The 57,671-nt window shown below is 44.3% G+C and carries 53 protein-coding genes, 1 pseudogene and 1 other annotated feature (1 of these 55 running past the window's edge); of the genes and pseudogenes, 35 read left to right on the top strand and 19 right to left on the bottom strand.

What is annotated here, in order from left to right; translation table 11 throughout:
* Positions 1 to 36: 36 nt before the first annotated feature.
* Positions 37 to 681 carry a cyclic di-AMP binding protein CbpA gene (gene cbpA / locus CHI10_RS10685; protein WP_095244276.1) on the bottom strand — a complete coding sequence of 215 codons (645 nt, stop codon included), beginning with the start codon at positions 679 to 681 and terminating at the stop codon, positions 37 to 39.
* A gap of 177 nt (positions 682 to 858) precedes the next feature.
* Between cbpA and CHI10_RS10690 the strand changes: the two genes are divergently transcribed.
* Positions 859 to 2,052 (top strand): class I SAM-dependent rRNA methyltransferase, encoded by a 1,194-nt coding sequence (locus CHI10_RS10690; protein WP_095244277.1) that lies wholly within the window; start codon positions 859 to 861, stop codon positions 2,050 to 2,052.
* Between the two features lie 61 nt (positions 2,053 to 2,113).
* Here the strand turns inward: CHI10_RS10690 and CHI10_RS10695 are convergent, their stop codons facing one another.
* Positions 2,114 to 3,160, bottom strand: coding sequence for a TRAP transporter substrate-binding protein (locus CHI10_RS10695; RefSeq protein WP_095244278.1), 1,047 nt, complete (start codon positions 3,158 to 3,160; stop codon positions 2,114 to 2,116).
* Positions 3,161 to 3,241: 81 nt separating this feature from the next.
* Here CHI10_RS10695 and CHI10_RS10700 point away from each other — a divergent pair, with 81 nt between their 5' ends.
* From CHI10_RS10700 to CHI10_RS10715, 4 genes are all read left to right on the top strand, one after another.
* Positions 3,242 to 4,843, top strand: coding sequence for an ATP-binding protein (locus CHI10_RS10700; protein ID WP_095244279.1), 1,602 nt, complete (start codon positions 3,242 to 3,244; stop codon positions 4,841 to 4,843).
* Complete coding sequence (locus CHI10_RS10705) at positions 4,833 to 5,519, top strand: response regulator (protein WP_095244280.1); 687 nt, start codon at positions 4,833 to 4,835, stop codon at positions 5,517 to 5,519. The genes CHI10_RS10700 and CHI10_RS10705 overlap by 11 nt, the downstream gene beginning before the upstream one ends.
* A 121-nt stretch (positions 5,520 to 5,640) precedes the next feature.
* Positions 5,641 to 6,930: a C4-dicarboxylate transporter DctP gene (gene dctP, locus CHI10_RS10710; RefSeq protein WP_095244281.1), complete on the top strand. Its 1,290-nt coding sequence runs from the start codon at positions 5,641 to 5,643 to the stop codon at positions 6,928 to 6,930.
* Between the two features lie 355 nt (positions 6,931 to 7,285).
* Complete coding sequence (locus tag CHI10_RS10715; protein WP_095244282.1) at positions 7,286 to 8,131, top strand: STAS domain-containing protein; 846 nt, start codon at positions 7,286 to 7,288, stop codon at positions 8,129 to 8,131.
* A gap of 42 nt (positions 8,132 to 8,173) precedes the next feature.
* Here CHI10_RS10715 and CHI10_RS10720 read toward each other — a convergent pair whose 3' ends face one another.
* Entirely contained in the window at positions 8,174 to 9,862 is a 1,689-nt protein-coding gene (locus CHI10_RS10720) for a hypothetical protein (RefSeq protein ID WP_095244283.1), read from the bottom strand.
* A gap of 301 nt (positions 9,863 to 10,163) precedes the next feature.
* Between CHI10_RS10720 and CHI10_RS10725 the strand changes: the two genes are divergently transcribed.
* From CHI10_RS10725 to CHI10_RS10740, 4 genes are all read left to right on the top strand, one after another.
* On the top strand, positions 10,164 to 10,988 hold the full coding sequence (locus CHI10_RS10725) for an MBL fold metallo-hydrolase (protein ID WP_095244284.1): 825 nt from the start codon (positions 10,164 to 10,166) through the stop codon (positions 10,986 to 10,988).
* 58 nt (positions 10,989 to 11,046) lie between these two features.
* On the top strand, positions 11,047 to 11,589 hold the full coding sequence (locus tag CHI10_RS10730; RefSeq protein WP_095244285.1) for a DinB family protein: 543 nt from the start codon (positions 11,047 to 11,049) through the stop codon (positions 11,587 to 11,589).
* Positions 11,582 to 12,103: a signal peptidase I gene (lepB, locus tag CHI10_RS10735; protein ID WP_095244286.1), complete on the top strand. Its 522-nt coding sequence runs from the start codon at positions 11,582 to 11,584 to the stop codon at positions 12,101 to 12,103. Before CHI10_RS10730 ends, lepB begins: the two co-directional genes overlap by 8 nt.
* A gap of 84 nt (positions 12,104 to 12,187) precedes the next feature.
* A complete protein-coding gene (locus CHI10_RS10740; protein WP_095244287.1) occupies positions 12,188 to 12,781 on the top strand; it encodes a histidine phosphatase family protein in 594 nt (197 codons plus the stop codon).
* A gap of 108 nt (positions 12,782 to 12,889) precedes the next feature.
* On the opposite strand, the gene CHI10_RS10745 is transcribed toward CHI10_RS10740, so the two are convergent.
* The 3 genes from CHI10_RS10745 to CHI10_RS10755 form a co-directional block, all read right to left on the bottom strand.
* Positions 12,890 to 13,942: a DUF4179 domain-containing protein gene (locus tag CHI10_RS10745; RefSeq protein WP_095244288.1), complete on the bottom strand. Its 1,053-nt coding sequence runs from the start codon at positions 13,940 to 13,942 to the stop codon at positions 12,890 to 12,892.
* On the bottom strand, positions 13,939 to 14,508 hold the full coding sequence (locus tag CHI10_RS10750; RefSeq protein WP_095244289.1) for a sigma-70 family RNA polymerase sigma factor: 570 nt from the start codon (positions 14,506 to 14,508) through the stop codon (positions 13,939 to 13,941). Before CHI10_RS10750 ends, CHI10_RS10745 begins: the two co-directional genes overlap by 4 nt.
* A 105-nt stretch (positions 14,509 to 14,613) precedes the next feature.
* Positions 14,614 to 15,873: an ATP-binding protein gene (locus CHI10_RS10755; protein ID WP_095244290.1), complete on the bottom strand. Its 1,260-nt coding sequence runs from the start codon at positions 15,871 to 15,873 to the stop codon at positions 14,614 to 14,616.
* Positions 15,874 to 16,163: 290 nt separating this feature from the next.
* On the opposite strand from CHI10_RS10755, the gene CHI10_RS10760 reads away from it, so the two are divergent.
* Both CHI10_RS10760 and CHI10_RS10765 read left to right on the top strand, forming a co-directional pair.
* Complete coding sequence (locus CHI10_RS10760; RefSeq protein WP_095244291.1) at positions 16,164 to 18,251, top strand: catalase; 2,088 nt, start codon at positions 16,164 to 16,166, stop codon at positions 18,249 to 18,251.
* A 357-nt stretch (positions 18,252 to 18,608) separates the two neighbouring features.
* Complete coding sequence (locus tag CHI10_RS10765; protein WP_095244292.1) at positions 18,609 to 19,472, top strand: AraC family transcriptional regulator; 864 nt, start codon at positions 18,609 to 18,611, stop codon at positions 19,470 to 19,472.
* A 43-nt stretch (positions 19,473 to 19,515) separates the two neighbouring features.
* Here the strand turns inward: CHI10_RS10765 and CHI10_RS10770 are convergent, their stop codons facing one another.
* Positions 19,516 to 21,030 carry a glycine betaine uptake BCCT transporter gene (locus CHI10_RS10770; RefSeq protein ID WP_095244293.1) on the bottom strand — a complete coding sequence of 505 codons (1,515 nt, stop codon included), beginning with the start codon at positions 21,028 to 21,030 and terminating at the stop codon, positions 19,516 to 19,518.
* A gap of 140 nt (positions 21,031 to 21,170) precedes the next feature.
* On the opposite strand from CHI10_RS10770, the gene CHI10_RS10775 reads away from it, so the two are divergent.
* From CHI10_RS10775 to CHI10_RS10795, 5 genes and pseudogenes are all read left to right on the top strand, one after another.
* Positions 21,171 to 21,653, top strand: coding sequence for a DinB family protein (locus CHI10_RS10775; protein ID WP_095244294.1), 483 nt, complete (start codon positions 21,171 to 21,173; stop codon positions 21,651 to 21,653).
* Positions 21,634 to 22,433, top strand: a pseudogene (locus CHI10_RS10780) (GNAT family N-acetyltransferase). The gene CHI10_RS10775 and the pseudogene CHI10_RS10780 overlap by 20 nt, the downstream one beginning before the upstream one ends.
* A 134-nt stretch (positions 22,434 to 22,567) precedes the next feature.
* Complete coding sequence (locus tag CHI10_RS10785) at positions 22,568 to 23,119, top strand: cupredoxin domain-containing protein (protein ID WP_095244295.1); 552 nt, start codon at positions 22,568 to 22,570, stop codon at positions 23,117 to 23,119.
* Positions 23,112 to 24,578 (top strand): cbb3-type cytochrome c oxidase subunit I, encoded by a 1,467-nt coding sequence (locus CHI10_RS10790; protein ID WP_095244296.1) that lies wholly within the window; start codon positions 23,112 to 23,114, stop codon positions 24,576 to 24,578. Before CHI10_RS10785 ends, CHI10_RS10790 begins: the two co-directional genes overlap by 8 nt.
* 85 nt (positions 24,579 to 24,663) lie before the next feature.
* Positions 24,664 to 25,887, top strand: coding sequence for an MFS transporter (locus tag CHI10_RS10795; protein ID WP_095244297.1), 1,224 nt, complete (start codon positions 24,664 to 24,666; stop codon positions 25,885 to 25,887).
* Positions 25,888 to 25,922: 35 nt separating this feature from the next.
* On the opposite strand, the gene CHI10_RS10800 is transcribed toward CHI10_RS10795, so the two are convergent.
* Both CHI10_RS10800 and CHI10_RS10805 read right to left on the bottom strand, forming a co-directional pair.
* Positions 25,923 to 26,879: a calcium/sodium antiporter gene (locus CHI10_RS10800; RefSeq protein WP_095244298.1), complete on the bottom strand. Its 957-nt coding sequence runs from the start codon at positions 26,877 to 26,879 to the stop codon at positions 25,923 to 25,925.
* Positions 26,880 to 26,948: 69 nt separating this feature from the next.
* On the bottom strand, positions 26,949 to 27,677 hold the full coding sequence (locus CHI10_RS10805) for a DUF3784 domain-containing protein (protein WP_095244299.1): 729 nt from the start codon (positions 27,675 to 27,677) through the stop codon (positions 26,949 to 26,951).
* Positions 27,678 to 27,783: 106 nt separating this feature from the next.
* On the opposite strand from CHI10_RS10805, the gene CHI10_RS10810 reads away from it, so the two are divergent.
* Both CHI10_RS10810 and CHI10_RS10815 read left to right on the top strand, forming a co-directional pair.
* Positions 27,784 to 28,008 carry a hypothetical protein gene (locus CHI10_RS10810; protein ID WP_095244300.1) on the top strand — a complete coding sequence of 75 codons (225 nt, stop codon included), beginning with the start codon at positions 27,784 to 27,786 and terminating at the stop codon, positions 28,006 to 28,008.
* A gap of 70 nt (positions 28,009 to 28,078) precedes the next feature.
* Complete coding sequence (locus CHI10_RS10815) at positions 28,079 to 28,687, top strand: exonuclease domain-containing protein (RefSeq protein WP_095244301.1); 609 nt, start codon at positions 28,079 to 28,081, stop codon at positions 28,685 to 28,687.
* Positions 28,688 to 28,728: 41 nt separating this feature from the next.
* Here CHI10_RS10815 and CHI10_RS10820 read toward each other — a convergent pair whose 3' ends face one another.
* From CHI10_RS10820 to CHI10_RS10830, 3 genes are read right to left on the bottom strand one after another with little or no spacing between them, the layout of a single operon-like run.
* On the bottom strand, positions 28,729 to 29,982 hold the full coding sequence (locus tag CHI10_RS10820; protein ID WP_095244302.1) for an ATP-binding protein: 1,254 nt from the start codon (positions 29,980 to 29,982) through the stop codon (positions 28,729 to 28,731).
* A 39-nt stretch (positions 29,983 to 30,021) separates the two neighbouring features.
* Positions 30,022 to 30,219, bottom strand: coding sequence for a YwbE family protein (locus tag CHI10_RS10825; protein WP_095244303.1), 198 nt, complete (start codon positions 30,217 to 30,219; stop codon positions 30,022 to 30,024).
* Positions 30,219 to 30,407, bottom strand: a complete 189-nt coding sequence (locus CHI10_RS10830; protein ID WP_095244304.1) for a hypothetical protein — start codon at positions 30,405 to 30,407, stop codon at positions 30,219 to 30,221. Before CHI10_RS10830 ends, CHI10_RS10825 begins: the two co-directional genes overlap by 1 nt.
* A 209-nt stretch (positions 30,408 to 30,616) precedes the next feature.
* Here CHI10_RS10830 and CHI10_RS10835 point away from each other — a divergent pair, with 209 nt between their 5' ends.
* Positions 30,617 to 32,452 carry a M6 family metalloprotease domain-containing protein gene (locus tag CHI10_RS10835; RefSeq protein ID WP_286137302.1) on the top strand — a complete coding sequence of 612 codons (1,836 nt, stop codon included), beginning with the start codon at positions 30,617 to 30,619 and terminating at the stop codon, positions 32,450 to 32,452.
* Positions 32,453 to 32,494: 42 nt separating this feature from the next.
* Here CHI10_RS10835 and CHI10_RS10840 read toward each other — a convergent pair whose 3' ends face one another.
* From CHI10_RS10840 to CHI10_RS10855, 4 genes are all read right to left on the bottom strand, one after another.
* Positions 32,495 to 33,415, bottom strand: coding sequence for a ketopantoate reductase family protein (locus tag CHI10_RS10840; RefSeq protein ID WP_095244306.1), 921 nt, complete (start codon positions 33,413 to 33,415; stop codon positions 32,495 to 32,497).
* 203 nt (positions 33,416 to 33,618) lie between these two features.
* Entirely contained in the window at positions 33,619 to 35,070 is a 1,452-nt protein-coding gene (locus CHI10_RS10845) for a carbon starvation CstA family protein (RefSeq protein ID WP_095244307.1), read from the bottom strand.
* 210 nt (positions 35,071 to 35,280) lie between these two features.
* Entirely contained in the window at positions 35,281 to 36,012 is a 732-nt protein-coding gene (locus CHI10_RS10850) for a LytR/AlgR family response regulator transcription factor (protein WP_095244308.1), read from the bottom strand.
* Positions 35,981 to 37,750, bottom strand: a complete 1,770-nt coding sequence (locus CHI10_RS10855) for a sensor histidine kinase (RefSeq protein ID WP_095244309.1) — start codon at positions 37,748 to 37,750, stop codon at positions 35,981 to 35,983. Before CHI10_RS10855 ends, CHI10_RS10850 begins: the two co-directional genes overlap by 32 nt.
* Before the next feature lie 177 nt (positions 37,751 to 37,927).
* Here CHI10_RS10855 and CHI10_RS10860 point away from each other — a divergent pair, with 177 nt between their 5' ends.
* The 7 genes from CHI10_RS10860 to CHI10_RS10890 all read left to right on the top strand — a co-directional run bounded on the left by CHI10_RS10860 (position 37,928) and on the right by CHI10_RS10890 (position 43,647).
* Positions 37,928 to 38,338: a GNAT family N-acetyltransferase gene (locus tag CHI10_RS10860; protein WP_095244310.1), complete on the top strand. Its 411-nt coding sequence runs from the start codon at positions 37,928 to 37,930 to the stop codon at positions 38,336 to 38,338.
* A gap of 62 nt (positions 38,339 to 38,400) precedes the next feature.
* Complete coding sequence (locus tag CHI10_RS10865) at positions 38,401 to 39,033, top strand: NUDIX hydrolase (protein WP_095244311.1); 633 nt, start codon at positions 38,401 to 38,403, stop codon at positions 39,031 to 39,033.
* Complete coding sequence (locus CHI10_RS10870; protein ID WP_095244312.1) at positions 39,023 to 39,601, top strand: nucleotidyltransferase family protein; 579 nt, start codon at positions 39,023 to 39,025, stop codon at positions 39,599 to 39,601. Before CHI10_RS10865 ends, CHI10_RS10870 begins: the two co-directional genes overlap by 11 nt.
* Positions 39,598 to 40,164 carry a hypothetical protein gene (locus tag CHI10_RS10875; protein ID WP_095244313.1) on the top strand — a complete coding sequence of 189 codons (567 nt, stop codon included), beginning with the start codon at positions 39,598 to 39,600 and terminating at the stop codon, positions 40,162 to 40,164. The genes CHI10_RS10870 and CHI10_RS10875 overlap by 4 nt, the downstream gene beginning before the upstream one ends.
* A 59-nt stretch (positions 40,165 to 40,223) precedes the next feature.
* Positions 40,224 to 40,964, top strand: a complete 741-nt coding sequence (map, locus tag CHI10_RS10880) for a type I methionyl aminopeptidase (protein WP_095244314.1) — start codon at positions 40,224 to 40,226, stop codon at positions 40,962 to 40,964.
* A gap of 106 nt (positions 40,965 to 41,070) precedes the next feature.
* Positions 41,071 to 41,277 (top strand) — a binding site (T-box leader).
* A 48-nt stretch (positions 41,278 to 41,325) separates the two neighbouring features.
* Entirely contained in the window at positions 41,326 to 42,573 is a 1,248-nt protein-coding gene (gene tyrS / locus CHI10_RS10885; RefSeq protein ID WP_095244315.1) for a tyrosine--tRNA ligase, read from the top strand.
* Between the two features lie 78 nt (positions 42,574 to 42,651).
* Entirely contained in the window at positions 42,652 to 43,647 is a 996-nt protein-coding gene (locus CHI10_RS10890; RefSeq protein ID WP_095244316.1) for a zinc-binding dehydrogenase, read from the top strand.
* Between the two features lie 43 nt (positions 43,648 to 43,690).
* On the opposite strand, the gene CHI10_RS10895 is transcribed toward CHI10_RS10890, so the two are convergent.
* Positions 43,691 to 44,734: a lactonase family protein gene (locus CHI10_RS10895; RefSeq protein ID WP_095244317.1), complete on the bottom strand. Its 1,044-nt coding sequence runs from the start codon at positions 44,732 to 44,734 to the stop codon at positions 43,691 to 43,693.
* 127 nt (positions 44,735 to 44,861) lie between these two features.
* Between CHI10_RS10895 and CHI10_RS10900 the strand changes: the two genes are divergently transcribed.
* From CHI10_RS10900 to CHI10_RS10930, 7 genes are all read left to right on the top strand, one after another.
* The gene (locus CHI10_RS10900) at positions 44,862 to 45,638 is read left to right on the top strand and encodes a hypothetical protein (protein WP_286137303.1); all 777 of its coding nucleotides are present in this window, start codon (positions 44,862 to 44,864) and stop codon (positions 45,636 to 45,638) included.
* 90 nt (positions 45,639 to 45,728) lie between these two features.
* On the top strand, positions 45,729 to 46,544 hold the full coding sequence (locus CHI10_RS10905; protein ID WP_095244319.1) for an STAS domain-containing protein: 816 nt from the start codon (positions 45,729 to 45,731) through the stop codon (positions 46,542 to 46,544).
* A gap of 175 nt (positions 46,545 to 46,719) precedes the next feature.
* On the top strand, positions 46,720 to 47,943 hold the full coding sequence (gene mtnK, locus CHI10_RS10910; protein WP_095244320.1) for an S-methyl-5-thioribose kinase: 1,224 nt from the start codon (positions 46,720 to 46,722) through the stop codon (positions 47,941 to 47,943).
* Positions 47,944 to 47,956: 13 nt separating this feature from the next.
* A complete protein-coding gene (gene mtnA / locus CHI10_RS10915) occupies positions 47,957 to 49,018 on the top strand; it encodes an S-methyl-5-thioribose-1-phosphate isomerase (RefSeq protein ID WP_218831302.1) in 1,062 nt (353 codons plus the stop codon).
* Between the two features lie 379 nt (positions 49,019 to 49,397).
* Positions 49,398 to 50,669: a S8 family peptidase gene (locus CHI10_RS10920; protein ID WP_095244322.1), complete on the top strand. Its 1,272-nt coding sequence runs from the start codon at positions 49,398 to 49,400 to the stop codon at positions 50,667 to 50,669.
* Between the two features lie 175 nt (positions 50,670 to 50,844).
* Complete coding sequence (locus CHI10_RS10925; RefSeq protein WP_095244323.1) at positions 50,845 to 51,633, top strand: class II aldolase/adducin family protein; 789 nt, start codon at positions 50,845 to 50,847, stop codon at positions 51,631 to 51,633.
* Positions 51,634 to 51,734: 101 nt separating this feature from the next.
* Positions 51,735 to 53,066 (top strand): CoA-disulfide reductase, encoded by a 1,332-nt coding sequence (locus tag CHI10_RS10930; protein WP_095244324.1) that lies wholly within the window; start codon positions 51,735 to 51,737, stop codon positions 53,064 to 53,066.
* A 36-nt stretch (positions 53,067 to 53,102) separates the two neighbouring features.
* Here CHI10_RS10930 and CHI10_RS10935 read toward each other — a convergent pair whose 3' ends face one another.
* The gene (locus tag CHI10_RS10935; protein WP_095244325.1) at positions 53,103 to 54,314 is read right to left on the bottom strand and encodes an MFS transporter; all 1,212 of its coding nucleotides are present in this window, start codon (positions 54,312 to 54,314) and stop codon (positions 53,103 to 53,105) included.
* 265 nt (positions 54,315 to 54,579) lie between these two features.
* Here CHI10_RS10935 and CHI10_RS10940 point away from each other — a divergent pair, with 265 nt between their 5' ends.
* Positions 54,580 to 56,037 carry an alanine/glycine:cation symporter family protein gene (locus tag CHI10_RS10940; protein ID WP_286137304.1) on the top strand — a complete coding sequence of 486 codons (1,458 nt, stop codon included), beginning with the start codon at positions 54,580 to 54,582 and terminating at the stop codon, positions 56,035 to 56,037.
* Between the two features lie 109 nt (positions 56,038 to 56,146).
* Here CHI10_RS10940 and CHI10_RS10945 read toward each other — a convergent pair whose 3' ends face one another.
* Positions 56,147 to 57,403, bottom strand: a complete 1,257-nt coding sequence (locus tag CHI10_RS10945; protein ID WP_095244327.1) for a S8 family peptidase — start codon at positions 57,401 to 57,403, stop codon at positions 56,147 to 56,149.
* A 226-nt stretch (positions 57,404 to 57,629) separates the two neighbouring features.
* Between CHI10_RS10945 and CHI10_RS10950 the strand changes: the two genes are divergently transcribed.
* Positions 57,630 to 57,671, top strand: partial view of a zinc-dependent alcohol dehydrogenase gene (locus CHI10_RS10950; protein ID WP_095244328.1) — the beginning only. The gene runs 1,092 nt beyond the window's last position; 42 of the gene's 1,134 nt are visible here — the first part of the coding sequence; the start codon lies at positions 57,630 to 57,632; its stop codon lies off the right edge, out of view.

Raw genomic sequence — 57,671 nt, forward strand, 5'->3', positions numbered from 1 at the left:
ATAAGGAACCCCCCCACTGATTGAAGTTTCACTTTATCAGCATTCTCCATTATGACACTCGACTCCGATCACACGGAATCCATTTGTGTCCAGTTCTTTCTTGATTTTATCTAAAGTTTCTTCTGTCGTATCCTTCGGCAATGTAAAAAGGATACGGCGTATCAGACTGACATGGAAGTTGGATGAATCCAGTGAGATGACTCCTTGGATATCGCTGTATTTACTGATAATACTGCTTATCTTTTTCAATGTTCCCTGTGTGCCATAGCTTCCCACAGTCAGCGTATAGCTGCCTCGGTTCAGTCCCCACGCTTCCTCCAGCAGCTCCAGTACGGCCGCATGTGTCAGCAATCCGACAAACTGCCCCTGGTCATTTTCAACCGGCAGATAAGGATATCTCTTCAGCGTGAAAAAGGCTTTCATGAAGGAGTCATCCTCATCAATTATAGTCTGCTGGTCTTTAGCCAGAGCCGTAATCGGTTCATCCAAAGAATGATTTTCCTTATATTCTAAAATATCAACCTTATAAATATTGCCGACAAACTTTGTATGTGCGGCATCCAGAATAGGGACACAGCGGTAGCCAGTTTTATTTAAAAACTGCAGTGCCTGTTCCAAATTAAAGGTTTCATCACAAAACCGGACATCTTTTTTATCCACCATCTGATGGCGAATCAGCATACGAGCATCCTCCTTTACCCCTAACCTTCTCTATTCTATGCCCGTGCCTATCCGGGAATGATAATAAATTAGAAAGATGGTGACAGGTACCTATACCACTTCATCCAAGTGGTATAGGTACCTGTCACTTTTAATGTTACAATGATAGCTATACTAACAAAATGATTGGGTGAATTTATGAGTAATGCTATCAAATTAATCGCGGCTTCTAAATATAAGAATAGTTTTAGGGATGGCTATCCGCTTGTGACGGAGGAGTCGGTGCAGCGGATTCCGAAGAACATCGAAGAGGGTGCGGTCATTGAGCTGACTGATGAGAGCGGCCGGTTTATCGGCAAAGGATATTATGGAAAGCAGAATAAAGGCAGGGGCTGGATACTGTCGCGAAATCCTCAGGAAACCTTTGATGAAGCATTTTTTGCGAAGAAATTCCAAGAATCGTTAAGAAGACGTGAAGCTCTGTTCCATGATCCCAATACAACCGCCTTTCGTGTTTTTAATGGAGAAGGAGACGGAATCGGAGGCATCACGATTGATTATTATGATGGCTTTTATGTGATCAGCTGGTACAGTGAAGGCATTTATACGTTCAGGGATACGGTGATTCAGGCATTCATGAACAGTGCTGATGTAAAAGGATTGTATGAAAAGAAACGGTTTGCTGTAAAGGGCACTTATATAGAGGACGATGATTTTGCAGCAGGGGAACGGGCATCTTTTCCGCTGATGGTGAAGGAGAATGGAATCAGGTTTCCCATTTATTTGAATGATGGGGCCATGGTTGGTGTATTCCTTGATCAGAGGCATGTACGGAAGACGATCAGGGACAAGTATTCAAATGGAAAAACGGTACTTAACACGTTCTCTTATACGGGCGCTTTTTCAGCTGCTGCCGCATTAGGGGGAGCAGTGAAAACAACCAGTGTCGACCTTGCCAACCGCAGCAAAAGCAAAACCATCGAAATGTTCAGCGTTAACGGCATTGATTTTGAGGCACAGGATATCATTGTGGAAGATGTGTTCAACTACTTCAAATATGCTGTTCGGAAACAGCTGAAATTTGATATGGTCATCCTGGACCCTCCAAGCTTTGCCCGTTCCAAAAAGCATACTTTCAGCGCCAGAAAGGATTATCCGGAGCTGCTCGCTCAGGCAATCCAAATTACAGAAAAAGACGGAATCATTGTGGCCTCATCCAACTGCAGCACATTCAGCATGAAGAAATTCAAAGACTTTATCAAAAAAGCGTTCGCACAAACAGGGGACCGCTACAAAATCCTGGAGGAATTCACCCTTCCTGAAGACTTCCGCACCATTAAGGAATTCAAAGAAGGAGACTACCTTAAAGTAGCAGTCATACAGAAGCTGTAACAAAGGGTGACAGGCACCTATACCACTTCGGCCAACTGGTATAGGTACCTGTCACCTTCATTCATTCATATTTACCCCGCAGTTCCTTCATCTCTTCCACCAGATTCTTCCCGATATCCTGTGAGAAGTCTTCATAGATGGGATCCAGTACATCTTGCCATTCCCTTTTTTCTTCGGGTGTGAGCTCATGTATCTGAATGGAGGAATTCTGCCTGATTTTTTCAAGTAGTTCTTCGTTCATTTCAAAGGCCATCCGGCTATTCCATTCAGTTGTTTCTTCCATTGCCTCGAGCAGAATCTTCTTTGTTTCCTCACTCTGCTCATTCCAGACCTTCCCGCTCATCATCACCGCATACCCCAGATAGCCATGATTGCTGATTGTCATATGCTTTTGCAGGTTATAAAATTTCTTTGAGTAGATATTGGAAACCGTGTTTTCTTCACCATCCACTTCACCATCCTCCAGCAGCTTATAAGTGGAATTGAAGGAATCCTGAATAGTCTTTGCCTTCAGGCGGCTGAATTGGGCCGATATCACATCACTTTGCATAATACGGAAGGATTGCCCTTTCACATCCTCCGGTTTTTGAATGGGCCCATTATTCGTGGTGATCTGCTTAAATCCATTAGGCCAGTGGGCGAGCCCTTTAATGCCGTCCCCCTTTAGAGAATCCAGCAGCTGCTTGCCGATATCCCCATTCAGGCCTTCAAGTGCAGCCTCACGTGAAGGAAAGGCAAAGGGCAAATCCAGCACGGCCCACTTAGGCGAAAGCATCCCAAGCTTAGAGGTGGAAGGGGCAATAAAGTGAACCTGTCCTTCCTTAAGCGCATTGATTTCTTCAATATCAGAATAAAGGCTGCCGTTTGGAAACACTTCTATCTTAATATGGCCATCCGATTTTTCGGCGACAAGATCTGCAAACCGTTGAGCGGCAAGGCCCTTCGGCGTATTTTCTGCCACCACATGGCTGAATTTAAAGACAATTTGATCCTTGAGCCCTTCCTGGTCATCATCGTAGGGAATCTCTTCCCCCGGAAAAAAGCTTCGATAGCCCAAGAAGGCAGCCAGCAGCAAAACCATGCCGGCAAGGAGAATATAGCTTTTCATTTGAATCCTCCTTTTTAAAACTATTAATGTTATCATACTTACAAGAATTCTATCCGTAAAGACAGAAGGGAGGGACCCCTTGTGAATCAGCTGCCCATCCGCTGGAAGATTACCATCCTGTCTTATGCCGTCGTCATTTTTTCTCTATTGATTGGCGGGATGGTCGTGATCGCAAACATCCAGGAGCAGGAAGAAAAAGAACTGAGGATACGCTCGATGAATACCGCCAGAACGGTAGCAGAGCTGTCAGATGTAAAAAAAGGAATCCTGCAGCCGCAGGGCTGGAAGACAGTAAACAAAGTTGCAGAGGAAATCCGGATTATTAATGAAACAGACTATATCGTGATCATGAATATGGAGCGTATCCGCTATTCCCATCCGGTCAGGGAGCTGATCGGCAGGCCATCATCAGGTGAGGATGAGAAACCGGCTTTTGCCGAGCATATATATTTTTCCAAGGCAGAGGGAGACGTCGGCACCTTTATCCGCGCATTCATCCCGATTAAAGATGAAAGCCTCAATCAAATCGGCGTGGTTGTTGTCGGCAATAAGATCCCTTCGATTACGGAGATTATCACAAATCTGGCAGACGAGATCAGCATCATTGTGCTTTTGACGCTCATATTTGGGCTGATCGGCTCTCTAATGCTCGCCAATCATATTAAAAAGCAGATGTTTCAGCTGGAGCCCCATGAAATCAAACGGATGCTGGAGGAAAGGACAGCCACTTTCCACTCGATCAATGAAGGTGTAATTGCGATTGATAACCAGGAAAACATTACGATTTTCAATGAAAAGGCAAAGAAAATTTTTAATGTATCAGGCAAAGTCGCAGGTAAAAAAATTAGGGATGTGCTAAAGGACACAAGGCTTCCCGAGATTGTAGAAAGTAATCGTGCTGTCTATAACGAACAGATCATTGTAAGCGGAAAGGTCATTCTGAGCACCAGAATTCCCATCCGGAAAGACAATGAGAAGATTGGAGCTGTGGCCATCTTCCAGGACCGCACGGAAGTTACGAAACTGGCCGAAGAGCTGACCGGTGTAAAAAGCTTTGTTGAGGCGCTCAGGGTGCAGAACCATGAACATATGAACAAGCTTCACACCATTGCCGGATTGATTCAGTTAGGAAAAGCCGATAAAGCACTCCAGCTGACGTTTGATGCATCTGAAGAACAGGAGAACCTTTCGAATTTCCTCAGTGATAAAGTTAGGAATGATGCCATTGCAGGGCTTTTATTAAGCAAAGTACGGCGCGGCAAGGAATTGGGCATCACGGTGGTTATCGACCCAAACAGCAATCTGGAGGAGTTTCCGAGCAACCTGGATCACCATGACTTTGTTTTGCTGCTGGGCAATCTGATTGAGAATGCTTTCGGGGCTTTTGAGCATAGTGAACGTGAAGATAGAAAAATTGACATCAGCATTGAACAGACGAATGAGATTTGTGCGGTGCTGGTGGAAGATAACGGCAGCGGGATAGAGGAAGCGATATTGCCGAGAATATATGAAAAAGGATTTACCGCCAATAAATCTGGCGGGACAGGCTACGGGCTTTACCTTGTCAAACAAATTGCAGAAAAAGGCGGAGGAGCGATCGAGGTATCAACTGGCCCCAATGAAGGAACTTCTTTTACGATTACTTTTCCGATGGAAGCGGAGGGAGAATTACATGGCGGTTAATGAAGAAATCAGTGTGCTGCTGATTGAAGATGACCCAATGGTCCAGGAAGTGAATAAGGAATTTATTGCAAGTGTGCCCGGCTTTACAATCATTGCTGCGGCCGGGAATGGGGAGGAAGGCATTGCCCTGGCGAAAAAGCTGCAGCCTGATCTGGTGATTTTAGATATTTTTATGCCGAAGAAAGATGGCATTCAAACTCTGCAGGAATTCAGAAAGCAGCACCTCGATTCTGATGTCATCGTCGTTTCCGCTGCAAAGGATAAGGAAACCATTAAGCTGATGCTTCAAAACGGCGCCAGGGATTATATTATCAAGCCCTTTAAGCTGAACAGGATCCAGCAGGCCCTCGAAAAATACCGACATTACAGAGAGAGCCTGAAGGAATCGGGCACATTATCACAGGAGCAGCTTGATGCCCTGATTTATGCCAGGCAGGTGAAAAAAGAAGTAAATGTTCTGCCGAAAGGGCTAAATGAATTCACTTTAAATGAAATTACTGCTTTCATGAAACAGCAGACCGAACCCCGCTCTGCCGAAGAAGTCGCGAACGGCATCGGCATTGCCAGAGTCACCGCCCGCCGCTATCTTGATTATCTTGAAAAAAGCGGTGCAATCCGGCTGGATGTGCAGTACGGAGGCGTGGGCAGACCTGTGAATCGGTATGTCATCGTTTAGTTGCATTCCCTGAGACCAAAATGAACAAAACATCCGTTATGACCATAAACTTCTCTCATTTCTCTGAAAACGCTATCATTTCTAATAGAATGAATAGTTAGAAAAAGGAGCTGGGATAAAAGTGAAGAAGCAGCGGATTTATAAGAATTTAACCTTCCAGGTGTTAACGGCTATTTTTATCGGTGTTATGGTCGGGCTGATTTGGCCGGAAGTCGGTAAAGAAATGAAGCCGGTCGGCGACACCTTTATCAACGCAGTCAAAATGGTCATCGCCCCAATTATTTTCCTGACCATCGTCCTTGGAATCGCTAAAATGGGCGATATGAAAAAAGTCGGCAAAGTGGGCGGAAAAGCGTTCATATACTTCGAGATTGTTACTACACTTGCTTTAATGATTGGCCTGATGGTCGTTAATGTCATTAAACCAGGTGCAGGACTGAACTTTAATGAATTGGAAAAAGGAGATGTTTCACAGTACACAGCCAATGGCGGAGAGGGCATTAATTGGATTGAGTTTGTGACACATATTGTTCCTTCCAACATGGTGGATGCTTTTGCAAAAGGCGATATCCTGCAGGTATTATTCTTTTCTGTTCTATTCGGTGTCGGCTTGGCGGCTCTTGGGGAAAAAGGCAAAACCGTCATTGAATTTTTGGATAAGCTATCATTGGTCTTCTTTAAAATCATCGGCTATATCATGAAGGCAGCCCCGCTTGGAGCATTTGGAGCCATGGCCTATACAATTGGGCATTTCGGACTGGCCTCACTTGTACCGCTTGGCAAACTGATGATTTCCGTGTATGTGACCATGTTCTTATTTATCTTTGTTGTTTTGAACATCATCTGCAAAATGTACGGATTCAGCTTATGGAATTATCTGAAGTTCATCAAAGATGAAATTTTGATCGTATTAGGTACCAGTTCTTCAGAATCAGTGCTTCCGCGAATGATGGATAAAATGGAGCGCATCGGCTGCTCCAAATCAGTAGTTGGACTTGTCATTCCAACCGGCTATTCCTTCAACCTGGACGGGACATCCATCTACCTGTCCATGGCGGTTGTCTTCTTAGCCCAGGTGTTCGGAGTGGATCTGACAATCGGCCAGCAGGTTACCATTTTATTAGTGCTCATGCTGACTTCAAAAGGTGCAGCAGGTGTAACAGGCAGCGGATTTATCGTATTGGCTTCCACGCTTGCAGCCCTTCAGGTTATTCCTCTTGAAGGATTGGCGCTTCTTCTTGGCGTAGACCGCTTCATGAGTGAAGGAAGAGCGATCGTGAACCTGATTGGAAATGGAATCGCAACAATGGTTGTAGCAAAGAGCGAAAATGAGTTTGATGAAAATAAGGCTAAGAAAGCCATCAGTGAAATGAAATTAATGAAGCAGGAACAGCAAAAGCAGGCAGTATAAAGTATAAAGGGAAAGGCCATTCTCCGCTAAGGGGAATGGTCTTTTTTTTGTCGAAAGACCAGCAGTGCAGACGACAATTCCTGCAGCTATTTCCCGGGGAAAGATCAGATGGGAAAGTGCTTTCAGGTCATTTCAATCAAACGTTTGATTGAAAAGTAAATTGTTGAATAAACGCGAAACCTGCCATCATCCTTCATATCCTAGCTTCCGCATAGAGCATAATGCTTCCGGGAACAGGGGCAGACCATCAGTATCCGGACAGCAGGGAAATAGCCAGGAGCTTAAAATCGACACTTTTATATCCCATCGGTTAAAATATTGATATTGAAAGAACAGTCGGTTAGGGGAGACAGGCATGCATCGTAATCATGATCTATATCAATTTTTCCTTGAGAAAACGTGGGATTTAACTGAAGAATGGTATAAAAGCGTAAATAAAGAAGAGAGCGGCGGAGTGTATGCCTCGGAAGACCCCGCTGTGATCGAAGGCGTAAAAAAGCAAAATTACGAATTTCACAAGAAGTTCTCCGAAGTGTTCCATAAAGATGAAGAATCCTTCTTTAATGATTTGGAAGTCTGGATTGTCAATGTGGCGCAGGATGATGAACATCTCCGCACACCTCTTGAGATGATTCACAAGGAGTTCTTTAACACTCAGGAACAGTATTTGAATCTGCTTGAGCAGTTCCTTGAAATCAATCAGGGCCAATATGATGACAAACATATCGCCTTATGGCGCAGGATGATCATCAGAACCATTGGGGAAATAGTTACCTGGTTCACGGAAGAGTATAATAACCATTCCCAGAAGAGGCTGCAGGCTCAGCAGGCTTTAATCCTTGAGCTCAGCTCCCCGGTCATTTCTTTGACAGAAAATATCGCACTTCTGCCGCTTGTCGGGGATATTGATACAGCACGAGCGAAAATCATGCTTGAAAATACACTGCAGCAATGCAATAAATTAGGCGTCAGCCAGCTGTTTCTTGACCTTTCAGGCGTAGTCATGATCGATACAATGGTAGCCCATAAGCTATTCCAGCTGATCGAAGCGCTAAGCCTGATCGGCGTAAAGACCACAATCTCCGGGTTAAGACCGGAAATTGCCCAAACCGCAGTACAGCTTGGGCTGTCTTTTGATCACGTCAGCATCAAATCCACGCTATCGAGTGCCATTAAATCAGCGAACATAATCGCAGGTTAATAAAAAAACACGATGAAGAATGTCTTCATCGTGTTTTTGCATCTATTCCAATCCTTTAATACTCATTTCCTTCACAGGCAGGAATGCCTCACCTGTATCCAGATAGTTAACGCTGACCTGATCACCGTCCTGCAGGTAAATGGCCATCGGCACGGTTTCAGATGAAACCACATAGCTTTTGCGGTTGTCCAGAAGGAATGATACAACGGTGAAATCACCGGATTTCTCCTTATACACCCGCACCACAGTACCGCTTATCTGTTTTTCCTCTGCTTTCGAGCTTCCGTCAACCGTGCCTCCGCCCCGCTGCAATGCGGTTTTATACAAACGCAATGCTTCATTTGGCGTTGTGCCATAGGCGGAAATTTCCGGATTGGCAGCTGAAACAATGAAATAGTTCTGCAGGAATCCGTTGGCATCCAGAACAGGCGTCAGCCAGCTCGCTTCACCGTAGAAGTTATACAGAACAGGCATTTCGCCGCTCCATTTCTTCTCAATGAATTTTTTCTCAATAATCTGGAGAGCACCCTGCGAATCCATATAAGATTCTTCAAGATTGCCTGTAAAGAAGGTCGCTTCGCCCGTCCTTGAATTTGTCAGAGAATAGCCAAGCATCGAGTCAACGCCTTCTTTTGGACTCGTAAAATCAGTGAAGTAGTACATGTCGCCATTTTCATCAAAAATAGGGCTCACATTGGCTTCTGTTCCCTCATCAGATGGAAGCCTTACATCAGACTTTCCGAATTTGCTGTTCCAGAAGCCATGGATATAATTTCCGAAATAGCTGTTCTGCAGACTGACCGTCTCAGGGGAAACTGCTCCATCAATAAAGGCCGGCACATCCGCAAGTTTATAAGACTTTGTCTGTCCGTTCAGCGGGTCAACCATGACTACCCCTTGAACATCAAAACCGTTTCGCGCCGATATAAACTCACCATACGAGCGAATATAAAACGGCTTTCCGTCGTCATCCACTTCCAGCTGCACTTCTCCGTAAAAAATGGCTTGCGGATACTGCATCCGGATATGGCGCTCTATATTTTTATTAAAATAAGAGGATGGTGTGTACACCATATCGCTCTTCATGAATTTTGGATTAGCTGAGGAATCAGTCGCGCTAATTGTAAAATAGCCTGGTGTCTTATCCCCATTCAACCATTTGAAAAAGCCCGAAAACTCAACAGGCGCAATATATACATACTCTCCATTGACTTTCTGGATTTGCAGGCTGCCAAGTTCATAATAACTTGTGTTAGGAACCTGCCCGAAAGCCTTCTTCATCTTATTGCGCGCAAACTTAGGCGGCACGCTCGCCGGTGTTTCTTTTTCATCAAACGTTTCAATCTCCGTTTTTTCCTTCATTTTGGCACTTTCATACTTATCGTCTGCATTAAACAGGAAAGCTGTCAGAAAGAAAGCCCCTGCAGCTAAACTAAGGACAAACACACCCATTTTGATCATACGCTCCCGGCCAGTCGCGAAAACGGCCCCGATTACAGAAGCGATAACCGCGAACAGCCACAAGCTGGTCAAGTTACGGTCCAGGTTGGTTAAATAATACACGGCAAAAACAAGCAGCACAGATAAAGCAGCTGTGGCGGCCATGATTCCGGTTCCCATTTTCCTGCCTTTGTTTTCCTTCGCCTTTTCCTTCGCTTTATAGCTAAACGGAATAAGCAGGATTGAAATCGCCAGTCCGGCGATGAGTGAAAAAATAAATATATTTCCCATAATGAATCTCTCCTAAATTAAGTTCGTTAGTATCCTCTACGGATGAAAATAAAAAAAGTTTCAAAAAGCTGATCCTTAAGTGTTCTTGTGCCTCAGGACTGCATAATCCTTAAAAGGAAGGATTTTTCTGCACCGAACCCGAATAGGAATAGGATTCCATTGTGAAGTAGATTTATTAAGCTTAAAGTATAAGTCCTCAGTCTAAATCTGTAGCCGGTTTCAGCCGAAACGTCGATTTAACAGAACGTTTCCAGCAGTAAAATGGTTAATATAACCAGTATGAGAAACGGAGGCATTATTTATGGAAAAATATATATGCAAAACGTGCGGAACGCAATTTCCACCATGCGATCAACAGCCTGAAAGCTGCCCGATCTGCATGGAAGAGCGCCAGTATGTTGGACCCGGCGGCCAAGAGTGGACTATTTTACATGAAATGACGGAAAGCCAAAATTATACGAATGAAATAAAGCGGGAGGAATCCAATCTTTACAGCTTGAAAACAGCTCCGGAGTTTGCCATCGGCCAGACAGCTTATCTTGTTCAGCATAACGGTTTTAATCTAATGTGGGATTGCATTACCTATCTTGATGAGTGCACGATTGAAGCCATCAAAGAACTGGGCGGGATTAGCGCGATTGCACTGTCCCATCCCCATTATTACTCAGCACAAGTTGAATGGGCGGAAGCATTCAATGCGCCGATTTATATCCATGAAGACGACAGGGAGTGGGTAATTAGGGAAAGTGATCACATCATTTTCTGGAGCGGAGAAAGCCTTAAGATTCATGATGGCCTGGTCATCCACCGCATCGGCGGCCATTTTAAAGGCGGTGCTGTCCTTCATTGGGAAAAGGGGAATGGGGGCAAAGGCGTCATGCTTACCGGCGACATCATTCAGGTCGCTGCGGACAGGGATTGGGTCAGCTTCATGTACAGCTATCCGAACCTCATTCCGCTTCCCGCTGAAACAGTTGAAAGGATGGCCGGCAAAATCAGACCACTGTCATTTGACCGGATTTACAATGCGTTTCACAGAGTGGTAGAAAAGGAGGCAGACCTTGCAGTGCAGCGATCAGCCGAACGGTATGTTAAAGCAATCAGGGGCGAGCTTTTTCAGACCTGAAGTTGGCTCTATGGGTGAAAATTCAGTAAAATAAGGTAATAGAATGGGAGGGAACGAGATGTTAAAGAAACCTGGATTGGATGAGTATGCACCATATTATGAGAAATACGTCAGCTCAGTACCGGAAAGGGACCTTCTGCAAATCCTCGATGAACAAATGAAGGAGACAAACAATCTGGTAAAAGACCTGAATGAAGACCAGGCACATTTCCGCTATGCTCCGGAAAAATGGACGGTTAAGGAAGTGATCGGCCATATTACAGATACTGAACGTATCATGAGCTACCGCCTGCTTTGCATTGGCAGAGGGGAGAAGGCTGAGCTGCCGGGATATGATGATAACCAGTATGTAAAGAATGGCAAATTCAACTCCTTCAGCATTGGGGAGCTTTCAGTACAGCTGTCCCAGGTTCGCCAAAATACGATTGCTTTACTGAAAAGCCTGGATGATGAGGCATTGCTGAGGCGAGGGAATGCGAACGGCACCAGAGTTACCGCCAGAGCCATTGCCTATATCATTGCCGGACATGAACTTCACCACCGCACCTTAATCAAAGACCGGTATATGGGTGCAGAAAGCTTTGGTGTAGCACATGAATAAGCATGAAATAGCGAGCTGGCTCAAGTCCCTTTTGATTGCCTTTGGAATCGCACTGGTCATCAGAGTCTTTCTTTTTTCACCGTACTATGTGGAAGGAGCCTCCATGGATCCTACCCTTCATGACGAGGAAAAAATATTAGTAAATAAATTAAAAGAACTGAACAGAGGCGATATTGTCATCATCAGGGGCGATGAAAAGAACTATGTCAAGAGATTAATAGGTTTCCCCGGCGATGAACTGGAAATGAAGGAAGACCATCTGTATATTAACGGCCAGCAATGGGATGAAGACTACCTTACTGAAAATCGCGAAGCAGCAGAAGGAATTGTCAGCAAACTGACCGGTGACTTCGGTCCTCTCACGGTTCCGAGTGATCACTATTACGTCATGGGGGACAACCGCCTTGTCAGCCTGGACAGCCGAAATGGGCTCGGTTTTATTGAGAAAGAGCGCATTATTGGCGTCAGTGAATTTGTCTGGTATCCTTTTACAAGCATGAGGAAAGTAGATTAGCTACACGGGCGGCAAGCACCGCTCTTTTTACTTAGATAAGGGAACACCTGAACAATCTATTCAAAAGAAAGGATGTTTTTACATATGACAAAAATCGGATTGATTAGACACGGGATTACAGCTTGGAACAAGGAGGGGCGCGCACAGGGAAGCTCGGATATTCCTCTCCATGAAGAAGGATTGGCCGAGGCAGAACGCCTGGCGGAACGGGTTAGCGGCGAAAACTGGGATGTAATTTACTCCAGTAATCTCTTAAGGGCAAGGCAGACGGCAGAAGCCATTCAGAAGAGAAACGGCTCCATTCCCCTTCACCTCGATCCCCGAATTAGAGAAGTCGGCGGCGGAATGATTGAAGGCACAACAGAAGCCGAACGACTTGAAAAATGGGGCCAGAATTGGCGTGAAATGGACCTTGGTTTCGAGCCGAAAGAAAGTGTTATGGAAAGAGGGCTTGGCTTCCTGCAGGAAATTACAGAAAAGCACCCGGGCGAAAACGTGCTGATTGTAAGCCATGGCGCCTTCATTCGCCATCTGTTAAGAGAGCTGGTTCCGCAGACAGACCTATCCACTCCGCCGAAAAACACATCTATCACGGAACTGTTAATAAAAGAAAGCAAGTGGGACTGTGAGCTTTATAATTGCACGAAGCATTTGGAAGCGGAGCAGATAGAATCATAATGAAAAAAGCATAAGCAAAAGAGGCCGGACAGGCGGAATCGCAGCCTTTTCCTGAGAGAAAAATAAAAGCCTCCCCGAACCGGGAGGCAAAGCTTACCAGTACATATTTTAATTTATTTTCTTTTTATCTTTACTTAAGATCGTCAGCTCATATGGGTCATTTCGAATATCTTCTGCTTTTTCATGTGTTTGTAAGAAGCTCTTGATTTCCTCTTCAATGCGTTCTGCCAGCACCTTTGCGTCCGGATCATCTGCTTTCACGGATGTTTTCACCTTTATTTGCAGCGGGAGAGGATGGAACGAGTATGAAAACCCTTTTACCTTGAATTCTTTGTTTTCCATCAAGCCGCTTGCGATGACGTGAATGACTCCGGCTTCATCCCATTGCTGTTCCTGTTCTCTGGCTTCCATATCAATCTGTCTAATGTCATATTTGAACCCCTTTCCATATTCACTTGAAATGGAATTCAATAAACTATTAAGCTCGTCAGTCCTTTCTTCGGTCTTCGGAATAGCTACAAAAATGTATTTCTCAATTTCATTTATCCTTGCCTGAACTGGGAAGGCCATCGTGTAATTATTCGCTTCAAGCGCTTTAATGATTTTTTGTTCCAGCTCCAGGCTGTCAGCTTGCTGCTTTTTCATTTCAGGGGTTTCTTCTGGTATCGTGTTATCATGTTTGTCCCTTTTTATTCTGATATCATACGCACCAAAGTTATGATCTTTTAATGAGTGGCTGAAGGATTTTTTTACATCTCCTTTAATGCTGTTTACATCCTCCTTTGTTCCTCCAAGCCAGACGGTTAACTCTTTATCGGGGATGGAGGCATCCATTCTTCTCAAGTCATAGCGATGCTTATTAGCAGTATCACTAATGACATCATATAAAGCATATTTGTATTCTTCCTGTTTTATAAATACGCTGAAGTAAGGAATCTTGGCGGCTACCTTTGCCATTCCGGGAGAAAAATAAGCTGTCCCGATAAAAAGAATGAACAAAGCTGCTGCAGCTGTACCTGCATAAGCCCATTTCTTTTTCCGGCTTATTCTTTCTTTCTTTTGAAAAGAATATGAGTTAGGTCTTACAGCTTTTAATACCATTTCTTTTTGTCTATCCTCGAATCGAATTTGATTATCAGGGTATTTAAAATGATTGGTCATGTCTGTTCATCTCCCTTATCTGAAAGAACGTCTTTTAAGGAATTTCTTGCCCGGTGAAGCCGCGTTTTGACTGTATTCATATTTATGCTCAGGAGGTCGGAAATTTCGGCAAGCGTTAGCTCTTCATAATAGTGAAGGATAATGACTTCACGCATTTTCAAAGGGAGCCTAAGAACTCTGCTATACAGATACTCCTTATTTTCTATATGAAGCAGCTCAGTTTCAACAGAATCCATTCGATCTGCCAGCAGGGATCCAATCCATTCTTTATAAAATAAATTTTTATAAGACCAGCTTTTTAAAACATCCTTGCATTTGTTGACAGTGATCCTGTAAAGCCAGGTTTTATAGGCAGCTTTCTTCTGAAAACCTTCAAGGTTCTGGTAGCAGCTAATAAAAACTTCCTGAGATACGTCTTCAGCCAGCTGCTTTTGTTTTAAATAGGAGAAGGCAACCCTGATAACCATGTCCCCATATTTATCCATTAGCCAAATAAGCTTCTCTTCTTTGGACTCTGTATCGGATTGAAGGGGCGGCCCTTGATTGTCTGTTATTTTTACCAGCATGTTTATGCTCCTTTCGTTGGTAACACTTAGACGAGGGGTACTGGTTCGAGGTTCCATAAAAATTGGAAAAAAGAAAAACAGCAGTGTTGACGCTGCTGTTTTTTGTTAGTCCTTATGTATTTCCGACTTATAATTCGGAAAAGTAAAGCTGAAAACAGTTCCTTTATCGACTTCGCTTTTGACACGGACATTGCCATCCATGGCTCTTACAATACTGAATACGACCATCATTCCAAGGCCGGTCCCTTTGGAGCCTTTAGTAGAATAATAGGGTTCTCCCAGGCGCTGAAGCTGTTCTGGAGTCATGCCCACGCCAGTGTCTTTTATTTCGATGGTGATTTGGCTGCTGCTGTAGTGCGTTTCTATGTATAATTGCCCGCCGCGCGGCATGGCCTCAATTGAATTTTTAATTACATTCAAGAAGCATTGGTGGAATTTTTGCCGATCCCCCTTAATAGATCCGAGGAGGGAAAAGTGGGCATTGATTTCGACGGAATTCTGGTTGGCTGTCGGCTTTAATATATTCAATACCTGCATGAGCTCTTTTTTTACATTGATCTCCTCGATCTTATCCAAGGATGGCTTGGAAAAGGTTAAATAGTTCTGGATGACCTGCTCCGCTGATTCCAGCTCAGCCTTCACAATGTTCAAATATTCCACCCTTTTTCGCGGTGGCAGCCGCTGCTCCTGCAAAAGCTGAACAAATCCGATCGCGGCTGTCAGGGGATTGCGGATTTCATGGGAGATGGCTGCACCCATTTGCTCGACAGCTTCAAGTTTTTCGGCCCGGACGAGATTCTCACGCATATCCAGATTTCTTTTAGCAAATTCAAATACATATGTAATCATAAAAACACCCAATGGCGGAATCATCAAATAGGCAAACCAGGCATCGAACCGGTTTTGTGGCGGCGCGCTTAGTTCCATTACTATGACCGTCAGTACACTTAAAATCAGGGTAATAATAACCGAAAAGCGAATCCTTTTTCGGGGCACCTGCTTCCAAAACCAGGGGTAGAACTTCCAAAGAATAATTCCCAGGGGCAAATATAAAAGAATATTAGAATAAAACCCAGGCTCTATTCCATAAAAACTTCTCATCAAAATCACAGTTCCGGCCAATGCAAGGCCAATCCCCGCATATAAACCGCCGATGATGACAGGTATCAATCGTAAATCAAAAAAATAATGGGGGCTTGTCTGATAGGAAAACTGAAAGCATATCCAGATCATAAACAAAAGCCATACAAAAGAGCAGCCTTTGGAAAACCGGAATTTAGAACTTTTTTCCGCCCATACAAGCACAACAAACAAGATAACGATCAAAAGCGATAGATTAAAGAAAAGATGCTTGGTAATTTCCATCGTTTCACCTGCCTCTTCGTGAGGTTATAAGAAAATTCTATATTGTTTTACTATTATTGACAATACTCATTTGCTTTTTTTATATAACATTGTCAGAAAAAACAAAAATTTGGCAAGCTAAAGAACCAATTCCTGTAAAAAGTAAATGAGTTTTCTTTTGAATTAATCGGAATGGTCCCGCTGTTTTCTTTTATTTTGCTGTTTACCTCCTTTGATGTAGGGTACTTCAATTGTAGATACATACGTAATCCAGAAGCATTTGCTTCTTAAATATAAGGAGGAATGAACATTTGAAACAGGATCCGAAAAACAAAGGTGTAAATGAACACAGCAAGGACAGGCAGCTTGAGGAATTCCGCATGGATAACGCAGGCAAGAAACTGACGACGAATCAAGGGGTAAAGGTTTCGGAGGATGAGCATTCACTGAAAGCAGGTACCCGCGGACCGACCTTGATGGAGGACTTTCACTTTCGGGAAAAAATGACGCATTTTGACCATGAACGCATCCCTGAACGGGTTGTTCATGCCCGCGGGTTTGGCGCACATGGCTATTTCCAGGTGTATGAATCCATGGCAGAATACACCAGGGCCAAGTTTCTGCAGGACCCATCTGTGAAAACCCCAGTCTTTGTCCGGTTCTCAACCGTTGCCGGCTCCCGGGGCTCGGCAGACTCTGTACGTGATGCCCGCGGATTTGCCACCAAGTTTTACACGGAAGAAGGCAATTACGATTTAGTCGGCAATAATATCCCGGTATTCTTCATCCAGGATGCCATTAAATTCCCGGATCTCGTTCATTCATTCAAGCCGGAGCCGCATAACGAAATGCCGCAGGCTTCAACGGCCCATGATACGTTCTGGGATTTTGCAGCCAACAATACGGAAACTGCCCACATGATCATGTGGACAATGTCAGATCGTGCCATTCCGCGCAGCTACCGCATGATGGAAGGCTTCGGTGTTCACACATTCCGGTTTGTGAATGAGCAGGGCAGGGCACGATTTGTAAAGTTTCACTGGAAGCCGGTTCTGGGCACGCATTCACTTGTTTTTGACGAAGCCCAAAAGCTTGCCGGAAAGGATCCGGATTTCCACCGCCGCGACCTTTGGGAAGCCATCGAAATGGGAGACTACCCCGAATTTGAGCTGGGTGTCCAGATGATTGATGAAGAAGATGAATTCTCCTTCGATTTTGATATTCTGGATGCAACAAAGCTGTGGCCGGAGGAAATGGTCCCGGTAAGGATTATCGGAAAAATGACCCTGAAACGAAACCAGGATAACGTGTTTGCTGAAACAGAACAAGTCGCGTTCCACCCTGGGCATGTGGTACCTGGCATTGATTTTTCAAATGACCCATTGCTGCAGGGCCGCCTGTTTTCCTATACAGATACACAGCTGATCCGCTTAGGCGGACCAAACTTCCATGAGATTCCGATCAACCGTCCTGTATGTCCATTCCATAATAATCAGTATGACGGCTATCATCGCATGACCATCAACAAAGGGCCGGTTGCTTATCATAAAAACTCGATGCAGAATAATGATCCAAGCCCTGCTACAGCAGAAGAGGGCGGCTATGTTCATTATCAGGAAAAGGTCGAAGGGCGCAAGGTGCGTCAGCGGAGCGACAGCTTCAAAGACCACTACAGCCAGGCGAAATTGTTCTGGAACAGCATGTCCGAAGTAGAAAAGGAGCATATTATCGAAGCATTCCGCTTTGAAGTTGGCAAGGTGCAGAACAAGGATATAAAGCAGCAGGTTGTCGATATGTTCAGTAATGTGGATCTTTACCTGGCTGAACAAATTGCCCTTGGTGTCGGCGCGAAGGTGCCGGATGCGGCGGCAGAATCCAAAGTCACGCTTTCTTCTCCGGCATTAAGCCAAATGAATACAGCCAAATCAGCTAAGACCCGGAAAGTAGCCATTCTTGCTGATAATGGGTTCGATTATTCAGAAGTCAAAAGCGTAATGGAAGCCTTGAAAGCGGCTGGGATCATGCCGGAGATTGTCAGCAGAAACCTGGGCATGATTAAAGGTGACGGCGGAGAACTGGAAGTTATGAAAACCTTCCTGACTTCTCATTCCGTGATGTATGATGCCATTTATGCTGCAGGCGGCAAAGAAAGTGCAGAAGCGCTGAAAAAGGTGCCGCAGGCCAGGGAATTCGTCAGTGAAGCCTACAAGCATTTTAAAACGATTGCGTTTGGCGGCGAGGGAGCGGAATTGCTGCCTCCAGAAGCCTTAAACATGCTGGGGCAATCACAAACACTCTCTGATATGGGGATTGTAGAAATCAGAAGCGGAGATACATCCTCCAGTGAGAATTTAATCAATACGATTGCCATGCACCGTCATTGGGGACGTGCCATATAAAATGCATTTGAAGCCAGCTGCCTGTTAACGGGCGCTGGCTTTTTTCTGCTCTTCTGATTAAATTAGTATCACCGAAATAATGAAAGGTATTTGGCCGGTAAATGCTTCATATTGGCCGGTATTTTCTTGAATTTGGCCGGTAAAACAGTATAATTGGCCGGTAAATCCTCCGTTTCGGCCTGTATTATACTGTTCTGCCCCTGCCCGACAGCAAACAGCATTAAAAATTCCCCATTCAGCAGGTATTCTTCGCCTAAAATAAGAATTCTTTAATATTCCGCCTGCCAAAACAAAGCAAAAAATGACAGGCAGCCAAAAAAAGATAAAGATAAGATATACATAAGGGAGTGATCAGTAATGTCATGGGTTGAATCCCTGCAGAAGGCTATTGATTATATAGAGGAGCATTTGCTGGATGAGGATTTTTCAATCCAGAAGGCTGCGGAGGCAGCAAACTCCTCCGTATTTCATTTTCAGCGCACATTCGCTATTCTGACAGATATGCCAGCCGGCGAATATATCCGGAAAAGAAAGTTAACTCTCGCTGCACAGGACCTGGTCCGTACAGACCTTAAAGTGATTGATCTTGCTTATAAATACGGCTATGACACTCCCGAAGCTTTTACAAAAGCTTTCCGCAGGCAGCATGGCATCACTCCAACAGAAGCCAGAAATTTTTCCGGAAAGCTGAAATCCTATAACCGCCTGGTGATCCAGGTGAGTCTGAAAGGGGCAGAACCAATGCAATATGCAATTGTCGAAAAAGAAACTTTTCAAGTAGCCGGTATCAGAAAAGAGTTCAGTTTAATTAATGAAGAAAATCTGGCAGGCATCCCGAAAATGTGGCATGAAGTGAACAGTAACGGAACCTCCGATAAGCTATTCAAGCTAAATAATGGGGATATCAAAGGAATTCTAGGCGTGTGTGTGGATAACCGCAGCCAGAAGCCTGACAGCATGGACTACTGGATCGGGGCAAGCTTCAAAGGTGATAAGCCTGACAGCTTCGATACCCTGGAAGTTCCGGCCTCCAAATGGGCGGTGTTCGAAGTACATGGTGCCATGCCGCAAGCCATGCAAAACACCTGGAAAAAAATCTTCTCGGAATGGTTTCCATCAAGCGGCTATGAACATGCCGCTGCACCTGAACTGGAAGTGTATACTGCCGGTGATGCATCCAGCCAGGATTATTATTCAGAGATCTGGATTCCGGTAAAATAACAATTTAAAAACCTGCAGATGCCAGATCTGCAGGTTTTTGCATCTAAACCTTCTTCTTCGGGATCTTCCCAATCCCAAGCTCCCTGGCTTCTTTCTGCAGAGCTTTGATCAGACTGAAGGTCATTAAAGCCATGATAACGGAAAAAGGAAGAGCTGCTGCAATCATTGTATTCTGCAGTGCCTGCAGTCCTCCGGAATAAAGCAGAACCAATGAAATGGCAGCCAGCATTATACCCCACACCAATTTAATCTTGTTGCCTGGGTGATGTGAGCCATTTGTTGTCATCATACCCAGGACATAGGTGCCGGAGTCGGCAGAGGTAATAAAAAATGTGCAAATAAGCAGGATGGCGATGATCGACAGCACCGTTCCCATCGGCAGGTTGGAGAATACGCCAAACAATGCTTCCTCAGTAGCCAATTCAGAGATCTTCGCTGTGCCCTGATGCTCCTGCATAATGGCTGTTCCCCCAAAAGTGGCAAACCAGATGAAGCCGATGAGTGACGGAACAAGCAGAACCCCAAAGACAAATTCCCGGATCGTTCTCCCTTTTGAAACACGGGCAATGAAAATGCCAACGAACGGCGCCCAGGCAATCCACCAGGCCCAGTAAAAAATCGTCCAGCCATTAATCCATTCCCTGACCTCCGGATTCAGCGGCGCAATCCTGAGGCTCATGCCGGGCAAATATTGAAGATAGCTTCCAAGTGTATTGGTGAATAGGTTCAGTATAAATAATGACGGTCCAAGAAAGAACGCCAGAACAAATAGAACAGCCGCAAGAATCATATTGGCATTGCTCAAAATTTTGATGCCTTTTCCCAGTCCTGAAAGAGCTGAGAGGACAAATAGGACCGTAACGATCACGACAATGATAAACTGCACTGTGAAATTGACAGGAAGGCCGTATAAATAGGACAATCCGCCATTAATCTGTACAGCTCCAAACCCCAGTGTTGTTGCCACACCGATGACAGTTGCTACTACTGATAGAATATCAATGACTTTTCCTGTAACCCCCTGTGTACGGTCTCCCAATATGGGCTTTAAGGTGGCACTGATTAAACCGGGTTCCCCATGACGGAAATTAAAGTATGCCAGCACAAGCGCAACAATTCCATAAATCGCCCATGCATGGACACCCCAATGGAAGTACGTATATCTCATCGCATTCTTAATCGCCTCGTCCGTCCCCACAGCACCGCCGGTTGGAGACCCGACTGCATAGTGATAAATCGGTTCTGCTGAACCCCAGAAAACCAGCCCGATTCCCATCCCCGCACTGAACAGCATCGCAAACCAGGTAGGGCGGGAAAATTCCGGTTTATCATCCTGCTTCCCAAGCTTGATTCTTCCTAAAGGGCTGATTAAAAAATATAAACAAACAATGACAATAAACGAAACAAGAATCAAATAATACCAGCCGAATTTATCGGTGATAAAAGCCTGCAAATTGGCTGTAACACTCTCCAGTGAATCCGGGACAAACACACCGAATAAAACAAGCAATAATAAAATTCCGACCGATATATAGAAAACCATTAAGCTATTCTTCACATGCAATCCCCTTTCTTCTCATGCTGCTTCCTTTAGGATTCAATATATGGTTAGTAATTATGCGGCGGAAAAATAAATTTGCAGGAAATTCCCATATACTGACGAAATTCAAAGGTATCTGGACAAGGAGGTAAGTGAATTTGCTGACATTATTCCGCTATAACTGGCAAGTGCGTGATGAGTGGCTTGAATGGTGCCGTCAGCTCTCAGCCGAAGAGCTGAATGCCAGCCGGACTGGAGGAGTTGGAGGCATTCTGGAAACCCTCTTTCATATAGCAGATGTAGAATACAGCTGGATTTGTGTGGTACAGGGCAAGGAAGTGAAGGATCCTCTGTTTTCCGACTATGCCCAATTGGATAAAGTAATGGCACTCTCTGAAGAATACCGGCGGGGATTAGAACGCTTTTTTAAGGAGGAATGGCCAGTCCAATACAATGAGTTTGTTACACCGCCATGGATGGAGAAGCAATATAAAAAGGGAGACATCTTGAACCATGTGATTGCCCATGAAATCCATCACATTGGACAGCTGTCAGTTTGGGCAAGGGACCTGAATCTCCCGCCTGTATCAGCCAATTTGATCGGAAGGAGATTAATTAAATATGATCAGACAACTTACTGAACAAGATCATGAAATGTGCTTTAGTCTTTTAAAACAGCAGCCGGCTGAGAATCTGTTCATTATTGGAGATATTGAAGCATACGGCTATGAACAGGACTTTCAAAAGGTGTGGGGGGACATTGGGGAAGACGGCAAATTAAAGGCCGTTTTATTAAAATACGAAGAAAATTTCATCCCCTATGCAGCAGGAGACTTTGACGCCAAGGGATTTGGGGAGAAAATGCTCGAGGACGCGAACTTTGGAATGATGTCCGGCCTGAAAGCTGTAACGGCGAAAATTGAACCTTATGTTTCTCACCGCATAAAAAGAAAGCGGGAAACCTATTATGCAAAATGCATAAAGTTAAATGCTGAAGGTGTTGAAGTTTCAGCAGTGTGCCAGGCTGGTCCTGAAGATGCAGAACAGCTGGTGGAGCTTCTGAACAGCATTCCTGAATTCAGCGATTCAGCCATTACTGTTGAACGAAAGCGCAGGGTGCTAAAGGATGGCTCATCCCGTTCCTTCTTTATCAAAGAGGATGGAAAGATGGTCAGCACTGCTTCAACAACAGCTGAAAATTCCCTTTCAGCCATGGTTGTAGGGGTAGCAACAGACAGTGAATTCAAGAAGAAGGGGTATGCCACTCAGTGCATGGTCAAGCTCTGCCGCCAGCTTCTTTCGGAAAATAAAGAGCTGTGCCTGTTTTATGATAACCCGGCAGCCGGTGCAATCTAAAACGCATCGGATTTGAAGATATAGGTTTTTGGATGATGTACACGATAGAGAAGAAAATGCTCTGAAAAATCCAGGGCATTTTTTTTGTGAAAAAATTTTAAAAAAATCGTCGAATAGGACATAAATCACCGAATTAATTTTTACGCTTCCATAAAATAGGGTTTGGGGGATTGTTGAATATTTTATGGGAGGGGTAGAAATGTATCAGCTTATCGCAATGTATGCAACTGTTTTCTTTGTTTTCCTGCTGGCGCTGGCTTTTGCGTTTGTTTACGGTGAATCCAAGCGCAGCGGTGAATATAGCGCCATTCAGGAAAAAGGATATAAAATCAGGAAATTCTATTTTCTCGGACTTATTGCCGTTATGGCTTTTGCCTCTGTTATGACGCTTGGCAGGCTGCCGTATGACCGCAATCAGGCAGAAGCGGAAGGGTTTAGTGAAACGAAGGTAGTGAAGGTAACTGGAATCCAATATGCGTGGGAGATGAGTGAGGAAAGGTTTAAGGCTGGGGATAAAGTTCAATTTGATGTGACAGCCTCGGATGTTACCCACGGTTTCGGCTTATATAATGAAAAAATGGAGCTTGTCGCACAAACTCAGGCCATGCCTGAATATACCAATACCGTATATTATACATTTGAAGAGCCTGGAACGTATCAGATATTATGCCTTGAATACTGTTCAACCGGACATCATGTGATGGTCAAAGAAATTGTTGTAGAACCGGAAGGGGGAGCATCTGATGAATGAAGGCATTCACCCTTTAGCCAGGAAAGCAGTGATATGGCACCTGGCAGTGACTGCACTTGTTATAATTCTTATGATGATCTTTGGGGTCATTATGCTGATGAATCAGGGGGAAATGATCAGCATCACACCGCAGTGGTTTTATAAAATCATGACTGCACACGGTACAGGCATGGTTGGCATCGCGGCTTTGGGCGGAACGGCCATCCTATGGTACTTCCTGTCTAAATACGTAAAGCTTAACCCTGCCATCCTCATTGTAAACTTTGTCCTTTTTTTAACCGGAGTCACAATGGTTCTCATCGCTATTTTTGTCTTTGACTTTTCCGATGGATGGACGTTCTTATATCCGCTTCCTGCCCAGTCAGCCAAAATGTATGGGATTGCAGGGGCAGTTTTCTTCTTATCTGGCATGCTGATTCTCGGCATTGGCTTTTTACTTCTGTACATGTACCTGGCTGCAAGACTGACAGCAGTTTATGGAGGCCTTGGAAAGGCGCTTGGATGGGATATCATTTTTAGGGGGAAGAAAGGATACGGGCCGCCTGCTGCTGTCGTGGCTACAGCCATGGTCATCATCACCAACTCGACTGCACTGCTGGCAGGGGCCACGGTGCTGGCCGCATCACTGGTGAATATTATCAATCCGGCCATTACGATAGATCCGATGCTTGCCAAGCATCTTACCTATGCATTCGGCCATATCTTTGCCAACTGCACCATCTATATGGCTGTTATTGCCGTTTATGAGGTCCTGTCAGAATATACAAAACGGCCTTGGAAAGCTAATAAAGTTTTTCTAATTGCTTGGAACTGCTCGACACTTTTTACCTTAATGATTTATACGCACCATCTACTGATGGACTTTGCAGTGCCAAAATGGATGCTCATCATTGGACAGGTGTTTTCTTATGCAAACGGCTTGCCCGTTATGGTCGTTACGGCCTACGGAGCACTGATGATTGTCTACCGCTCGCGGATGAAATGGGACTTTGCTTCAAGCCTGTTTTTCCTTTCCATGTTCGGTTGGGTGGCAGGAGCCATTCCGGCCATCATTGATGCCACCATTGTTGTCAATCATGTGATGCATAACACGAAGTGGGTTCCTGGCCATTTCCATACGTATATGGGAATGGGTGTAGTCGCTATGATTATCGGATTTATGTATTATTTCAATAAAACCGAAGGCAATCAGCAGCACAGGGGAATCGATACATTCACCATTGCGCTCTATTTTACGTTTTTTACGGGTCTCGTGGGCTCATTCCTTTATGCCGGCGGAATCAGTGCTCCGAGAAGATGGGCAGAGCACCTGCCGCAGTGGGTACTGTCCGACCAGATAGGCGCTGTCAGCGGAATCTTTATCGTTCTGGCTGCGATCATCTTCACCGCAAGGTTTTTTGCCGGTTTAAGAAGTGTTGGCACGAACGTACCTTACAATAAAAACTCAGCTGCTGGCTGATTGCTGAATGCTCTGGAGTTTCTCCGGGGCATTTTTTCATGTTATACTAATAATTGGAAAAACCCTAAATATAAACAGGTGATCTATGAAACAATTTAATTGGAAAATATCATCATTACTGCTGACGGGGATTGGAATTTCCAGGTTGGGAGATTTCATTTACCTGATTGCTATTAATCTAATTGTCTATGAAATGACCAAATCGGCTGCCGCTGTGGCAGGCTTATGGATTATCGGCCCTATCACTTCCGTTTTAACCAATTCATGGAGCGGGGGCATGATTGACCGGAAGAATAAAAAGAGCATCATGATTTGGACGGATGTGGCCAGGGCACTAGGTGTAGCGCTGATACCGTTTCTCGGAAGCATCAGCTTCATTTATGTAGTCCTCTTTCTGATCAGCATAGCGAAAGCCCTATTTATGCCGGCTTCCGCCACGTATATAACCAAGCTGGTTCCAATCGAAAGCAGAAAAAGATTTAACTCTATCAACAGTCTTGTGACTTCAGGCGCTTTCATCGTAGGACCAGCCATCGCCGGCGGCTTATTCTTGATTGGAACCATTGAAACAGCCATCTTTCTAAATGCGGCTTCTTTTATTTTTTCAGCTGTCATCATTTGGCTGCTGCCGGACATGGATAAAGATTTGGGGGAGGCTTCAATCAAAACGTCAGCCTATGAAACGCTCCGGGATGATTGGAAGCAGGTCATTGCGTTTGGCAGGAGAGAGGCTTTTTTCATCTCTGTCTACGGATGCTTCCTGGCATTTGGTTTGTTCTCTCTCGCAATGGATTCGCAGGAGGTTGTTTTTATCCAGGATGTTGTCGGGCTGACAGAAGCGGACTATAGTTTCCTTGTCAGCATCACGGGAATCGCCTTTGCGGTGGGAGCTCTCTTTATCACCATCGCTTCAAAAATGCTTAGTATTAAACAGCTCATGGGCTATGGCATGCTTTTGGTGGCTGCAGGCTATATGATTTATGCATTGGCAGACTCTTTTATTATGGTTGTTATTGGATTTACTGTACTCGGCATTTTTAATGCCTTTTCAAGTGCGGGATATCAAACCTTTTACCAAAATAATGTGCCTGTTGAAATCATGGGCAGAATGACAAGCGTGATCGGTGTCATTCAAAGCTTTACGCAGATTATCTTGCTCATGGTTATCGGTGTTCTTGGTGACCTGTTTCCGCTCCGCTATACGATTGTCATTTTAGCAGTCCTGAATTTACTTCTTTCTCTATATGTCTGCCTGCAGCTTTTAAAACCCGGGAAGCAGCAGTATTTTTCTGAAACAACTTCCGCTTAAAAAGAAATGCCGGCCCAAAAGGACCGGCACTGTAATTAATTCCGCATTATGATATAAATCAAATAAATAATGTAAGAGGCTGCGAGAAAGCCCCCTTCATATTTTCCAATGGCATAATGGCTTCTTGAAAAGATAAGGAGCACGATTGTAATTAGAATTAAGATTGTAATATCGATGAACATTTTAGGGTCCACAGGAAGTGGGGATATGGCAGCGGATGCCCCAAGGACGAAAAGGATGTTAAAGATATTGCTTCCTACGATATTTCCTAAAGCAATTTCACTCTCTTTTTTTATGGCAGCAGCGACAGAGGTCACCAGTTCCGGCAGAGATGTCCCGATGGCAACAATCGTTAAGCCGACCAATGTTTCACTCATCCCCAATGAAAAGGCGATCTCTGTACTGCTTCTAACAACCAGGTCACCGCCAAAAATAATGGCAGCCAATCCGGCAATCGTTAAAAGACTTTGCTTTGTCCATTGGGCGGGACTTGTTTTGACAGAAGCAGACTCTGTGCTGCTTCGGCTCTCCCGGGCCACCTCAAATAAGTAGTACATGAATACGGCAAATATGAGCAGCAGCACAAGGCCATCACTGCGTGAAACCACATTGCTGCTGATAGAGTCAAGATATTTATCACTGATGAAAATCATAAGAGCGGCAGTGGCAAGCAAAGTAAAGGGAATCTCCTTGCGGATGGTTGCACTTTCGACTTTTAAAGGAAAAATCATGGCGGTCACACCGACCACCAGCGTGATATTAAAGATATTACTGCCGACAACATTTCCTATAGCCACATCGGCATTTCCATCCAGTGCAGCGAGAATGCTGACAGTGGCTTCAGGTGAACTCGTTCCGAATGCAACGATTGTCAGCCCGACCAGCAGCGGGGAAATCTTCAGAAACCCCGCAATTTTAGAAGCCCCATCCACAAAAAAGTTTGCCCCTGCAATCAATAAAGAAAATCCAATAATTAAAAGTAAATATGACACCTTAACGAGTCACCTCCTGTTTTTACTGTGATTATCCATTTATGGATTCAATCAAAAGCCGTTGCGGCTTCATTTGATATCTGTTTGTTCTTCCATAACCTTATACCAGCTTTCAGTTTCTGCGGAATCTTTGCTGTTCACAAAGATCTGCTCATTTTTAAGATCAATGTACAGAATCGGCGTATGGCCTTTCTGTATGAATAATAAGCTGCTGCCATAGCCTGTCACTTTAAAATGTCCCTGTGAAAGGGTGGGGAGGCCGATTCCATTCTGCTTCCAGGTTACCTCAGGCATCTCCTTCAATAATTGAACAGACTGAATATCCCGATATTCCCATTCGTCTCCGTACATCCCGGAGATTTCAAATGAATGCTCTGCTAATGCCATTTCATAGCCTTTATGGCTGGAGACAGTCAGGTAAATGAGGGGCACAAGGGTCACAATGATAATAATGAGAGAAATAATATAACTTCGTTTTCTTTTAGCCGGCACTTCATATCTCGATAAATAAATGAATCCCCCAAGTAAAACAATCATCATAAAGCCGAATTGCACTTCCATTGCAAATCTGAATCCGGTAAATGATAAAGGCAGAAGCACCAGCATCCCGATAGCGGTGCCAATGAGCAGGCTGCCGGTTTTTTGCGGATAACCGCTGTTAATTAATTGTTCTTTTTCGATCTCAGACCGCGAGGCGAAACCGGAAATGAGCCAGTAAGCTTTTTTGAATCGTACAGCCCATCCTAGAATCAGGAAGAGCAGGATTACAGAAATTTGAGTAATGACAAGTCCAATCATGGCAAAAACCTCCTTGCTATTCTTTACGGATAAAGCGTCCATTTTGTTTCGGTTTTGGTATAATAATAAGACAGATTTTTAGTTTTATATATGAGGAGGCACATCCTTGAAAAACAAAAACATTTTATTTTATATATTGGTGACGCTATTGATCACTACCGTTGTCAGCATTGTCATGGGCTACCACAGCTTCGGCTTTGGGGTAGGCTTTCTATTCGCATTTTTGTCTCTTTCAACAGGATATTTCTATTCCATGAAAAACCGCGAATACATGCACCAGAATTATCATGCGGACTATGTAGACCGCCTGAAAAATGATAAAAAAATCTAAGAGCGGTTCCGCTGGCTTTCAGCACTCCTCTATTATATGCTTAATTTAAAATCTATAGAGGAGGCAGGCCATGAAAAACGAGGAAAAGTTGGGATTGCTGCTGGATGTGGAGACCACGGGGCTTGGACCAAATTCCGATGAAATCATCGAACTGGCATTAAAGCTATTTTCCTATCGTGCCGACACAGGGGAGATTCTTGATATAAAGGATAAATCCACCTTCCTGCGGGAGCCCATCAGCAACTCGGCCAAAAACAATTACAGCCGTGCATTCAGAGTCCACGGTATTCCTTATGAAGCGGTCAGCGGAAAATACTTTGATGATATCAAGATTAAAAAATACTTTTTTCACGCTGATTCGGTTTTCGCTCATAATGCATCCTTTGACCGCAGCTTTTTATACCGGATGTACCCTGAAGATATTAACGAATTAAAATGGTATTGCACAATGAGAAGTGTTCCATGGAAGGAATACGGCTTTGCAGACAGCAAGCTGCTCACCCTTCTTCAATCCCACCGGATCGCGGATAGTCAGACACACCGCGCCATGGATGATATTACATACCTTTTAGAACTGCTGAAAAAAACAAATCCGGCCGGTGACTTCTATCTGCGTGATGTTCTGGCAAAAGGCCCGATGAGGAAATACCAGCCAGCAGCCCAAGGCCGGCTTGGCTAAAAGTCTATACAGGAAAAAGAGTGCATCCGGCACTCTTTTTCTTATTCATTCTTCAGCAAAGGAAGGGTGATGTTGACTGTCGTCCCCTTGTCGATTTCACTATCATACTCAATCGTTCCCTGCATTTCACGAATGATTTTGTTCGTCACCATGCTCCCCAGGCCTGTTCCCTTAGTTTTCGTTGTGTAAAAAGGCAGACCGATATTTTGTAATTGCTCGGATGTCATACCCCGCCCATTATCCGCAATCGTTACTTTAACCGTATTAAGAAAATAATCTGGTGAAGTATCTATAGAGATTCTTCCTTTTTCCTGAATTGATTCAATGCCATTCTTGATCACATTCATGATGGCCTGTTTCAGGTGATCTTCATCACCCCTCACATAAAACGGCCCTTTATTCCCGTACTCAATCACTACATTTGAATAAGAAGCATGCGGCCTCATGAGCAGGACGCAATCCTGGATCACCTCATGCAGGGGGACATTAGCCAGATGGAACTGTTCGGGCTTTGAGACTTTAAGATAGTTGGTAATGATGCTGTTTGTGCGATCCAGTTCTTCAATTATGAGAGGGGAGAACTTTTTAAAGTTCTCATCCGCCGTATCCTGGCTCAAATATTGAATGAAGCCCCTCACAGTGGATAAAGGATTTCTAATTTCATGGGCAATCGAAGCTGCCAGCTGGCCGACCATTGTCAGCTTATCCATATACACCATTTCACTGATCTGTTTATTCGTTCTGAATAGACTCTCAATTATCAGTATTAGAGCAATGAAAGTCAGGTAAAATGCTGCGAAGTAGGTCAGATAAAAAAAGGTGTCCAGAAACATGACGGCTGTCGCAAGGATGGCTATATACAGATAAAAATAAAAAAAGAGAATAAATGAGCCAGTAATCACCCGGTGTTTGGAATTAAGAAACACCCTCCTAAAGGAAAATGTAATCACAAATGATAAAATAGATACCAAAATTCCAATATAAATAAACTGGCCGCCTATTACATAGCGGCTAATGACGGTGCTCAGCATCACAATGGATCCCGGCAGCCATCCAGCATACAGTGTCACAATCATGATCGCGACCATGCGCAAATCAAAATGGGTTTCCCCCAGTGTTTCAATGGGGTAAAACATACACAGAAGTGCCCCGAATGAGCCAAGCAGGCCATATATCAATTTCTGCTTAAAGGTAAGGGGTGCCTTTGTCTGATAGGGAAAAAGCAAATTTCCGTTAAACGTAAATGAGAATAGTATCGTAATATTTACCAATAAAGGTTTAATCAGTGTAACCAATAGTCTCCTCCGTGAGTTATCAAATTAAAAGGCCGCTTCTTATGGGCGCAGGATTTGTTTTACCCGGCCAACCTGCCCATCTTCAAGCCTTACTTTAATACCATGCGGATGGGAAGGGGACTTCGTTAAAATGTCTTTCACAATTCCTTCTGTCAGCACACCTGTCCGCTGATCCTTTTTAAGAACGATCTTCACTTTTAATCCTGGCGCTATGGCAGCGCGATTCTGACCCTCCATTACACACCTGTCCGTTTCCGCTGATTATTGGTCTTCTTAGTCTGCTGGCTTTTCAGCGCTTTCGTGGATTTAACCGGAGCATTATTGAACGTTCCGCCTGACTGACCCTGCTTTTTATTCATTAGCTGCTGTTTCATTGCTTCTTTAAGGCTGATTTTCTTTGGTGCATTGTCTTCTATATTAGTCATGTTAGAGTCTCCTTTATTTACATATCCCTCTATTATAAATCATTAACCTATTAAAGGAAATTTCTCAGAGAAATATTCTTTTCACCTGTAACTTTTCTGAAAAATAAGTCTTTAGTATCACGAAATTCCATACAAAACCATGCTTTCCTCCTATTTCGAAAATACTGAATATTTTATAATATTTAGATTACAGAAATAGATTATAGGGAGTGAGTATATTGTTAAAAGTTCTATCAACTTCAGCTTTAACCCTTGCTTTAGCAGGAAGTGCCGTTTTTGCAGGAGCCGGACCGGCAGATACACAGGCTAAGCAGGAAAACAAGTATCAAATCAATCTTGCACATCATGTCGGTGCGTCTCCAGAGCTTGCTGCAAAAGCGAAGGAACTGGGAATCGATCTGTCAAAGGCAGATCCGGCTGAGAAAGCTGCCAAGGCAGGAGCGAAATTCCAGCAGCCTGGCGACAATCATGTGGCATATAAAGAGGCAACAGGGGATATTCCAGTTCTGGTTCTTCTGGCAAAGTATCCGAAAGGCGATGAGCCGGTTGGAGATATGCCTGGACAAGTTCCGGCTAAATATTATGAGGATTTAATCTTTGGGACAGAATATAATCCTTACGAGCTTCCTCAATTCCAGAAATATGATGGACCTGATGTTCCAAAGGACCGCACGATGCAAAACGCTTATAAAGAATCCAGCTATGGAAAAACGAACCTGGTCCGCAAGGAAAATACAGAGTTTGTCTGGGTGGAGATGCCAAAAGGTGCTTCCTACTATCTGGATCAGGAAGGTAAATATGCTGAAGGCGGTAAATATGTAAATGGGAACGTCAATGGTGATGCCCATACAGGTGAATTCATCCGCGACTTGCTGAAAGCGGCAGACGATCAGGTTGACTTTTCAAAGTATGCTGAAAATGGGGAAGTGCCTAACGTTTTCGTCATTCATGAAGGAACAGGGGCTGAATTCAGCCGTGACCCGGCCCAGTTCTGGTCTCATAAGTGGAATATCCTGAGTGCCCTTTATTATGGAAAATACTATGAAACTGGCCAGCCGGCACCAGTAAAAGAAGGAATGGCTGAAGAAGCATGGATAAACAAAACTGTTAAAGAAGATATGACGTATGATGGCGTAATCGTTAACAATTACAACATCCAGCCAGGAATCGGCGGTAACGTGGCCGGATTTGATGCAGCAACAAATACGTATAATGATGAAGCAAAAACAGGTCCATTCCCTGCTCAAACTGGGGTTTATGCCCATGAATTTGGACATGCCCTGGGATTGCCTGATTTCTATGATACGGTTTATAGCTCTGAAGGGGTAGGGAACTACTCGATGATGGCAGGCGGATCATGGCTGCGCTATCCGAATAAACCTGAATTTGGCGGAAACTCTCCGGCACACTTTGATCCATTCTCTAAGATTTTCTTAGGATGGGTAAATCCGGTTGAAGTGAAACCCGAGGATGGCGTGCAGGAAATCACATTGCCTGCAATCAATAAAGCAGATGCTGACAACGGCATTGTCAAAATGGAGGTGCCAGGCTCAAATGGTACTGAATACTTCCTATTTGAAAACGTTCAGCAGGACGGCTTTAATAAAGGGTTTATCCGCCAGGGTGAAGACGCTAAAGGCTTAGTGGCGTGGCATGTAGATGAGAACATCATCAACCTGTACCAGACAGCCGGCTTCCGTCCAAACAATGTTGAAAATTGGATGAACAAACGCTTCCAATACAACCAATCCGAAACAGCGAGTGACGGAACAGTTGTAACACATTACGGATTATCTGTCCTTCAGGCTGATGGGAAGTATGACCTAGAGAAAAATAAAAACCGCGGTGATGCAGGTGACTTCTTCAAAACAGGCAGCAAAATCACACCTGTCTCCGGAAAGGTTCATACTGGCTCTTACTATTTCTGGAAGGGCAACAGCTCAACACCGGCTGACTCCGGAATCCATGTAACAGACATTAAAGAAAAAGCGGATGGATCCATCACAGCGAAATTCTTCTATAACTCGAACAGCAGCACAAAATAATAGACTGAAAATCCGAGCAGGGTGACCTGCTCGGATTTTTGTTTAAAGACTATTTTTCTCATATACTTTCAAATTAGCATATAGGGCACCGATAACAGGGGCACTCAAATCCAGTATGTCAGCTTTCTCCAGCAAATAGCCAAAGAAGTGATCAGCTTCGATCGCCTGCCTCTTTTCCATATCGCGCTGAAGGGAGGACTTCATTTCATAGCCCATTTCATGTATTTTTTTCATCTGGGATTCTTCAATCCCTTCAGCCAGCGGAGCACCCAGGCCTCTCATAATGGCAGATGCCTCTTTTAGAACCTCTTTAATCGAATTCAATCCGAAAGCCTGCTCGCGGATCGGACCGATAGGTGAGCGGAACAGGGAGGTGACACCGGAAAGTGTGGAGATAAACAGGTACTTATGCCACATCTCCTGTTCGATATTTTCAGAGAGTCGAAAGTTTGATTTTGTACCTGAAAAGGCCTCTTGAAGCTTTAAAATCCGCTCCGTTTTTTCGCCGGAACGCTCCCCGAAAACCAAGTCATGGACAGGGCTGGTATGAACCACTGTCCCATTTTCACCAAGAGTGGTTTCAATAAAACAAAGTCCCCCGAGAACGTTCTCTTCTCGAAAAGCAGCTGTCAGCTGATCCATATGGGCAATTCCATTTAAGAGAGGAAGAATCATAGTATTATTGTCTGTGTATGGACGGATATCCCTGATGGCTCCCTCAAGATGATAAGCTTTGGTAGAGAGCAGGATGACGTCGAATGAATCTGCCTTTTCTCCAGCCTGAATCGTTTTTGGTTCCGAAAACACCATTTCTCCATGAACACTTTCCACGCGCAGCCCATATTTCTCAAGCTGCTGCTTTCTTTTTTCCCTTACCAAAAAAGTAACATCCATACCTTTTTCCAAAAGCCTTCCGCCAAAATAGCCACCAATGGCTCCGGCTCCGACTATTAATATCTTCATATTATAGTGCCTCCTTTGGTTAAATGGAAAAGTGCACGCATGTACGTGCACTTTTTGCTAAGTTAAATAGAAGAATACCCCGATTATGGATACCACGCAAAAAAGTAATTTAATAGAAAGAGAGAGAGAAGCTTCACCTTGCGCATTTATTCTCTTCTCTTCCTCATTTACTGCTTCCCGGTATTTGGGATTACAGCAGCCCATTAAGCAGATCTCTTCCAGCCGGAAATATCCTCTTCAAGCGGCAGATTATTCGCCCGAGCTTTTTTAGCAGCGGAGAAGAACAGGGCTACAAGAGCAACTGTACCGATTGCACCGCCAATCCAGGCAGTATTCCAGGATAATCCGAAACCGATTGGTGCGTTTAAGATATACGTTAAGACCATCAGCAGCATGAATGTGCCAGGAATAAGCGAAATCCAGTAATTTTTCTTTGCGATATACAAGTACATGGCACCGACAAACAGTGCGATGACCGCTGTTGATTGGTTTGCCCAGCTGAAGTATCTCCATAAAATGTTAAAGTCGATTTGCGTTAGTGCCAGTGAGACCGCGAACAAAGGAGTAGCGATCCACAAACGGCTTGAGAATTTCTTCTGAGCAAAATTAATATAATCAGCAATAATCATCCGTGCACTCCGGAAAGCCGTATCTCCTGAAGTGATTGGAAGAACAACAACTCCAAGAACAGCAAGTGTTCCGCCGATCGCACCAAGCATCATAGTGGAAGCTTCACTGACGACTGCTCCCGGACCGCCGTTTGCAAGGAAATCACTTAATCCGTTATAGCCATCAAACAAGCTCATCGCAGCAGCCGCCCAGATCATCGCGATAATTCCTTCTGCAATCATCATGCCATAGAAAATTTTGCGTCCCTGATTCTCATTTTGAGTTGTGCGGGAGATAATCGGTGTCTGTGTCGCATGGAAGCCGGAAAGAGCACCGCAAGTAATCGTGAAAAACAGCAATGGAAAAATAGGTGCATTAGCCGGGTGGAAATTCTGCAGTGAAATTTCGGGAATATTAGCGCCGGTCGCAACTAACCCGATACCAACCCCAAGTGCACTGATTAAAAGCAATGCTCCAAAGTATGGGTATAAGCGGCCAATAATTTTATCAACAGGCAGTAAAGTCGCCAAAATGTAATAAATGAAAATTGCAGCAATGATGAGGGTTACAGATACCTTCTGATCCATCACCACATAAAGCAGATCAGCCGGAGTCGTAACAAACACCGTACCAACCAATAACAGAAGCAGAACAGCGAAAGCGTTCACAACATGCTTCATGACTTTCCCGAGGAACTTGCTCGCAAGCTCAGGCAAATGTGCGCCGCGGTTGCGGATGGAAATCATTCCTGTTAAATAGTCATGAACAGCACCGGCAAAAATACAGCCGACCACGATCCAGATAAAAGCTGCAGGCCCGTAAAGAGCTCCCATGATCGGACCGAATATCGGGCCGGTACCAGCAATGTTCAACAGCTGGATTAACGAGTTCTTTGGCGTGCTCATGGCGATATAATCCACACCGTCAGCATGTGTATAGGCAGGTGTTGTTCGTGCCTCCTTCACACCGAACACTTTTTCAACATACTTGCCGTACGTAAAATAACCTACAATTAAAAGTGCAATACAGGATAAAAAAGTAATCATATTAATCCCCCTTTATGAATGCGTTTACATTAATTATATAAAAGAAGGAGAAAATTTGAACAATTTGTGTCCAACATGTAAAAAATGAAGATTAAAAGGCAATGAAGGGGGATTAAGATGCATGGAAAGATGTGAATGATTCGAAAATTCGCTATATTTTGAGCTACCCCCCCACCAAAAAAAACAAAAAAGCACCGTCCCCGATGCTTTTCACAATTCCAATCGCACCCGCAGTGCCTTCACATAGTTCCTGCTCACAGACAAGAGTTCTTCCCGGCCTTCCATCTCAAGCTGATAGGCCCCGTTAAACCAGGGGGTCAGCCGAGTTACATAATCCAGATTCACCAGGTAACTTTTGTGAATCCTGAAAAAAGAGAAGGGTAAAAGCCTGCTCTCCAGGTCCTTCAGCGGGGTTTTGGTTTCATGCTCTCCGGTCCTGGTGATAATCCGGGATACTTTTTCGTCCCGGCCGATATAGAGGATCTCTTTTGGCTCCAGGTATAAAATTTCCCCATCTTCTTCAACAGCCAGTTTGCCCGCCGGCTTGCCGATATCATTTTCTTTTTTGGCGCCAATCAATTTTTCCACTCGCCTGATGGTCTGCTCGAGCTGATCCTCGTCGTAGGGCTTCAGTAAATAATCGGTCGCTTCATAGCGGAAGGCTTCAGCAGCAAACTGCGGGTAGGCCGTTGCAAAGATGATAAGCGGCACTTTTTTCAGCTCGTGCAGGGATTGGGCTGCTTCCATCCCATTCATTTTGGGCATCTCCACATCAAGGAAAACAACATCCGGCTGAAGCTGGATGGCTTTCATCACCGCTGCTTCACCTGATTCAGCCTCGCCGACAACCTGAATTGCAGGAAATTCCTCCAGTAAATGCTTTAATTCATCTCTGCTGTAGCGTTCATCATCAGCGATTAAGGCTCGGATCGTTTTTTCCATCAGCTTTTTCCTCCGTTTTCGGAATGGCGAATTGGATGTCAGTGCCTATGCCCGGCGTGCTTGCAATTTGCAGCGAAGCTTCCTCACCAAACATCATGGTCAGCCGGCGGTTTACATTGTACAATGCAAGTCCTGATCCCGATTCTGACTGCAGGGTTTCCTTGCCAAGCTGTTCGGCTCTTTCCCGGCTCATTCCCTGTCCATTATCCTTCACCTTTACTATCGTCATTCCGTCCTGTTTCTGAATTTTGATCATAATGATACAGTCTTGTTCCTTGTTCTTAATCCCATGCTTTACCGCGTTTTCCACAATCGGCTGCAGAGTGAGCGGCGGGATTCTCTCCAATAGGGCATCTTCTTCAATGTCGTATATGACTTCGAGCCGATCCACAAACCGGGTTTCTTCAATTGACAGATAGGCCTTTACATGTCTGAGTTCCTGTTCAAGAGTTGTAAAGCTGACAGTTGTGGCCGTCAGGTTCTGGCGCAGAAAATGGGAGAGTGAAACAAGCAATTTCCGTGCCTGGGCAGGTTCAATCCGCACAAGGGAGATAATCGTATTTAATGAATTAAATAAAAAGTGCGGTGATATTTGCGCCTGCAGCGCTTTAATTTCAGCTTCCTTTGCCAGCTGGAAGGCTTTATCAGCTTCAGCGATTTCAATCTGATTGCTGAGGAGTACACTGAGTCCCGAAATCAGCTCCATCACGAGATTTGTCATTTCTTTTTCCGAAGTGAAGTAAAACTTCAGCGTTCCGATTGTTTCGCCGCGCAGCTTTAAAGGAGCGACAATGGCTGCACCAAGTGGGCAGTTTTCCTCCCGGCAATGAATGGACTGGTCATTGGCAACAGCAATTTCACCGTGTTGAATGACATCCCGTGTGATCTGGGTCTGAATCGGGCTTCCGGAACGATGGTGGTCATTTCCAAGGCCGACATGGGCAAGAATTTCAGTGTGATTGGTGATGGCAACTGCTTTCATTTGAAGTTCCTTATGTAAAATCAGGCAGACTGCCAGAGCGGACTTATGATTGATGCCTTCCCGAAGGTGGGCAAGGGTCTGGTCTGCAATCCGCAGCGTTTTCTGTGCATGAAAAGCACCTGCTTTTTCTTCTTCGTTAATGACATTTTTTATGATCAGCAGGAATAAGGCACTGCCAAGCCCATTGGCTAAAATCATAGGAATCCCAATCATTTCGACAAGCGCCACCGCCTTTTCAATGGGCCGTGATATTCCAAGGATAATCAGCATTTGCACGGCTTCAGCCGCAGCACCAATGAAGAAAGCTGATGATAGCTTCACATGCTCGTTCTTTCGGCGGAAAAAGCCGGCAAGCAGCCCAGCCACTATGGACGCCAGCCCGCAGGCAATCCCGGTAAAGCCTCCAAGCGTAAACCGGTGGAGTCCAGCGATAATTCCTGCGCCAATTCCTACTTTAGGGCCGCCAAGCAATCCGGCGAGCACGACCCCGATCACCCTGGAATTGGCAATGGCTTCATCAGAAGCAAGCTCGGATGCCCAGCGGTTAAACTGCAGTGTGTCTGTATTAAAGGCCAATCCGGAATAGGTTCCAATGATGCCAAAAAAACCGAAAAAAAGAATGGCTTTATACTCGTGCTGCCGTTTTAATCTTTCACCATAAATCATCTCTCTGAAAAAGCGGAATCTTGTCAGAATCAGCGCAATGGTGACAATGATTCCAAGCCGCTCCAGCATTGTAATCAGCAGTTCAAGCATCCCTTATGCCCCTTTAACCAAGTCTATTATCATCATTTTAATGGATTAAAGAGTAAATGAAAAATGGCCTGTTTGAATTTTTCAAAAAAATCGCAGGCATTTTATAAATAATTGTCGAAAATATCTTGTTAGCAGGATTTTTAACTGCTTTTTTCCGATAATAATGGAGCTGAAAAAATGATCGAATATAAAGTAAATATAGAAGGAATATCACCAGATATGCTTGACGGTTTTTTTGACGGATGGCCAAATCCGCCGAGCCCGGAAAAACATCTGAAGCTTTTAAAAAACAGCACGAAGATTGTGCTTGCCGTTGACCGTGATAAACATGCCGTGGCTGGATTCATCACAGCAATCAGCGATGGAGTGCTATCTGCCTACATTCCACTGCTTGAAGTACTGCCTGAATACAAGAAGCAGGGAATCGGCCAAAAGCTGGTCACCCGGATGCTTGAAGAGCTGGACGGCATTTACATGATCGATATTATGTGTGACCCTGAATTACAGCCGTTTTATGAAAAGTTCGGAATGATCAAATCTTCGGGAATGGTGCAGCGTAATTATCATAATCAATCAGGAAAGCAGTAACAGGAGAACCGGAAGCTGGGTATCCCTACAATTTAGTTTATCTAAAAGAGGAGGCCAATTAATTGGACACAGAAATTCTTAATATATTTGACGATAGCCGAAAACAAATCGGTTCAGCTTCCCGTGAAGAGGTCCATCAAAAAGGCCACTGGCATGAAACTTTCCATTGCTGGTTTGTCAGCAGGGAACATGATCAGGATTATAATTATTTTCAATACCGCAGCAATGAAAAAAAGGATTACCCCGGTCTTCTGGACATAACGGCTGCAGGCCACCTCATGAGCCATGAATCTGTCAGGGACGGCATGAGGGAAGTGGAGGAAGAACTGGGGATTCATGTTGATTTTGCGGATTTGGTGCCACTGGGTGTCATTGAATATATTGCAGAGAAAGAAAATTTTATCGACAAAGAACTAGCGCATGTATTTCTTTATGACAGCGTCCATACACTGGAGGAGTTCAACCCGCAGCCGGAAGAAGTAACAGGAATCTACCGGATTGCTCTGGAGGACTTCTATGAGCTTTGGTTTGAAGGAAGAGAACATATTAAGGCAGAAGGGTTTCAGGTTGAAAGAGAGGAAAGAATCACCTCTGCCATTGCAGTGCGCAAAGAGGACTTTGTTCCGCATGAGGATTACTACTACAGGCGTGTACTGCATTCAATTCGGGAGATGGAGAGGGAACATGCTGATTAAGACTGAAGAAGATATAGTGAAGCTGGTAAAGCAGGACAAATGGATGATGACCATCCTAACAGCTGCAAAGTCATTAGACCTCCCTGACTGGTGGGTCTGTGCCGGCTTTGTGAGGGCAAAAGTCTGGGATACTCTTCATGGATTCAGTAATAGAACTCACTTGCCGGATGTGGATGTCGTCTATTTTAATATAAGTGACCTTAGTGAAGAGACGGAAAAAGAACTGGAGTCTAAGCTTAAATCCCTCCTGCCCAAAGTGCCCTGGTCAGTTAAAAATGAGGCAAGAATGCATCTCATTAATGACCTTTCCCCATATACATCATCAGTGGATGCGATCTCAAAATTTCCTGAAACGGCTACTGCCCTTGGATTAAAGCTTGATGACAAAAACAATATTATATTAACTGCTCCATGGGGGATCGAGGACTTGCTTGCTCTTAAAATAACGCCCACACCTGTGTTTGCTGAAGATAGCAAGTTGTTTGGAGTTTACCTGGAACGAATTGAAAAAAAGAACTGGAAATTATTATGGCCTGGGATAGAAGAAATTCAAGGAAGAAACCAATGAAAAAGGTGTTTTTAATACTGATGCTGCTTATGCTGCCAGGCGGTTCGCAGATACTGGCAACAAAATGGGTGGAACTAAATCCGGAAGAGGTCGAATCCCGCTCACAAGTCATTGTGCTGGGAACATATAATTTTAAAAGTAAACCAAAATCAAGCAAGAGTAATTTTTATGGAATGCAGTTTCATGTTGAAAAGGTTTTTAAAGGGGAAGCGGCAGAAAACATCACGGCAGGCATTGATATATTCGATGATGAATGGGCTGAGGAATTTCAGCAGGAGGGCGGCAAGTTCCTGTTATTTTTGGAAAAAACAAAGGAGGCACGCTTTCTTGTCCCCGTTGCTGGCCCCAATGGAATGGTTCAAGTGCAGGATGGCAGAATTGTATCAGGGCATGAGGACTATTACGGAAAAATTATAAATGAAGAACCAACAACACCAAGCCCTGTTAAAGAAAATGAAAATGAAGGCTATCTGCTTGGAATCTTGCTGTTTTCCTTAACTGGCCTTATCACTCTCCTGCTAATTATTAGGTTTTTATCAAGAGAAAATGCGAAATCTTATTAAGCGCGCTGCATTTAGATTATAATAGAGAAATAACAACTAAAGAAAAGGCAGGATTCTGTATGATTGTAAAAAACGAAGAAGAATTAGCAAAACTGAAGGAAATCGGCAAAATTGTCGCGGAGATTCGCGATGTGATGATCGAAAAAACCAAGCCAGGCGTAACAACCAAGGAGCTTGATGACCTAGCTGGAGAGCTATTTGAAAAGCACGGAGCAATTTCAGGACCTAAAGGAGAATACGATTTTCCAGGGTTCACATGCATAAGCGTGAACGAAGAAGTGGCCCATGGGATTCCGGGTAGCCGCATAATAAAAGAAGGCGATCTGGTAAATATTGATGTTTCAGGATCAAAGGACGGCTATTTCGCAGATACAGGCCTATCATTTGTTGTTGGAGAGGACGAGAAGCTGCAAAAGTTATGTGGTGCAGCACAGGAAGCATTTGACGAAGGCCTGAAAAAATTAAAGCCGGGCGGCAAGCTGAGCCTTGTTGGTAAAACAGTTCATAAAGTGGCAAAAAACAATGGATTCAACGTAATCATGAATTTGACCGGCCACGGTGTCGGCCGCTCCCTTCATGAGAAGCCCGACCATATCCTGAACTATTTTGATCCATGGGATAAGCAGCTGCTACGAGAAGGAATGGTAGTAGCCTTCGAACCGTTTATCTCAAGCGGAGATGAAGAAGTAAGAGAAATGAGCGACGGCTGGACGTTCGTCACACCAAATAAAAGCCATGTCGCCCAATGTGAACATACCGTTGTTGTCACAAAAGAAGGACCCATTATCTTAACGAAATAATCATGAACCAGGGGCATTGTATGTTCCTGGTTTATTTACTTCTTAGATTTTAAAAAAACACTTGAATATTCCAAAGCATTCCGCTAAAATAATAAAAATTTCAAATTTTAAAGTAATGACAGAAATCAGTAGCTGTTCTCTCCCTGTTTTAGAGAGCTGATGCCCGGTGAAAATCAGCACATAGATAACAGTGAATTACCTTCTTGAACTTTCTCTGTGAACAGAAGTAGCAGGGAACGGCCCGGACCGTTAATCCGCTGAGCGGAAGAGCAATCTTCAATAAGGGTGGTACCGCGTTAACCACGTCCCTTTCTTTAGGGGCGTGGTTTTTTGTATTCCAAAAACAGAAAGGATGGAAATCATGGACAATTTTTTCGAAAAATTAACAGCACAACAAAAGCTTGAAGCAGAGAGGCAGCTGGAGGTTTACCGCAATGGTGTCCAGGAGATTCTGCCTGAAGCAGAGCTAAAGAATAAAATAGCCAAATCCATTTTTTTTAACGAGCCTTTAAAAATTAAGCTTGGGCTTGATCCTTCTGCTCCGGATGTCCATCTCGGCCATACGGTCGTGCTGAATAAATTAAAGCAGTTCCAGGACAACGGACACGTCATCCAGCTGATTATTGGTGATTTTACCGGGAAAATTGGCGACCCGACAGGGAAATCGGCAGCCCGAAATCAGCTCACAGATGAGGAAGTGAAGCATAATGCCAAAACCTACTTCGAGCAATTCAGCAAAGTGCTGGACATGGATAAAGTCGATCTTCACTACAACTCAGCATGGCTCTCTGACCTCCAGCTTGAAGACGTGATCCGGCTGTCTGCAAGCATAACGGTTGCCCGCTTGCTCGAACGAAATGACTTTTCAGAGCGCCTGGCCACAGGTAAGCCGATTTCGCTTCATGAGTTTTTCTACCCGCTGATGCAGGGCTATGACTCGGTTGCTCTTGAAAGCGATATTGAGCTTGGCGGCAATGACCAGCATTTTAATGTTCTGATGGGACGCCATCTTCAAGAGCATTTCCAAAAGGAAAAGCAGGTCGTCATTCTGATGCCGCTCCTTGAGGGTCTGGATGGCAAAGAGAAAATGTCCAAATCGAAAAACAATTACATCGGTGTGGATGAAGATTCGAATAATATGTACGGCAAAACAATGTCCATACCGGATGAGTTGATTGTAAAATACTTCAATCTCTCAACAGATTTGCCGGTGACCGAAAAACAGAAAATCGCAGAAGAACTGGAAAACGGAACTCTTCATCCGCGTGACGCCAAAATGCTCTTGGGAAGAACAATTGTCCGCATGTACCATGGTGCAGCTGAAGCCGAAAAAGCTGAACAGTATTTCCAAACCATTTTCCAAAAAGGAGCCATGCCCGATGAGATCCCGGAGACCGAATGGAAGGGAGAGGGTGAAATGCTCATTACGGATCTGATTGCCGGCCTTGGCCTGCTTTCCTCCAAAACAGAAGCAAGAAAAATGATTGCAGGTGGCGGCATCCGTTTAAACGGAGAAAAAGTCAGCGATGTAAAGCTGCGCGTGAAAATTACAGACGGATTAGTTCTTCAGGCAGGAAAAAGAAAGTTTGTGAAACTGAGGCTGAACTAGGCAAATCACTTTTTTCTCCAAACCTTTTCAAGATATGATGGAATAGACAAAATTTTAAAATAAAAGCAGGTGGAGGAAATGAAAGCGGTCATTCATGAAGGAAAAGCTGGTCTCGCCGGGTTATCTTATGGTGAAATCGAAAAGCCTGAGCCGGGTGCCGGCGAAGTCAGGGTGAAATTAAAAATGGCAGGGCTGAATCATCGTGATTTATTTGTCCTGAATCGCCACAAGCCTGAAGACCCTGCGCTTGTCATCGGTTCAGACGGAGCGGGAATTATCGACGCAGTCGGAGATGGCGTTGCAGACATGAAGCCAGGCGATGAAGTCATCATCAATCCCGGACTTGGCTGGAAGGAAAAAAGCGAGGCACCGCCGGCCGGCTTTGAAATTGTCGGCTTGCCGTTTCATGGCACATTCGCGGAATACATCATTATTCCGGCTGAAAACGCAGCACCCAAGCCAGGATATTTAACCTGGGAGGAAGCGGGCGTCCTTTCTCTTGCAGCACTAACCGCCTACAGAGCATTATTCACTAGAGGAAAGCTTCAGGCAGGCATGAAGGTTTTTATCCCCGGAATTGGAGGGGGAGTGGCAACCTTTTTAATGCAATTCGCAAAAGCGGCAGGGGCTACCGTCTATGTGGCTTCACGTTCAGAGGAGAAATGCCGGAAGGCTCTCGAACTTGGTGCAGATAAAGCCTTGAACAGCAGCGAAGATTGGACGGAAGCTCTTGGCGGAGCAAAGGTGGATCTTGTCATTGAATCGGTTGGTCCTGCTACATTTAATAAATCTCTGGGAATCCTTCGCAACGGCGGTACCATCGTAATATTTGGCTCATCTACAGGTGATGTGCTGGAACTCAATCTCCGCAGTCTCTTTTACGCTCAGCAAAACCTGCTTGGCTCAACGATGGGAAGTGCAGAGGAATACCATGAAATGCTCCAGTTTATAGAAAAACATCAAATCAGGCCGGTTTTGGATCAGGCATTTCACCTGGAACAATATGAACAGGCTTTTGAAAAAATCGCAAACGCAGAGCAATGGGGGAAAATTGCCTTCAAAATCAGCGAATAAAAAAAGGTGAGATTCTGCGAAAAAGCAGAATCTCACCCCTTTTTTATACATGTAAAAACTTCACACAAACCGGATCCGGCACTTTCACATCAGACTGAAGCAATGTGAGCTTCCCTGTGTTTTCATCTCTCGAAAACAAAACAATATTGCTGGAATTCTGATTTGAGCCAATTACGAATTTTTCAGATGGATCGAGCACAAAATCACGCGGCCAGTTTCCTTCTGTAGAGGTATGCTCCACAAATGCAAGCTCCCCATTATCCTGATTGACAGAGAAAACAGCAATGCTGTCATGCCCTCGGTTGCCCGAATAAACAAAGCGGCCGTCTCTTGAGATATGAATGGCGCTTCCCTGGTTATTTTCCTTAAAACCTTCCGGAAGCGTGGAAATAGCCTGCTTTTGAACGAAGCTTCCATCTTCATGATACTGAAGTAAAAGAACTTCAGAGCTAAACTCGGTCATCACATAGGCATACTTGCCATTTGGATGGAACACTAGGTGTCTGGGTCCGCTGCCCGGCTTTACGGAAAGGATACTTTTTTCCTTCAGAATTCCTTCATTCACTTCATACGTAATCACCTGGTCTGTTCCCAGGTCAACTGCAGCTAAATATTTTTCGTCAGGAGTCAGCCCGGCATAGTGAGTATGCGGTTTTTCCTGCCTGCTGTCAGGGCCTGATCCGCTATGCTCCATAACCGAAACAGCAGGATTTAAAGAGCCGTCCTCATTTGTTAAGTAAGACTCGACTGTCCCTTTATGGTAGTTTGCACTGAAAACATTGCGCACGGAAGAATCCACACTGACATGGCATGGAGGGGATCCGGCAGAAACCTGGCTGTTGATTTTCTCAAGTGAACCGCTGCTGCTGTCAAGACGATACGCAGCCACTCCGCCGGATTCGCCTTCCTTGGCTACCGAGTATAAAAATTGATTATCCCGGCTGATTGTCAAATAGGTGGGATTATCCAATTGTGCTACCGTCCTGACATCGGAAATTTTGCCTGCTTTTGTATCCAGTACAAATGAATAAATCCCTTCACTTTCACCCTTAGTGTATGTGCCTATGTATCCTCTGTATTTGGCCATATGAAGCCTCCTCTATATGTTTTCTTCTGAAAATACTCTATCATAATTTGCGTTCTAAACAAAAGGAAGAGGAATTTTACAATGAAAAAAGAATAGTAAAAGGTAAGTATTTGAAAGGATGATGAGGTTGAACGCTCCCCATTCGATATTGTCAGTCTGGAGAAACTTTGATCGCTTTCCGATGGAAACTCTGACAAAAGCATGGTACTACGATAAAGCAGGAACGAAAAAGCAGAGGGATGTTTCTTTAATGCAGGAGCACCGTGCCCAATATGGCATTGCCGGAAACTGTTTTGACCTCGCGATATGGCTTCTGCACGAATTTAAAGAGGCAGGAATTCAGGCATATCCGGTTGGCCACGAATTGAAAACACCTTCTGCCCATGCAGCAGTGGTGGCGGTGGATGAAGAAGGCCGCCGCTTTCTATGTGATCTGGGCGACCAATGGCTGCAGCCCATATTAATTGATTCAAAGGCCCGGGATTTTACTACCAAAAGGATAAGCGGGTTTTTCCCTGCGGCAGATGTCCAGGTTTCATCTGAAAGCGGGCAGCTGGAAATTGCCTATCACCGCCCTAACGGTAAAATATCGCGGCAACGTTATGATACGGATCCGGTTGAACTGAAATCCTTTCTGGAAGCAGCCGAAAGATCGCAAAACACGATTTATCCAAAAGCTTTGGTGGAGCAGCGGATTTCCTATAAAGACGAAACCGCACACTGGGAATTTTATAACTGGAAAAGTTTCCTCAGTACCACAGGAGGCCTGCACCATGATGCTCCCGCAGAATCTATTGAAGAATGGGCGGCCCGGATTCATGAAAAGACAGGGTATGATAGGGAGTTTTTAATAGAGGCTCTCAGTATTTATAAAAAGCTTGAAAACAGCGGTCTTTCCCATTAGGGAAATCTTCCTATTTATTTCCCATTCTGTCATTTTGAAGATATAGTAGGATATAATCGAAGCAAGACATAAGAGGGGAGATATATACACATGGAGCCTATTCATAAAGTTTCAGCGTATCTTACTCAAAATGCGGAGGTATTATCAGAAGAGCTGGTTACAGAAATCGTAAAACGATTTGGTTTTGAAATTCCAAAACAGGAATTTAAGGCTGCCGTTTCGATGTATGTGGAGTTTATGAAGTTCCTGGGAACGATGATTGCAAGCAGCAATGAGAGGATTCCTGAAGGACTGGTTGAATGGAGCAAGGGAAATGGCGAACGGGCGGCATCCAAGGGAGGAAAAATTTCTGATATCGTCATCCGGTATCCGGATACCCGCCTCGTTTTTACTGATAGATTAAATGATATTAGCAAAAAGTTTGAATTAACGGCTGAAGAAATTATTACTATTGTCAAAAAAGTGAACTTTATGCTGGACATCAGTGTTAATGAGACCGTATTTGCCTTTGAACGGCACTCCGAAGAACAATTAAAAGAGACCCAATCCCAGGTAAATGAGCTGTCTGCAACCATTGTACCAATTCAGGGCAGCATTGCAATACTTCCATTGATCGGCAGCATAGACTATGACAGAGCTCAAATCATCATTGAGAAGACAGTCCCTCGGGTCAGCCAGCTGGGAATCGAAACCTTAATTATCGATTTTTCCGGCACGGTGAATATAGATGTTGAAATTGCCAATCATATTTTTGATATCCGGAATATTCTCCAGCTGATTGGAGTCAATACCATTGCCACAGGTGTCAGACCGGATTTGGCAAAAAGAGCCGTTACACTGGGCATTGACCTATCATCCCTTGAAGTATACTCGAACGTCCTGCAGGCGATTAGAAGCATTAAATAGCGGTAATGAATGGAGCTGCTCTTAAAGCGGCTTTTTTTTCGAAGTTTAAAAGTGGAATATTTAAAAAACGATTGTCGAACCCCAGGCCACATAATAGTTTTTAGATATTTTATAATATATTAAATTAACAAAATAATAGATACTATTAAAAAGATTCGTATGGGAGGCTTTTTGCATGACTGTTTTTACATCCGCTTATTTTACGATGACTGAACAGGAAGCCATTGAATATGCCAAAACGAGGCTGAATTATTTTGCTCCGGATGCTGAATTGGACTCCAGGGAAATTGGAGATGGCAATTTGAACTATGTTTTCAGGCTGACTGACCATAAACACAAGAAGTCTCTGATTATCAAGCAGGCCGGACCGGTTGCCAGAATATCAGATGAATTTAAGCTGTCTCCTGACCGCAACCGCATTGAATACGAAATTCTTGATCTGCAAAACAAGCTCGCTCCAGGCTTCGTGCCACAAGTGTTTAACTACGATCCAGTAATGAATTGTACTGCAATGGAGGATCTGTCAGATTACACTATTATGAGAACAGCCTTCATGCAGCATGAAAAATTCCCGCTGTTTGCTGACCATATCTCGAGCTTCCTGGTAAATACCCTGTTGCTTACGTCCGATGTCGTAATGGGACATAAGGAAAAGAAAGAGCTCGTCCAAAAATTCACAAACCCGGAACTATGCGAAATTTCAGAGGATCTCGTCTTCACAGAACCGTTTTACGATTGTGTGAGAAATGAAGTGTTTGAAGGCACCAGGGAATTTGCCAAAAAGGAAATTTGGGAGGATCCAAAGCTTCAGCTTGAAACGGCAAAGCTTAAATTTGAGTTTATGACCAATGCCCAGTCCCTGCTTCATGGCGATCTGCACACAGGCTCAATTTTTGTAAAAGAAGATTCTACTAAAATCATTGATCCTGAGTTCGCCTTTTATGGCCCGGCCGGATACGATGTCGGAAACGTGATTGCCAACCTGATTTTTGCCTATGTAAACGCGAAATATACCATCACTGAAGATGAAGCAAGAACCGACCAGCTTGGTTATCTTGAAAACACAATAGAAGATATTATTGACTTGTTCCAAACGAAATTCCTGCAGGCCTGGGATGAGAAGGCAACTGAACAAACTGCCAGTTATGAAGGCTTTAAGGAATACTATCTTGATACAATCCTGCGTGACACAGCAGCCGTCACAGGACTTGAATTATGCAGGAGAATTATCGGGCTGGCATCTGTAAAGGATGTCACATCCATTGAAGATTACACCAGCAGAGCTGCAGCAGAAATGATTTGTCTGGCAGCAGGAAAAATGTTTATTATGGATAGGGAATCTATTAAAACAGGAGAGGATTTTGTGCGTACTTTGAAAGACTGTGAAAAAAGATTCTAGAGGAGGCAGCATGATGGGGAAACCAGTGGATGTCATCCAGTCTGTAAGATTGGACGATGAAAACAATACACTCATTCTTTTAGATCAAACAGTTCTGCCGAATGAAAAGAACTTTTTGCATTTGAAAGAATTAAAGGATATTTGGGATGCAATCTATCAGTTAAAGGTCCGAGGTGCACCTGCCATTGGAATTGCCGCGGCTTACGGTGTTTATTTGGGCACAAAGCAATCAGCAGCAGAAAGCTATGAAGAACTTTATCTGGATTTTAAAAAAGCGAAAGAATACTTGGCGTCATCACGGCCAACTGCTGTCAATCTGTTTTGGGCGCTCGACCGCATGGAAGCCCGTTTCCAGAAAGAAGAAGGCAAAGCTGCTAAGGAAATAAAGCAGGCTCTGAAAGAGGAAGCAGAAAAAATTCGTGCTGAGGATGAAAAAGTTTGCGAGTCAATCGGACAGTACGCGCTTTCTGTACTTGAGCCTGGATGGGGCATTCTGACACACTGTAATGCCGGAACAATTGCGACCGCTAAATATGGGACAGCTCTTGCTCCAATATATTTGGGGCAGGAAAAGGGATATGATTTTAAAGTATACGCCGATGAAACCCGCCCGCTTCTGCAGGGGGCCCGCCTGACTGCATGGGAGCTCGAAGAAGCAGGTGTGGATGTCACGCTGATCTGTGATAATATGGCCAGCATCATCATGAAAGAAGGCAGGATTCAAGCGGTACTTGTCGGCTGTGACCGTGTTGCAGCAAATGGGGATGCAGCCAATAAGATTGGAACATCCGTCGTTGCGATTCTAGCGAAACATTATAATATACCTTTCTATGTTTGTGCTCCGCTGTCAACAGTTGATCTCGCATGCAACACAGGGGACGATATCCATATTGAATTGAGAGATTCAGATGAGATTACTTCTAAATGGTACGAAAAGCCAATGGCGCCAGAGGGTGTAAAAACCTATAATCCCGCATTCGATGTAACAGATAGTGAACTGATCACAGGCATTATCACGGAAAATGGCATCGCGTATGCACCATACACAGAAAGCCTTCCAAAGATGTTCAAATAAGAAGAAATAGCCTCCTGACCAAGCGGTTAGGAGGGTTTTTATTCTTCATATCTTTAAAGCGTTTAACTAGGAAAATATCCCTGACATCAATAAAAATGAAGTGTAATTTCACTCTTTGTATCTATCAAAGGAACTATTTTTTTTGGGGTAATTTATTTACGGATGGAAATATTATGAATTTAACAACATGTTGACCGTAGAAAAAATTTGTAAATCAGTCAAAATGCCTGTTACTTTTTTAGAAGCTATGTTTCTATGCCTGATTCTAAAGTCTGAGAATTAAACATTTTAGCATATTGTTAGAGTCTGAATATTTTAAATATACTTTAAATACAACAGGAATCGACAGAAAAAATATAGATTTGAGAGGAGAAAAAGGATGAAGAAAAAAAAGGCATTAGGAGCAGCACTTCTAAGTATGACCATGGGTTTATCAGTTTTCACAGCGGGGGCATTCGCAAAAGAACCGGAGACCCAAAATGAAACCTACCGGGTATTGATCCAGGGTCCGGCAAATGCTAAAGCCAGTGTGAATTCACAGGTGGACAAGCGCTGGGATTTTGGGAGCGATGGCATGACTGCAGAGGTTAATGCTAAGCAATACCAGGCACTCCTGAAAAATAAGAACTTAAAGATTGAAAAAGTAAGCGAAGTTACTCTTGATACTGCCAGAACAGAGGCGTCCAAGAAAGATTCAGTTTCTATTCAGGCAGCAGGATATCCTAGTGATCAAACACCATGGGGAATTGCTTCGATCTATAATAACAGCAGCATTACGAGTACCTCAGGCGGAAGCGGCATTAAGGTAGCTGTTCTTGATACTGGCGTTTATACAAGCCACATTGACCTGGAAGGCTCTGCAGAGCAATGTAAGGACTTTACTCAATCCACTCCGCTTGTCAATGGTTCTTGTACCGATCGCCAGGGCCATGGCACACATGTAGCCGGGACGGTTTTAGCACATGGAGGATATGATGGTCAGGGAATCTATGGAGTGGCTCCACAGGCGAAGTTATGGGCATATAAAGTCCTTGGAGATAATGGTTCGGGATATTCAGATGATATTGCAGGAGCAATCCGCCACGTAGCTGACGAAGCATCCCGTACTGGCTCTAAAGTGGTCATTAATATGTCCCTTGGTTCAAGCGGCAAGGATTCTCTCATCAGCAGTGCGGTTGATTACGCATACAGCAAAGGTGTCCTTGTTGTTGCCGCAGCAGGAAACTCAGGCTACAGCGCTAATACAATCGGCTATCCTGGAGCTCTGAAGAATGCGGTCGCGGTTGCAGCCCTTGAAAACGTTCAGCAAAACGGTACATACCGTGTAGCCAACTTCTCATCCCGCGGAAATCCTAACACAGACGGTGACTATGTCATTCAGGAAAAAGACGTGGAAGTGTCTGCTCCTGGTGCGAGCATCGAGTCTACGTGGTATAACGGAGGCTACAACACGATCAGCGGTACATCCATGGCTACACCTCACGTAGCAGGCCTAGCAGCGAAAATTTGGTCATCCAGCCCGTCCATGAGCCATACTCAGCTTCGCACAGAGCTTCAAAACCGTGCTAAGAAATATGACATTAAAGGCGGATACGGAGCAGCAACTGGTGACGACTACGCGTCAGGCTTCGGGTACCCTCGCGTAAAATAAACGAACAGCATCATACCCCCGAAAACCGTCTGATCTCTGATCAGGCGGTTTTATAATATTTCCGCGGAAATGATCAAATTTTAGCGAAACATGAAAACTGATTGAAAATGCTGAAACAAATTAATTTTGAATATACAATAGGGAGTGGATGTGAATAGGAAGGGAGCTGACAGCCGTGGCTGGTAATAATACATATCATAATGACCAGGAAGCAAAGGAACTCATCTGCGAAATCGGCAGAAGAATATACAATAAAAACTTCGTTGCTGCAAACGACGGAAACATTTCCATTAAAGTGAATGACCGTGAACTCTGGACAACACCAACCGGAGTGAGCAAAGGGTTTATGACACCGGATATGATGGTTAAGATGGATCTTTTAGGCAATATTCTGGAAGGGAAGCTGAAGCCCTCTTCAGAAGTAAAGATGCACCTTAGAGTGTATCAGGAAAATCCTGAAGCACAGGCGGTTGTCCATGCCCATCCGCCTGTGGCCACTTCGTTTGCCATAGCCGGAATTAGCCTTGAAAAACCCGTTTCACCTGAAGCAGTAGTCCTGCTTGGCAAAGTGCCAGTAGCCCCGTATGCCACACCGGGTACACAGGAAGTTCCAGACTCGATTGCCCCATATTGCAGGGATTACAATGCTGTACTTCTAGCGAACCATGGAGCCCTAACCTGGGGAAGGGACATAACAGAGGCCTATTTCCGGATGGAGTCATTGGAACACTATGCACTCATGCTGATGTATTCTGATCACATCATTCAAAAGTCAAACGAACTAAGTACAGAACAAATTGCCGAGCTGATCTCAATCCGTGAAAAAATGGGCATTCATACAGGCGGAATACCCGTTCCGAAACGTGATAAGGAAATCCGGACAGCTCCTGGCATGACAGAAGAAATGATTGGAAATATCGTTCGGAAAGTAACAGAAGAAGTTCTGAAAAACGTTTTAAAATAGCCAAAAAGGGATAGCTATAAGGGTATAGAAATTCTGTATAATTTCAACCTTTTAACGAAACCTATCTTGAATACTTTTTTGAAACGTGAGGAGAGATTCCGATGAAATTGCTGGTCATTGGCGGGGTGGCTGCAAGTATGTCAGCCGCATCGAAATTAAGGAGAATGGACGAAAAGGCGGAAATTACCGTCTATGAAAAGGGTAAATTCTTATCTTACGGAGCCTGCGGTCTTCCGTATTACATTTCCGGCGAAAATGATGATTACCGTAAAATGATCGCAAGAACACAGGAGCAATTTGCTGAGAGGAACATTAAAACACATCTGCAGCATGAAGTTTTAAAAGTGGATACAAACAAAAGGGAAGTAACGGTTAAAGACCTTGCATCAGGCAAAACCTTTACAGATACATACGACAAGCTGATGATCGGAACAGGCACGTTTCCGATCATGCCCCCATTTCCTGGAGCCGATCTCGAGAACATTCATGTGCTGAAGACACTCGAAGATGGGTTGATATTAAAAGAAATATCACGCAAACCGGAAGTGAAAGATGTTGTCATTGTCGGCGGAGGCTATATTGGCATCGAAGTGGTCGAAGCGATGAAAACCCTTGGCAAAAATGTGCGAGTTATTGAAATGGGCGAGAGAATCTTAGCTCCTTTTGATAAGGAAATAACCGATATTGCTGAAAAAGAAATCCGAGATAACGGCGTAGATCTGAACCTGGGAGAAAAGGTGGAGAGCTTCAGCGGCAATGGAAAAGTGGAGAGTGTCAAAACGGATAAAGGCACTTATAAAGCAGATTTAGTGCTTGTTGCTGTAGGTGTAAAGCCTGCTACGAAGTTTCTGGAAGGATCGGGAATAGAGACAGCGGAAAATGGTGCCATCATCATCGACCGTGAAATGCGGACGAATATTGAAGGGGTTTATGCGGCGGGGGACTGCTCTCAGGTTTATCACAAGGTGCTTGAAGAAAATGATTATATACCGCTGGGAACAAACGCGAATAAATGCGGCCGTCTGGCTGGGGCCAATATAGCCGGCAGTCATGAAAAATATGTGGGAACTTTGGGAAGTGCCGCGATTAAAATTTTTGATATGGAGCTTGGAAGAACGGGACTTTCCGAGGAGGATGCCAAAAAGCTTCGAATAGGCTATACAACGGAATTCGTAAAAGCTGCAGACCATCCATCTTACTACCCGAATCAGACTCCTATCTGGATCAAGCTGATCTGTGAGAAAGAAACAAACCGAATACTCGGAGCCCACGCCATCGGAAATAAAGGAGTGGTCCTTCGAATCGATGTATTTGCCGTTGCCATCCACAACAATATGGCAGCAGAAGAGCTTGGCATGGTGGATCTTTGTTATGCACCGCCGTTTGCGGGTGTCTGGGATGCTGTCCATATTGCAAGCAATGCAGCGAAATAAAAATGAAGCCAGCAGAGATGCCGGCTTCATTTTTATTTAATAAGAAGAATCCTTCGCAAGCTTCGGATGGCGGTTCATCGCTCCGAGCAGAATCAGTCCGCTCAGGATGAGGAGGAAGCTTGTGACGACAAATACGGCCGAAAAGCCAAGGTAGCCAGAGATCATACCGCCAATAACGGGTCCTATGATATTCCCGAAAAAGCGAAGACTTGTGTTGTACCCAAGCACTTCACCCTGCATAGCAACCGGCGCTTCCTGGCGGATATAAGCGATTCGGACAGGGATGATGCCCCCGATGGTGACACCAAGTGCAAAGCGGACAAGAACCAGCTGCCACATGTTTGAGACAAATCCCCCCGGCAGATAAAACACGCCTGCGAGGAAGAGGAGAACAACCAGCGTTTTAATATAGCCATGCTGATCCGCGATTTTCCCCCATTGCCTTGCCATCAGAAGATTGCCAAGCCCTGCAGCTGAAAAAGCAATTCCAGCAAAAAATGCCAGATTTTCCGGTCCGTGCAATTCACTGACATATAGGGATAGGATAGGCTGGATGCTGAAATGTGCAATTTGAACAAGAGTTGATATCAGCATAACTGTCAGCAGGACAGGATGGCTGAGAATATGCTGAATGACCGCCTTGCTTGAATACCGCGTTTTCTCGCCCTTTTGTGTTTGGATTTTGTGTTCTTTTGTGAAAAAGACAAGAAAAGCGGAAACAAAGATGGCGATGGAGGTCCACTTAAAGGTATCTGCAAAACCGAATAAATCTGCGAGGACTCCGCCAAGAAGAGGACCCATCAAAGAACCTGTAATGCTTCCGGTCTGCAGTGTCCCCATCACCCTGCCGGCAATTTCCTTCGGTGTCTGCGTAGAAATGAATGCCTGGGACATACCGATGAAGCCAGTAAAAATCCCCATAAACAGCCTGAGAAAAAACAGTTGCCAGACGTTAGTCACATATCCCATCAGGAAGATGGATATCCCCATGCCGATTCCCGATAGAATCAATATTTTCCTTCGCCCAAAAAGATCACCTATTCTTCCCCACACAGGAGAAAAAAGAAATGCGGTTACAAATGTAATGGCAAACGTCCACCCTGACCAATGCTGCACATAGGTTGGAGAATGATCGCCGAAGCTTTCTATATATAATGAAATAAAGGGAAGCACCATTGTCATACTGCCTGCCACAAAGAAATTGGCAAACCACATAATCATTAAATTTCTTTTCGTCTGTTTTACCATATTTGAAACACTTCTTTCCGGTCAACATTTCGTTTCCCTAAATATATAATAACGAAAATGACAAAAAATAGGAAGGGGTATGCTTCATTCTAGTTTTTATATATCCTCTTATCCATAATAAAAACGGCTTTGCACAGGGAATCCAAAAATTTCTATGACATTATTACCACAGTCCGTAAAAAAAACATTGTCTTATAACAGCATTTATTCTATAATTCCTAATAGGAAAAAGATTCAGAATATATATTCAAAAGGGGGAAGTTGTTTGGAAGCTTTGGTTAATCAGTTAAATGGCATATTATGGAGTACACCTGTTATCTACATCTGTCTTGCAATAGGATTACTATTTACAATCCTCACTCGATTCTTGCAGGTCAGACATATTAAAGACATGATTATGCTAATGTTCCAGGGGAAAAGTTCCGAATCGGGCGTATCTTCATTTCAGGCCTTATCTATTGCTCTTTCAGGCCGTGTAGGAACTGGTAACATCGCAGGTACTGCAACTGCAATCGCTATGGGAGGACCTGGAGCTGTATTCTGGATGTGGGCTATGGCTTTTATCGGAGCGGCTACGGCATTTATCGAGTCAACGCTTGCCCAGATTTACAAAGAAAAGAAAGACGGGCTGTATCGCGGGGGTCCGGCATTTTATATTGAAAAAGGTATAGGGATTAAATGGTTTGCCGTTCTTTTTGCCATTTCTGCTTTGCTTGCAATGGCGATATTAATGCCTGGCATTCAATCCAACTCTATTGCTTTGGGAATGGAAAACGCATTTGGAATCAATAAAAGCGTTACAGGCGCAATTATTATCGCACTTTTAGCTTTAATTATTTTTGGCGGTGTTAAGCGTATTGCTACAGTAGCCCAATACGTTGTTCCTTTTATGGCAATTGGTTATATTCTAGTATCATTAGTTATTATCGGGATGAATATTGGTGAACTGCCTGCCGTATTCTCATTGATTTTCCGAAGTGCTTTTGCTGCAGACTCCATGTTTGGAGGGCTTGTCGGAAGTGCAATTGCATGGGGAGTAAAGCGTGGAATTTACTCTAATGAAGCCGGTCAGGGTACTGGAGCCCATGCTGCTGCTGCTGCTGAGGTTTCCCATCCGGCCAAGCAGGGACTGGTTCAGGCTTTCTCAGTTTACATTGACACGCTATTCGTGTGTTCCGCAACAGCTTTCATGATCTTGTTCACTGGTATGTTCAATACTGTTGGCACAGATGGCAAGACATTCGTTGTTGAGCATCTGCCTGGTGTAGAAGCAGGCCCAGGATATACACAGGCCGCTGTTGAATCCGTATTGCCTGGATTCGGTGCAGGATTTGTTGCTGTATCCCTGTTCTTCTTTGCTTTTACAACGATTATGGCTTATTACTATATGGCAGAAACGAATGTTACTTATTTAATAAAAGGGAAAAACCTTAAATTCGCTACTCATATATTGAAGGTTGTTTTGCTGGCATCAACTTTCTATGGAGCAGTCAAAACAGCGGGCCTTGCATGGGCACTCGGGGATGCGGGTCTTGGTCTAATGGTATGGCTAAATCTCATTGCCATTCTGATTCTTGCCAAACCTGCACTGCTTGCGCTTAAAGACTATGAAGCACAGAAAAAGCAGGGACTTGATCCAGTGTTTAACTCTACTAAACTGGGCATCAAAAACGCCGAGTATTGGGAAGAAGGCTACAAAGTCCAGGAAGAAAAAGTATCTTAATAGAAAGATTAAAGATGTCCGGCTGATGCCGGGCATTTTTTTTGCAGTAAAATAAAAAATAAACGAAAAAAGCTTGGACCGTAAATGTCCAAGCCTTTCTATTAATCTCTTACTTTACACGAGGGAAGCCAAAGCCTGACGCATAATCGTCACCAGCGGCAGCTCCTGTTCCGCCAAGAATATCATTTTGCTTAGCCCGGTTCTGAAGCTCGGTGCGAAGCTGTGCATGGGTCATGGATGGATTCTGGGCCCAGATCTTAGCAGCCAATCCGGAAACATGAGGAGTAGCCATGGATGTGCCACTGATGGTGCTGTAGCTGCCATCATACCATGTGGATTCAATCGCTCTGCCTGGTGCAGACAGCTCGACATCACGTTCCTGAATCACGAAGTCGCCATCAGTTGCAGGATTGCCTCGTGATGAGAAATCTGCAACACGGTATGAACCATTTTGCTGGACATTTTCAAGTGCCGCCACTGCAACAGCATTCACCAATGCACCAGGATAGCCGATCGTGTTGTCTCCGGGACCATCATTTCCGGCTGCAGCAACTACCAGCACACCTTTGCTGTAGGCGTAATTAACTGCATCTGTAATCAATGAATTTTTGGAACTGGAACCTAATGACATGGAAATAACCACCTTAGATCCTGTGCGGGCTGCTTCATCGGCCGCATGCTGAATAGCTCCTGCGATGTCATCAGAATACCCTGATCCTCTGTCATTTAACACTTTATATGCCCAGAGATCTGCGTCTGGGGCTACGCCATAAACACCCTGTCCATTAGCTCCGCCAGTAGCCAGTACAGTACCAGCAACATGTGTGCCGTGTCCGTTTTTGTCTCCACAGCTTCCGTCAATTAAAGGCGACTTTCTTTGTGTGAAGTCTTTACACTGCTCGGCTTGTCCGGCAAGGTCAGCATGTGCTGTATTTACACCTGTGTCCAGCACGGCCACTTTTACCCCATTTCCGCCTGAAGTGCTTTTGATGGAACTGTCATTATAAATGGCTTCAATTCCCCAGGGTGTACTGTCAGTTGGAGCAGATGCTGCCCCCGATCCAGGTTTTGCAGCGGTGACAGGTGTATTCTTAACTTCATCAACTCTATCAATCTTTAAGTTTTTATTTTTTAAAAGTGCCTGATACTGTTTAGCATTGACCGTTGTAGTAAAACCTTTCTGTCCAAAATCCCACCGTACTCCGTAGTTCGCTTTCGCCTTAGCCTTTTCCGCACTTGGTCCCTGAATAACGACCCGGTAGGTTTCATTGCTCTCAACCTGCTGGCCAAATGCCCCTGATGCAAACACCGAAAGCCCCATTGCCATACTTAATACTGCTGACCCAATCATTCTTTTTTTCTTCATTCAAAATCTCCTCTCAAAATATGTACTGATCACAGCCGGAAAAGCTGTGACTCTATTATATTTACAAAATTCAGAATAATTAAACTGGTCTTTCGTACTATTTCTTTAATATTATTAGAGATTTAACTTTTTAGGAAAATTTTTCAATTCATAAAATGGATATAAATGGTGTTAATAAAACTGTGCGGAGGGTATAGCCTACTAAGTCATTTAAGGAGTGTGAAGCATGAGAGCTGTAACTTACCAGGGAGCAAAAGATATTCAGGTA

It is taken from the genome of Bacillus sp. 7894-2 (genome assembly GCF_002272225.1).
Classification (GTDB): domain Bacteria; phylum Bacillota; class Bacilli; order Bacillales; family Cytobacillaceae; genus Cytobacillus.

Bases quoted from the DNA above. Each gene is read 5' to 3' on its own strand.
- CHI10_RS10840 (WP_095244306.1), bottom strand. From the start codon at position 33,415: ATGAAGATATTAATAGTCGGAGCCGGAGCCATTGGTGGCTATTTTGGC.
- CHI10_RS10815 (WP_095244301.1), top strand. From the start codon at position 28,079: ATGAAAAACGAGGAAAAGTTGGGATTGCTGCTGGATGTGGAGACCACG.
- CHI10_RS10750 (WP_095244289.1), bottom strand. From the start codon at position 14,508: ATGCTGGTAAAAATAACAGACAATCAAGGGCCGCCCCTTCAATCCGAT.
- CHI10_RS10785 (WP_095244295.1), top strand. From the start codon at position 22,568: ATGTATCAGCTTATCGCAATGTATGCAACTGTTTTCTTTGTTTTCCTG.
- CHI10_RS10860 (WP_095244310.1), top strand. From the start codon at position 37,928: ATGATCGAATATAAAGTAAATATAGAAGGAATATCACCAGATATGCTT.
- CHI10_RS10870 (WP_095244312.1), top strand. From the start codon at position 39,023: ATGCTGATTAAGACTGAAGAAGATATAGTGAAGCTGGTAAAGCAGGAC.
- CHI10_RS10805 (WP_095244299.1), bottom strand. From the start codon at position 27,677: ATGATTGGACTTGTCATTACTCAAATTTCTGTAATCCTGCTCTTCCTG.
- CHI10_RS10740 (WP_095244287.1), top strand. From the start codon at position 12,188: ATGACAAAAATCGGATTGATTAGACACGGGATTACAGCTTGGAACAAG.
- CHI10_RS10850 (WP_095244308.1), bottom strand. From the start codon at position 36,012: ATGGAAAAAACGATCCGAGCCTTAATCGCTGATGATGAACGCTACAGC.
- CHI10_RS10855 (WP_095244309.1), bottom strand. From the start codon at position 37,750: ATGCTTGAACTGCTGATTACAATGCTGGAGCGGCTTGGAATCATTGTC.
- CHI10_RS10720 (WP_095244283.1), bottom strand. From the start codon at position 9,862: ATGGGAAATATATTTATTTTTTCACTCATCGCCGGACTGGCGATTTCA.
- CHI10_RS10890 (WP_095244316.1), top strand. From the start codon at position 42,652: ATGAAAGCGGTCATTCATGAAGGAAAAGCTGGTCTCGCCGGGTTATCT.
- CHI10_RS10745 (WP_095244288.1), bottom strand. From the start codon at position 13,942: ATGACCAATCATTTTAAATACCCTGATAATCAAATTCGATTCGAGGAT.
- CHI10_RS10795 (WP_095244297.1), top strand. From the start codon at position 24,664: ATGAAACAATTTAATTGGAAAATATCATCATTACTGCTGACGGGGATT.
- CHI10_RS10725 (WP_095244284.1), top strand. From the start codon at position 10,164: ATGGAAAAATATATATGCAAAACGTGCGGAACGCAATTTCCACCATGC.
- CHI10_RS10935 (WP_095244325.1), bottom strand. From the start codon at position 54,314: ATGGTAAAACAGACGAAAAGAAATTTAATGATTATGTGGTTTGCCAAT.
- cbpA (WP_095244276.1), bottom strand. From the start codon at position 681: ATGCTGATTCGCCATCAGATGGTGGATAAAAAAGATGTCCGGTTTTGT.
- CHI10_RS10930 (WP_095244324.1), top strand. From the start codon at position 51,735: ATGAAATTGCTGGTCATTGGCGGGGTGGCTGCAAGTATGTCAGCCGCA.
- CHI10_RS10695 (WP_095244278.1), bottom strand. From the start codon at position 3,160: ATGAAAAGCTATATTCTCCTTGCCGGCATGGTTTTGCTGCTGGCTGCC.
- CHI10_RS10790 (WP_095244296.1), top strand. From the start codon at position 23,112: ATGAATGAAGGCATTCACCCTTTAGCCAGGAAAGCAGTGATATGGCAC.
- CHI10_RS10920 (WP_095244322.1), top strand. From the start codon at position 49,398: ATGAAGAAAAAAAAGGCATTAGGAGCAGCACTTCTAAGTATGACCATG.
- CHI10_RS10830 (WP_095244304.1), bottom strand. From the start codon at position 30,407: ATGACTAATATAGAAGACAATGCACCAAAGAAAATCAGCCTTAAAGAA.
- lepB (WP_095244286.1), top strand. From the start codon at position 11,582: ATGAATAAGCATGAAATAGCGAGCTGGCTCAAGTCCCTTTTGATTGCC.
- CHI10_RS10715 (WP_095244282.1), top strand. From the start codon at position 7,286: ATGCATCGTAATCATGATCTATATCAATTTTTCCTTGAGAAAACGTGG.
- CHI10_RS10905 (WP_095244319.1), top strand. From the start codon at position 45,729: ATGGAGCCTATTCATAAAGTTTCAGCGTATCTTACTCAAAATGCGGAG.
- CHI10_RS10845 (WP_095244307.1), bottom strand. From the start codon at position 35,070: ATGATTACTTTTTTATCCTGTATTGCACTTTTAATTGTAGGTTATTTT.
- CHI10_RS10825 (WP_095244303.1), bottom strand. From the start codon at position 30,219: ATGGAGGGTCAGAATCGCGCTGCCATAGCGCCAGGATTAAAAGTGAAG.
- CHI10_RS10895 (WP_095244317.1), bottom strand. From the start codon at position 44,734: ATGGCCAAATACAGAGGATACATAGGCACATACACTAAGGGTGAAAGT.
- CHI10_RS10765 (WP_095244292.1), top strand. From the start codon at position 18,609: ATGTCATGGGTTGAATCCCTGCAGAAGGCTATTGATTATATAGAGGAG.
- map (WP_095244314.1), top strand. From the start codon at position 40,224: ATGATTGTAAAAAACGAAGAAGAATTAGCAAAACTGAAGGAAATCGGC.
- CHI10_RS10690 (WP_095244277.1), top strand. From the start codon at position 859: ATGAGTAATGCTATCAAATTAATCGCGGCTTCTAAATATAAGAATAGT.
- CHI10_RS10875 (WP_095244313.1), top strand. From the start codon at position 39,598: ATGAAAAAGGTGTTTTTAATACTGATGCTGCTTATGCTGCCAGGCGGT.
- CHI10_RS10945 (WP_095244327.1), bottom strand. From the start codon at position 57,403: ATGAAGAAAAAAAGAATGATTGGGTCAGCAGTATTAAGTATGGCAATG.
- mtnA (WP_218831302.1), top strand. From the start codon at position 47,957: ATGGGGAAACCAGTGGATGTCATCCAGTCTGTAAGATTGGACGATGAA.
- CHI10_RS10730 (WP_095244285.1), top strand. From the start codon at position 11,047: ATGTTAAAGAAACCTGGATTGGATGAGTATGCACCATATTATGAGAAA.
- CHI10_RS10755 (WP_095244290.1), bottom strand. From the start codon at position 15,873: ATGGAAATTACCAAGCATCTTTTCTTTAATCTATCGCTTTTGATCGTT.
- mtnK (WP_095244320.1), top strand. From the start codon at position 46,720: ATGACTGTTTTTACATCCGCTTATTTTACGATGACTGAACAGGAAGCC.
- CHI10_RS10705 (WP_095244280.1), top strand. From the start codon at position 4,833: ATGGCGGTTAATGAAGAAATCAGTGTGCTGCTGATTGAAGATGACCCA.
- tyrS (WP_095244315.1), top strand. From the start codon at position 41,326: ATGGACAATTTTTTCGAAAAATTAACAGCACAACAAAAGCTTGAAGCA.